This is a genomic window from Pantoea sp. X-Soil-OKNW-713 (assembly GCF_059730685.1).
This window is the reverse complement of the sequence record NZ_AP035996.1, coordinates 173,015-230,685: the sequence shown is the minus strand read 5'-3', so window position 1 is coordinate 230,685 and position 57,671 is coordinate 173,015. Positions and strand designations below refer to the sequence as shown.

Genomic DNA, 57,671 nt, shown 5'->3' with positions numbered 1-57,671 from the left:
GTACCCATAGCGGGAAAACCGCCCTCACGGCTTTCACGCAGCAGGAACTGGGCTGGGAACCCTGGCTGGCGGCTAAACCGTTGCCTGAATTTACCACCGAAGAAAAAGCCACGCTGGCGCGCTTTGGTCACAGCGATTCTGATTACTTTCGCCTGTTAGGTCGCAACCTGCCACTGCTGGAGCAGCGTACCCTGACCGATAAAGGCATCTTTTATACGTCCGGCGGTTTAGCGCGTGCGGAGCGTGAGCTGGCAGCCACGGTGGTGAGTAAAGTCAATGGCTGCATCTATTGCGCCTCAGTGCACGCACGTAAAGCCAGCCAGTTAGCGAAAGATGATGCAGCGGTGCAAAAGTTGCTGAATGTGTCACCTGGCGCGGAGTTATCCCACGGTCAATCGCCGCGCTGGCAGGCCATCATTGATTTCAGCGCCGCGCTCTCCGTCACGCCCGCCAGCGCCAGCCAGGCGCAGCTACAGGCGCTGCGCGCGCAAGGGCTGGACACCCTGCAACTGCTGGATCTGGTGCAGTCCACCGCCTTCTTCGCCTGGGCCAACCGTCTGATGCTCACCCTCGGCGAACCCTTTCTCCCCGCTGATGCTCAAGGATAATCATGACGGCTATTTCCACAGAACAACTGATCCACTGGCGACGTGAACTGCATCAGCACCCTGAATTATCCAATCAGGAACACGCCACCACCGCACGAATTACCCGCTGGCTGCAACAGGCAAACATTCGCTTGTTGCCGCTCGGCCTGAGCACCGGGGTGGTCGCGGAGATTGGTCAGGGCGACGCGGTGATTGCGTTGCGCGCTGATATTGATGCCCTGCCGATTGAGGAATTGACGCAGCAACCGTGGCAATCCCAACAGCCGGGCGTGATGCATGCCTGTGGTCACGACCTGCACAGCAGCGTAATGCTGGGGGTGGCGCATCAGCTCAAACGCATTGAAGCGCAACTGCCTGGCCGGGTACGCATCCTGTTTCAACCCGCAGAGGAAACCTTCAACGGTGCACAGCAGCTGATTGATGCCGGCGCGCTGGAGGAGGTGCAGGCGATTTTTGGGTTACACAACGCGCCAGATTTGCCGGTTGGCACGCTGCGTACCCGTGGCGGTGCGATGTACGCCAATGTCGATCGTTTTCAGATCAACATCAGCGGCAAAGGCGCCCATGCCGCGCGCCCGCATGAGGGCATTGATGCGATCGTTATCGCCAGCCATATCGTCACCGCGTTGCAACATCTGCCCAGCCGGGTATTCAGCGCGCTGGCATCGGTGGTGGTCAGCGTGACGCGTTTTACCGCTGGCAATAGCTGGAATGTGTTGCCGCATCAGGTGGAGCTGGAAGGGACGGTGCGTACCCATGATGCCGCCATTCGCGCAGAGATTCCGCAAAGAATCCGCAGCCTGATTGCCGGTATCGCCGCAGGCTTTGACGGTGACGCCGAGCTGGTGTGGCAACCTGGCCCACCTTCGCTGATCAATACCCCGGCGTGGGCAGAGGTGGCGCTGCATCTGGCGCAACAGCAGGGATATGACATCCATACCGCGACACCGCAGATGGGCGGCGAGGATTTTGCCTTTTATCTGCATCAGGTGCCGGGGGTGTTTGTCAGCATCGGCAGCGCCAGCGCACACGGGTTACATCATCCCGCCTTCGACCCGGATGAAGCGATGCTCGCCCCGGCGGTGCAATATTTTACGGCCCTGGCACAGCGGGCGCTGGCTGAGGTGCAGCAAGCGCAGGAACTGGCCTCGTGACGGTGAGAACAAGGAGAAAACCGATGGCGATAACCGTTCCGCTGCCACGTCTCGATCATGTGGTGATCAACGTGGCGGATCAACTCGATGCAGCCAGCACGCTGTTTCAGCGGCTGGGTTTTCAACTGACCGAACGTGGACACCACTCGCTCGGGTCCAGCAATCATCTGGCGGTATTTGGCGAAAATTATCTGGAGTTGCTGGGTTATGAAGCGGCGCGCGGAAATCTGCGTCAGGATCTCTGGCAGTCCCCCCTCGGATTGAGCGGTCTGGTGTGGAAAAGTGAGGATGCTGACGCAGTGTGGCGTTATCTGGAGAGCCAGGATATTGATGGCGAGCCACCCGCCAGTTTTTATCGGCCGGTGACGCTGCCGGATGGTTCAGCGCAACAGGCTCGCTTCCGTACCGTACGTTTACGCAGCGATCTGGTGCCGAATGGCCGCAGCTTCTTCTGCCAACACGAAACACCGCAGGCGGTCTGGCAACCGGCATGGCAGCAGCACCCGAACGGGGTCAGCAACATCGTCGAGTTTGTGGTGGTGGCGCAGGATCCGGCAGCCGCCGCGCTGGTGTATAGCCGGCTGTTTGGTGCCGGACGGCTGGTGGCCTGTCAGGAAGGGGCTTTTGTGCTGAAAGCCGGTGCCGCAACGGTGCGCTTCGCTGCCGCCGAGTACGTGGTGAAGCGATTTAACAGCCTGCCGGACGATTACGATGGCAGCACACGCATGGCGGCACTCAGCCTGCACACCCAGGACCTGAGTAAGGTGAAAGCCTGTTTGCTGCTGGGAGACGTGCCCTTTCGCGAGGAGGAGAACGCGGTGAGGGTGGCGGCCGAACACGCGTTCGGTGTCGCGTTACGGTTTCAGCACTAAACACCTTGCGCGATAAATCACAAAACATTGCGCGATAAATCGCGCCGCTACGGGGGGGGGGATGACGTGTAGCGGCGCGATTTATCGCGCGTTTCTCAGGCTGCCGCCCGCTCTGCCCCCAGCAGATCGAGAATGCGGCTGCGCAACGCCACCAAATGTGCATCGTCGCGACGGCGCGGCCAGGGTAAATCCACCGTGATGATATCCAGCACTTTCGCCGGACGCGGGCTGAACACCACCACGCGATTCGCCATGACCAACGCTTCTTCCACATCGTGCGTCACCATCAGGGTGGTGAATTGCTGCTCCTGCCACAAATCGACGATCTCCTGCTGCATACGCAGGCGGGTTAATGAATCCAGCTTACCCAGCGGCTCATCCAGGATCAGCAGACGGGGATGATTGACCAGCGCCCGCGCCAATGCAGCACGTTGCGCCATACCGCCGGATAACTGGTGCGGCCAGGCACGGGCAAACTGCGTCAGGCCGACGCGATCCAACATCGCATTGATACGCTGTTCCCGCACCGTGCGACCCTCACCACGGATTTGCAGGCCAAGACCGACATTGTCGTACACCGTTCGCCAGGGATAGAGCGTGGGGTCCTGAAACACCACCACGCGCGACGGATCGGGCGCGGTGATGGCGCGCCCCTCTTCTGCCAGCAAGCCGCTGACCGGTTGTTCGAGCCCAGCCAGCAGACGCAGCAGCGTCGATTTGCCACAGCCCGACGGCCCGAGCAATGCCACAAATTCTCCGGCGGCAACGTGCAGATTAATATTTTCCAGTACCGGTAACGCCCTGCCTTCAAGGCTGAAATGGTGGCTGACTTTTTCTATCGCAATATTCACCCCTGACAGTTCACCCGCCATATATTTGCTCCCACTGTTCAGAAAAATAAAAAATAATTAGCACGCACCTTCTCGCCCACAAAATAGCAATTTCGGCAATCAATACCCCCGAAAAACATAAAGGGAATTTGCATGAAGACATGCGGGATTGTTATTTGGTGGTGCAGTCAGGCTTTGCCATAGTGCCTGAAGTGATTTTTTTACATGGAAGGAATGATGGCAATGCACAATATCTCTCTCACTCGCCGCAGCTTATTACGTGGATTAGGTTTGCTGGGTGCCGCTGGCGCGGTAAATCCGACGGTATTTGCGGCGGATAACACGCTGAAAACCGTCAAACTGGCCTGGGGGCAAACCGCTGTCTGTCAGGCTCCCATTTCCGTCGCGCTCAAACAAGGTTTCTTTAAAAAATATGGCCTGAATGTTGAGCCGGTTAACTTTAGCGGGCCAACCGATGCGCTGTTGCAGGCCATCGCGACCGGACAGGCGGATGGCGGCATCGGCATGGCGCTGCGCTGGCTTAAACCGCTGGAGCAGGGTTTTGATGTCGATCTCACTGTCGGTACCCACGGCGGTTGTATGCGTCTGCTGGCACCGCAAAACAGCGGTATCCATCAGGTGAAAGATCTGGTGGGCAAATCCGTGGCGGTGAGCGACCAGGCCAGCCCGATCCGCAACTTCTTCGCCATTCAACTGGCGAAACAGGGCATCAATCCTGATACCCAGGTGAACTGGCTGCAATATCCCTCTGACCTGTTCGGGGAAGCCCTGCGCAAAGGTGAAGTGCAGGCGCTGGCGACCGACGATCCCCAGGGCTGGTTGCTGAAAAAGCAGCATAACCTGGTGGAGGTGGACAACAACCTCAACGGGGAATACGCCCACCTCACCTGCTGTGTGCTGGGCCTGCGTGGCTCGCTGGTGCGTGACGATCCGGCCACCGCGCGGGCAATCACCCAGGCGATTGTCGATGCTCAGCAGTGGACCGCCGACCACCCCGATGAAACCGCGCGCATTTTCCAGCCGTTTGTCCCCGGCTCAGTACCGGTAGCGGATATTGCCGCCATGCTGCGCGAGCATACGCACCATCACCACTCCACTGGCGCGCAATTGCGCAGTGAAGTCGCGGTGTATGTCGATGAATTGAAGAAAATCAATGTAATCCGGCCAGATACGGATGCGCAGCGCTTTGCCGAGCACTACGTCCCGCAGTTGCTGACCGAGTCCTCCAGCCACCAGCACGCCAGCACCCTGGCGTCGATGAGTAACATGTCCAGCTAAGGAGACAATGATGGCCAGTGAAACGCTGACGATAACCCGCAGTCAGGCAAGCGTACGCCGGGTGCAGCCCGCCATCTGGGGTGCGCTGGTGTTGTGGTGGGCGCTGGTAGCGCTGATGGTGGCGGTGCCAGATAAGCCAGTTGGCTTCGCTGCGCCGCGTTTTGTCGATCAAACCCATGAACTGTTTGCCGCTCTGGCGGGGTTACTCAGCGTGCTGGCGATTATTGCCGGTCTGTTTCCCCGGTTGCAGGCACTTTCCCCTCTCAAGCGCAGCGGCTCCTGGCTGATGGTGCTGGCAGTGCTAATCGGCGTGTGGGAGATCGTCACCGCCAAGCTGGCGTTGTTGCCCGCCCCCTTCTTTGCGCCACCGCGCGCGCTGATTGAGGCGTACGCCACCGACTGGCCGCGTCTGCTTGACAGCGTGCTCAACTCGCTGCGCCTGCTGGCATTGGGGTTTCTCTACGGTAGCCTGGTTGGCTTTGTCACCGGTGTCGCCATCGGTTGGTCGCGTGGGTTGGGATATTGGGTCCATCCGATTTTACGCTTCCTTGGGCCGGTGCCCTCAACGGCGCTGTTGCCGCTGTCACTCTATTTCTTCCCGTCTAGCTTCTCGGCGGCGGTATTTTTGATTGCGCTGGCAACCTGGTTCCCGGTGACGGTGCTGACCTGGTCGGGCGTCGCCAGTGTCGATAGTCGTTACTACGATGTGGCGCGCACCCTGGGGGCAAACGCGTGGTTCCTGGTGCTGCGGGTGGCAGTCCCGGCCGCGTTACCTCATCTGTTCGTGGGTTTGTTTATGGGATTGGGCGCGTCGTTTTCGGTGTTGGTAGCGGCGGAAATGATGGGGGTGAAATCAGGCCTTGGCTGGTATCTGCAATGGGCGCAGGGCTGGGCGGCTTACGCCAATATGTATGCCGCGCTGATCGTGATGGCGCTGTTGTTCTCCTCACTCATCTCCCTGCTGTTCCTGATTCGTGACCGCACGCTGGCGTGGCAGCGTAGTGCGGTGCAGTGGTAACCCCTGACTACATGAGGTCGACTAGTAACGGCGCGATGCGCCAGGTATCGCGCCGTTACGGTCAGACCAATACATTCGAGGTAATCCCTTTGGCGAACAGCAGCGGATCGGTTTCTGGTCGCAATACGTTGATGGCTTTCAAATCCCGCGCATAGATATCAATCTCTTGTACAAACGCATTGCCCACCGAGTAATGGCCGTGGGTATGGGTTTTCAACACGCTGGCGATTTCCTGTGGCGTGGTGTTGAGCGCTTTGCCGTTAAACGCCTGAGCGACGACCTCCGGGTGTTGTGCGGCGTAAGCGTGGGCCTGCAAAATCGCGTGGGTGATCGCCGCAGCGACGTCCGGCTGATCGCGGATCAAACTGCCACGCGTCCCCACCACGCAGCAACTCAGGTTGGCGTATTCATCCATCAGGTTGGTCGCCACCTCGCGATAACCCGGCTGCTGGGTTAAGCGCCACATAATCGGGTCGGAGCCACTGGCGGCCTGAATCTCGCCTTTTTGCAACACCATCGGCAGCAGGTCCTGCGGAAAGACGCGCCAGTTCACATCGGTAGTGGGATCAACGCCGTGCTTTTTCAGCAGCAGCGAGAAAAAGTTCTTATCCGCGCCAGCCATATCGGTCACCCCAATGGTTTGGCCTTTCAATTGTTCCAGCGAACGCGGGCCATCATCACGCGTCAGCAGGCGCATACAGCCACCGTGGGTTCCGGCGGTCAGCTTGACATCAAAACCCTGCTCCAGCGCCTTTAGCCAGCGCAGCGCCATGCCAATCGCCGCTTCAGCCTTACCGGTGGCGATCGATTCCAGCAACAGTTCAGTCGAGTTGCCAAAGTTGACGAACTCCACTTCGAGGTTGTGCGCTTTAAAGAATTGATGCTGGTCGGCCACCACCACCGGCGCGAGGCAGATGGCGTTCAGATTGACCGCCATGCGAATGTGGGTGGGTTTAGCTAACGCCCATTTTCCCGCCCCGCCCTGCAATAAATCGCCGGACATGTGCATTCCGGCCATCGCATCGTCGGCGAACACCTGGCCTGGCGCCAACATAGCGGCAGCGGAATAACTGAGAAAATGGCGGCGTGAAAGTGAATAATTAACTGGCATGGTTTTACTCCCAAAAATAAATGCAGGTTGAGATGTTGTTGCTGTAATAATTCTTTTCAGGAGCAGGCAGGTTAATCGTAATTAACCGTGGCAACCAGCCGTAGAATTATGCCGATTACGCATGTGGTTATCCGCTTTATTGCTTTTACATCCCCGGCATAAAAATAAACAATCAGACCTTATTAAAAATATGCATGAATAAGGCGGCACGTAATGGCGGATAATATTTCTCTGCTCAACGAAATTTTACCGGTGATGACCCGTTCGTTAGAAAGCCAGGCAGCCGCCGTGGATGAAAACGGCGATTTTCCCCACGCCATTTTTGCGCTGCTGCGCCAGCACGGTTTGTTGCATTACGCGTTGCCGCTGGAAGCCGGTGGCAGCGGTGCGACGTTGCGTGAATGTCAGGCGGTTATCGCTGCCGTGGCACGCGGGGAGCCTTCCAGCGCGCTGATTCTGATCATGCAATATCTCAATACCCGCCGTCTGGGCAAAGACGCTGACTGGCCTGACGCCGTACGCCAGCAGGTTGCCGCCAGCGTTCGGCAGCACGGGGCGTTAATCAATGCGCTTCGGGTGGAACCCGAGCTGGGCACTCCGGCGCGTGGGGGCTTGCCGCGTACCCGGGCACGACGTACCGCCGAAGGCTGGCGTGTTAGCGGTGAAAAGATTTACTCCACCGGCAGCCACGGTTTGCACTGGTTTCTGGTGTGGGCCAGCAGCGATGATGCCGATCCGCTGGTCGGTGGCTATCTGATACCCGCCAGCGCGCCTGGCATCCGTATTATCGAGGAGTGGGATCATCTGGGTATGCGTGGCACCTGTAGCCATCGGGTGGTGCTGGATGAGGTGTTGATCCCCTTCGATTACGCAGTGAACGTCGCCCCCTGGAGCACACCCAAACCGGGATTGAGTGACGAGGAGCAGATATGGATGGCAACGCTGCTTGGCACCCTGTATGACGCCATCGCCCGAAGCGCGCGCGACTGGTTTATCGCTTTTCTGCAACAACGCGTTCCGGCCAACCTTGCCGCGCCACTCGCCTCCCTGCCTCGTTTTCAGGAGATAGTGGGACGAATCGACACGCGGTTGTTTACCAATGCCTGTTTGCTGCATAGCTGCGCGCAGGGAGAGATCGCCAGCGCGCATGCCTCCCAGGTGAAACAGGTGGTGACGGAGAACGCCATCCACGCTGTACAACTGATGGTGGAGAGCATCGGCAACCACGCCTTAAGCCGCCAGAACCCGTTACAACGTCACTTACGTAACGTGCTGTGTGGCCGTATCCATACGCCGCAGGATGACGCTATCTTCACTTCGGTGGGAAAAGCCGCCCTGGGTGCGGCGACATCACATCCCCGGTAGTGGCACGGTTTTGTAACAGCGCGATGAATCGTGCCGCTACGCATGGAGGCAACCTGGCATGAGATAAAAAACAGTGATATCAAATATCATAACTATCAATTTCACTTATATGAAAAACAGGCTCATGCTAATCCCATCAAAACACATGAGAGGTGATTACCATGAAAATGAATGCCATTGTCTGGCCGGAAGGCTTTATCCCCGGTTTTACCGATAACTACTGTTCTAATGAAGTGATTGTTGCGGGTCTGTCTGCCGCAGACATTTGGCCGCTGCTGGTGACACCGGCGCTGTGGCCGACCTACTACAAAAACTCCGCCAATGCTCGTTTCTACGACAACAAAGGACCGGTACTGGCACAGGATGATCGCTTCTACTTTGAAACCTTTGGTTTCCCGGTTGAAGCCCGCGTAACGGAATACGTTGCGCCGTCAGCCGGTGAAGCGGGACGTGTTGCGTGGCATGGCTGGGCTGGCGAAGAAGGGGCGGCAGATCGCCTTGATGTGCTGCACGCCTGGCTGGTGGAAGATTTATCTGACAACCGTGTGCGCATCCTGACCCAGGAAACGCAAAACGGTAACCCGGCGAAAGAGCTGGCTAAAGCCCAGCCGAACCCGATGATTAATGGTCATCAGGACTGGCTGGATGGCCTGGTGGCCGCCGCCAGAGCGCAAAAAGGTCAGTAATATTCATTCGTCGCGGCGCGATTTATCGCGCCGCGACAGAAGACGCCGCAGAGGCGTCTTTTTATCAGAAGCGGTAAGTCGCGCTAACCGAGAAGTTTCGCGGTTCACCGTAGACAATGCCGCCGCTGCCGACGTTGGTGTCGTACTCTTTGTCAAACAGGTTATTCAGGTTGGCCTGTAAGCTAACGTTTTTGGTGACGTCATAACGGGCAAACAGATCCACCAGCGTATAGCTACCCTGACGGGCACGCCAGGTGCCATTGCCGTCCGGCCCACTCACATCACCCCAGGTTTTTGATTGCCAGGTCGCGCCGCCACCCAGTGTTAACGCGTCCAGTTGCGGCAGGCGATAGCTGGTGAACAGGTTGAACGAGGTGCGTGGCAGCTGTGAGTTGTAGGCATCGCCATTACGATCTTCCGCCAGATAGGTGGTGCCGCCGAAGGTCATCTGCCAGTTATCGGTCAACGCACCATTGACTTCAAATTCGACGCCTTTGCTGACCACGCCATTCTTGCCTTCATAAATGGTGTTGCCGGTGCTGGCATTTACCTGCCCGGTGCTCACCGCAACATTGTCCAGCTCAGAACGGAATACGGAGAACGTGGTGGTCAGACGGCTGTTATACCAGTCCGATTTCACGCCTGCTTCGTAGTTTTTACCGATCACCGGGGAGAGGTAACCACCGGAAGCATCCTGATAATCCTGCGGCTGGAATACCGAGGTGTAGCTGGCATAGGCTGACCAGTTATCCGAAATGTCATAAATCACACCACCATAGGGGGTGATGTTGTTTTTCTCCATCTCTGCACTCATGGTCTGGCGGTTCCAGTTGGTATAACGGGCACCGAGGATCACATGCAGTGGATCGGCCAGAGAAATACGTGTCGCAAGATAGGTCGATTTCTGCCGCACCAGTTGGCTGTCGCTGGACTCGGTACGCGGGTTCCAGTCGGTTTCCGGGTACTGTCCGTTGAAATCGCTGTAGTCACCCAACTGGGTTGGAGAGATATTGTCCCAGGCGCTGTAGTATTTGTTGTCCTGGCGGCTGTAGCTCACGCCCACCATCAACTCATGCTGACGACCAAAGAGTTCATACGGACCGCTGGCGAAGGCATCCACCGCATCGACTTTACGTTTTCCGGTGTTATAACCGGTGCCACCGATGACTGGATAGTTGGCATACGGCGAGGTGCCGATACCGGTGGATTTATCGAAATAGCCATCGACATACAGCATCTTACTGTCGAGGAACATCTCGTTGTGCGTGCCGTTCAGCGTGATGTTCCAACCGTTATCGAAGTTTTGTTGCAGATTAACAAAGACCTTTTTGTTCTCTTTGTCGTTATAGGCCCAGTCCGGCGCGGTGTTATAACCACGGCGGGTACGAATCTGCGTGCCGTCGGTGTACCAGCGCGGCGCACCACTCCACATCGGTGAATCAGTGTTAACCTGGCTGAATTCATAACCGACCGAGAGTTTGGTGGAATCGGTCAGATCGGCGTCCACCACGGCATAGACAAACTGTTTCTGGTTATTGTAACGCTCGATAAAGCTGTCACGGTCCTGATAACCCGCCACCACGCGACCACGCACGCGGCCATCTTCGCTCAGCGGTGCGGAGAGGTCAGCAACATAGCGTTGCTTATTCCAGCTGCCATAGCTGGCTTCAAGGCTGCCGGTAAATTCTTTGCTGTCGGCGTGTTTGCGCACCATGTTGATGGCGGCTGAAGGGTTGCCCGGACCGGTGAGCAGGCCAGTCGCGCCACGCACCACTTCCACGCGTTCATACAGGGCCATATCAGTTTGCACATCGCCGAGGTTCCAGCGTGAAGCAAACGCGGTGGGAATGCCGTCGATCATGTAGTTATCAATCAGGAAGCCACGCGAATAGAACAGTGGGCGGTCCATATCCTGACTGACACTTTTGATACCGGTGGTATTTTTCAGCACGTCATTCAACGTTTGCAACTGCTGATCTTCCATACGTTGCTTGCTGATAATGCTGACTGATTGCGGAATATCACGGGCGGTCAGCGCCATTTTGGTACCGGCACGGGTCACAGGCACGCTGTAATCCTGTGCGGCCTGCTCCTGCTGGTCGGCATTCGTGGCACTGGCATTAACCGTCAGCGTTTGTTCTTTATTGGCCGTATCTGCCGCATGGGCGATACCCGAGGTAATCAACATCGCCAGCATTGACAACCGCAGCACACGCTGCGAAGTCCGGGCGTGTTCCCTGACGCGCTTTTCTTCGAAAGACATAATATTCCTCAATTTTTTGTTATTAATGACGACATGCCCGCTGGCGTCTGCTGGCATCCGGCCATAAATAGCTGTTGAAGAATAACGGTCAGGAGGAAATAAGCGCCTGACTGTGCCGTCCCGGCACGTACAGTGCGACAGTAAAGATGTCGTTAAGAAAGCAAATGAGAAATATACGCATTAAGATTTCCATTGCAAGTAATTGTTTCCAGTTGCGTAGAATTTTTTCGTGGAAAATCACTTATTCTTCAATGATTAAGGAAAGATGAGAGTTTCTGATGGCAATCATCACTCAAGGAAAGCTCCGTAGCGGCGCGATTTATCGCGCTTTTGCCTCAATGCGCAAACGGCTCGCGCGATAAATCGCGCCGCTACGGATCACGAGGATCGTATTACCAATGCCAGCGTTTTTCCGCTAAATCAACCAGTAAACGTGAGGCGGGGGAAAGCTCGCTCAAAGAGCGGAACTGCCAGCCAAAGGTTCGGGGCATGGTGACCAGCGGCAGGGGAATCTCCACCAGCGAGGCATCTTCGCCCTCGCCTTTCAGCAAACGCCGCGAGAGAAAACTCAGCAATTGCGTACTGGCGATGACCTGACGCAGCGGCGACAAGGTATTACTTTCCATTTGTACGCGCGGGGACGCATAGCCTCCGCTGCGTAAACGTTGCTCCAGCCACTGACGCGTCGCCACCTGCATGGAAGGCAACAGCCAGTTAAATTGATCAAGCTGTTCCGGTGTCGGATGGATATTCGCCAGCGGATGCCGTTTGCTGGCGGCAATCACCACCGGATCGTCAATCAGCGGGCGGGTAATAAACTCGCTGTTGCCATCCGGCAAATAACCGAGGATGAGATCGATCTTGTTTTCCCGCAGCATTTTTTGCAGCAAGTCGTTCATCCCCACGGTCACTTCCAACCGTGCCGTTGGCGCTTTATGTAGCAAATCACGACTCAGCATTGGCAGCATAAATTCTGCCGCTGTGGCAGCCACGCCGAGGCGGATCACCCCCGCGGTCCCTGCCCCCAACGCCTGTAAATCCTGGCGCGTCACCTGCATCATGTGCACGACTTTTTGAGCACGTTCACAAAGTAGCAGTCCCGCTTCCGTCAGTTGCATGCCACGCCCGACCTTCAAAATCAGTCGGGTGGCGTAGAACTTTTCCAGCCGCTGCAAACATTTGGTCAGCGCAGGCTGAGTGATACCAAGGGATTGCGCCGCTTTACCCAGATGCCCGGTCTCCTTCACCGCCAGCAGATAATGCAGATCTTTCAGCTCCATTCATTCCCACCAGGAATTAATTGATAAAAATCAGAGAATATAATTTATCACTCCGGACTGCCAGGATGGAAAGACATTAACAACAGAGCAACAAATAACCTGCCATGTTCAGAAGGAAGATAAGGATGAAGCATTCGCTGCAAGCGCTGATCGCGGCGCTGACCGTTACCGTCGCCGCACCGCTACTGGCACAGGATACCCTGCCGGTTAAGCTACCCACCCAACAAGATAGCCGCCTGCAACAGGTGACCACCTCCCCACGGGTGTGGAATGGTATCACCGTCAGCCACGATGGCCGCATTTTTGCCTCCCTGACCCAATCGGAGGGCAGTGGTATACAGCTGGCTGAAGTGGTGAACGGTCAGCTTAAGGCGTATCCCGATGCGGCCTGGAATCAATGGCAGAGTACCGATCCTGAGCATCATTTCTATCACGTTAATGCCCTGCGGATTGGCCCGGATGGCGATCTCTGGGTGATGGATGCCGGTAACAAAGGCATCGGCACCGGCGATCACGCGGTAGCAGGCGCAGCCAAACTGGTACGCATCAATCTGCAAAGCGGCAACGTGGTCGGCAGCTACGTGTTTAACGCTCCGGTACTGAAAGCCACCAGCTATCTGGATGATGTGCGTTTCAATGGGGATTACGCCTATCTGACCGATCCCGGTGCGGTGGGGTTGGTGGTGTTAAATATGAAAAGTGGTAAAAGCTGGCGCGTGCTGGATGATCATCCGCTTTCTATCGATCATCAACCAATCTATGCCGACGGCAAAAAACTGTTCCTGCGCGATGGTCGGGAAAAACGTGTTGGCCTCGATCAGCTGGAAGTCTCACCTGATGGCAAATGGCTTTACTATCAGGCCATTCCCGGACCGCTGGCGCGCATCGAAACCCGTTATCTGAATGACGAGAAACTTTCACCGGCTGACGTGGCACAACACGCGGAGAAAGTGCGCGACACCTGGAGCACCGGCGGCACGGCGATTGACGCCGCGGGCAATATCTATGCCTCGGATATCAATACCCGCAGCATCAAACGCATTGCGCCGGATGGTGCCGTGACCACGGTGATTCAGGATCCACGCCTCGTTTGGATTGATGCGATGTGGATTTCTAAAGGGGCGTTGTGGATGCCTTCGGCACAAATTAACCGCACGCCTGCCACCACCGGGGGGAAACCTTCAACCGTAGAATATCCGGTGAAACTTTATCGTCTGCCATTACCGATTGCGCCTTCACCGCGCGATCACGGTTAATTTATGCGCCCGGTTGCAGTGGCCGGGCGTGTTTTATTTCTTCGCGATATGGTTGAGGAGCGCAAATAATACCGCGATAAATCATAACCTGAAGCGATTTTAATTTTATTAAAAATAAGAAGTTGCACGCATTTTTCCCATAAATGCATCTTGCTCTCGTCAAAATAATTTCCGGATAATAATGTCCGAATGATGAGGGGGAAAAAGGTGTAACTGAACAATAAATAGTCGTTTGTTTTTATTTATACCCGAATATACCCAAAATAATTCGAGGTGCAGGAAGGCGGCAAGAGAATGAATCCCCAGGAGCTTACACGAGTAAGTGACTGGGGTGAATGAACGCAGCCAACGTGCCTGCAACTTGAAGTATGACGGGTATTAACCTCTGAACAGGACACCTGCCATGCTGTTAATCCTCAGTGTGCTTATGATCGGCTGTTTTATCGGCTTATTAATGAGCAAAAAACTCTCCGCCTTAACGGCATTGATTATTATCCCAACAATTTTTGCGCTGTTATCCGGCCAGGGTGCGGAAATGGGTACCATGGTGATTAAAGGATTACGTACCGTTGCCCCCACCGGTGTGATGTTGATTTTCGCCATGCTTTATTTTATGAGCGTCACCGATGCCGGAATGTTTGATCCGATTATTAAACGCATTGTATCCGCCGTTGATGGTGACCCGGTCAAAATATTTATCGGCACCGCCCTGCTGGGTTTTATTGTGGCGCTGGATGGTGACGGCGCAACGGTATATATGATTGTACTGGCAGCTTTTATGCCGATATATGAACGCGTTGGCTTATCAAAACTGAGTGTGGCCTGCCTGCTATTACAATGCACCGGCCTGGGGAATATGTTTCCCTGGGGTGGCCCGACAGCGCGTGCCGCTACGGCAGTGCATGCCGATGTTGCCACCTTGTTTGTGCCAATGCTGCTGCCGCTGCTGGCCTGCGTGGTCTGGACCTTTGTCATGGCCTGGTTGCTGGGCCGCCGCGAGCGCACCCGCATTGGGTTTCACAGCGGGAACTCAGCAACGCTGAGCGGATTGCAGTTTGAAGAGAAACCCTGTGTGGCCTGGCGTTTCTGGTTTAACTGGGCGCTGACTATCGCGCTCATGACCTTGCTGGTGCTGGATGTGGTGCCGATGGCCTATTTGTTTATGCTGGCAACCGCCATCATGTTCGTCGTGAACTATCCGCAACTCAGTCAGCAGCAGGAGCAAATTACGCGCCATGCACCGGCCATCCTCGCCGTGGCCGGGTTGATCTTCGCGGCTGCGGTGTTTACCGGCATCTTCTCTGAAACCGGCATGGCCGATAGCCTGGCAACCGCGATAGTGAACGTGATTCCGCCTGCGCTTGGCCCTTATCTGGCAGTAATTACCGCGTTAATAAGCATCCCGGTCACCTGGATGGTTTCCAACGATGTGTTTTATTTCGGTATGTTGCCAGTGCTGGTTCAGGCGGCAGGACATTATGGTATCTCGCCAATTGAAATGGCTCGCGCCGCGTTGGTGGGACAACCGGTGCATATTCTCAGCCCGCTGGTCGCTTCAACCTATTTATTGATTGGCATGCTGAAACTGGATTATGCGCAAGCTCAACGCTTTACATTACGCTGGTCGTTTATAACCTGCCTGGTGTTATTGCTGGTTGCGCTGATTACCGGCTGCTTTCCGTTTTATCGTGATGCCTAAAATATCCTCGCTTTGAACGGTGGGATATCAGGTTATAGTTTGCCATCCTGATGTCCCGATATTTTTCAGGACTAATCTGGCTGCGCCAGAATATTTTCTTTTGTCTTCATTTCCCGTAGAATGCCCTTTTTTGATTGAGTCATACCATTACTAAGGGTTTATTTATGAGCGATGCACTGAAGGCATTGAACAATCTTCGTACACTGCGTGCCCAGGCGCGTGATATTGAGGTTGAAGTTTTAAACGAAATGCTGGAAAAGCTCAGCGCGGTGATCGCCGAACGTCGTGAAGAAGCTGCGGCGGAAAATGCCGCACAGCGCGAGAAAGAAGAAAAACTGGCGCTGTATAAAGAAATGCTGCTGAACGACGGTATTGATATTAATGAACTGGCGCAATTAACTCAGGGCGAAAGCAAACCTAAAGCAAAACGCGCACCGCGTCCGGCGAAATATAAGTTTACCGATGAAAACGGTGAAGAGAAATTCTGGACCGGTCAGGGCCGTACGCCTTCCCCGATCAAAAGCGTACTCGACGCTGGCGGTTCGCTGGATGATTTCCTGATCTAATATTCAGGGAAAACGCCTTGCTCCATCGTGGGCAAGGCTTGCGCTTCTCTTCCAGGCTACGTAGCGGCGCGATTTATCGCGCGTTGTTTTCCATCGTAAAGGTCAAAAGAGCGCGATAAATCGCGCCGCTACGGTTACATGCAGTTAAATCAACACTGCACAGGCACGAGCAATGCGATGCCCTGCCTCGGTGACACTCGCAATATCCGTGGCAATCGACAGACGAAAATACGGCGACAAACCGTAGGCACTGCCGGCGACACCGGACACGCCACTTTCCAGCAGGTAGTTCAGCACATCATCTTCACTTTCCAGCCTTTTGCCATCCGGGCGGGTTTTCCCCAGCAGACCAGCACAGCGACAGAAAATAAAAAACGCCCCTTCCGGGTTAAGCACCTCAATACCCGGCACCTGACTCAGCGTTGCCATGATGGCATCACGTCGTTGCTGATACGCTTCGCGCTGCGGCGGCAGAAAATCCAGCCCCCCGTTAAACGCAGCGACCGCAGCGGCCTGGCTGATGGCGCTGGCACCGGAGCTGTTTTGCGACTGCACCACGGTCATGGCGCTGATCAATTTTTTCGGACCGGCGCCAAAACCGATGCGCCAGCCGGTCATGGCATAGGTTTTCGATACCCCGCCGACCAGCAAGATGCGTGGTGTTAAATCCGGCGCAACGTGCAGCAGGCTAACGTGTTGACGACCATCAAACAGAATATGTTCATACAACTCATCCAGCATGATCAGGACGTCGGGATGATCGCGTAGCACTGCCGCCAACGCGGTCAACTCTTCGTGGCTGTACACCATGCCTGAAGGGTTGCCGGGGTTATTCAGCACCAGCCAGCGTGTCTTGTGGGTGATTGCCGCAGCCAGTTGTTGTGGTTGCAACTTGTACTGCTGCTCTAGCGGGCACGCCAGCAACACCGGCTCGCCGCCGTTAAAACGCACGCTGTCCGGGAAGGTCGGCCAGTATGGCACCGGCACAATCACCTCATCGCCCTCGTTGAGGGTGGCAGCAAAGGCGTTGAAGATAACCTGCTTAGCGCCATTGGCGATGGCGATCTGCTCCACCTCATACGACAACTGATTTTCCCGCGCCAGCTTCTGCTGTACCGCTTTGCGCAGCGGCGTGGTGCCGGGCGTAGGCGTATAACGGGTTTCTCCCGCTTCCATTGCCACTACAGCCGCCTGGCGGATAGGGGCCGGGGTATCGAAATCAGGCTCCCCGGTGGTGAGGTCGAGAATATCCACGCCCTGCTCTTTAAGCTGGCGCGTCAATTGACGCGCCGCAGCATTGGCGGAGAGAGACACGGATTGCACACGCTTTGATAAGGTGACCATGCTGTTCTCCAGTCGTTACACCACAGGCAGGCCGAGGTTTTCGCGCAGGGTGGCAAATTCATACTCATCACGGAACAGGCCGCGACGACGCAGCTCCGGGATCACCAGTTCAACGAACAGGTCAAGCTGCTCTGGCATGATCGCTGGCATGATGTTGAAGCCATCCGCGCCCCCCTGCTCCAGCCACAGCTGGAAGTCATCGGCGATATCTTCGGCGGTGCCGACAATCACGCGGTGTCCACGGGAACCGGCAGCAACCGCGGCCAGCTCGCGCAGCGTCAGGTTTTCTCGCTTCGCCATATCGGTCATCAGCTTGACGCGACTCTGGTTACCTTCGCCCAACGGCACTTCCGGCACCGGACCATCGAGCGGATACTGGCTCAGATCCATGCTGAAACGCAGGGAGAGCTGACGCAGACCGTTTTCGATATCCACCAGGGTGTTCAACTCTTTCCACAGCGCTTTGGCTTCTTCACGGGTGTGACCGACAATCGGCATCACGCCCGGCATAATCACCACATGGTCCGGGTTGCGTCCGGCTGCAATCACCTGATCTTTCTGCGAACGGTAGAAGGTCTGCGCTTCTTCGAGGCTGGCTGCCGCAGTGAAGATCACTTCGGCGGTTTCCGCCGCCAGCTTCTGACCATCGGCAGAGGATCCGGCTTCGATAATCACCGGACGCCCCTGCGGCGAACGGGTGATGTTCAGTGGCCCCTGAACCTGGAAATGCTCGCCTTCGTGGTTGATCGGCTGGATCTTGTCATCAATAAAATATTGGCCGGTGGCTTTGTTTGGCTGCACCGCATCTTTTTCCCAGCCTTCCCACAATTTGTAAGTCACTTCGAGGAACTCACGCGCCCGCGCATAGCGCTCGGCGTGATTCGGCATATCGCTGCGGCTAAAGTTGCGCGCAACGTCGGTGGAGAAAGAGGTCACTACGTTCCACGCCGCGCGACCTCGGCTGATATGGTCCAGCGAGGAGAAGCTGCGCGCCATAGTGAACGGGTCGCTAAAAGTGGTGGACGCCGTTGCCGCCAGGCCGATGCGTTTGGTATTGACCGCGAGGGCTGACAGCATGGTCAACGGCTCAAGGCGTGCCATAGTGGAAGGCAGGCGGTACATACTGGTCGCCAACGCATCGCCAACAAAAAACAGGTCAAATTTGCCTGCTTCCGCTTTTTTCGCGATGGTGATCAGCCAGTCGATATCGGTCGGATCGCCGAGTTGCTGCGTCAGACGCCAGCCACTGACGTGTTGACCAACGGGTTGTACAAAAAGGCCGAGTCGCAGGCGACGAGATGAAGTTGCGCTGTCCATAAAAGATGTCCTGGTCTGTAAAAGAGAAAATGTACGCCGCAGCGCACGCTTAAAATGCGTTGTCGGTTGCCAGCAAAGCCTGTTCCAGCGCCTCAGCGGACAGGCTAAACGGCAGACGTTCGGCACTGGCGGCCGGGAATTTAATTTGCTGCGCGATGGCACGAATACGCTCAGCGCGATCGCCGCTTAGCGGAGCCAGCGTCAGCGGCATATCGTATTGACGCAACAGCGCCAGTAATTCAGCATCCGGTACGCCATCATGTTCGATGAGCGACTGAACCAGCAGGCTGTAGCCGACCTTTTCGCCATGCAGCCAGTGATGCAGCTCCGGCTGGTGGGTCAGGCGATTATGAATGGCGTGAGCAAAACCTGGGGTGGGCAGCACGTCGCGTACGCTGTTCGCCAGCCCGGCCAGCACGATATTGGCATCAATGACTTTTACCAGCGCCGGGGTGACCTGCTGCTGCTGATTGGCGGCCACCGCCTCCGCGCCAAACTGACGAAAGGTATCCAGCGCGCGTAACGCGGTCATCACCTTGAGATCGAGCGCCAGGTCGTCGGGGTTGTGGCGTTGATAAGGGCGGAATTCGTAGTATTTTGCCAGCGCATCAACAATACCCGCCTTCAGATAACGGGCGTCGCTGCGCGCGATCACTTCACTATCTACCAGCACCAGTTCAGGCATTTTGCCAAGCGGCTGGCTGCGCACATGCCCGCCCTCCGGGGTGTAGATAATCGCGACCGGCGACCAGGCGGCACAGGTGGCGGCCAGCGTGGCGAAATTAATCACCGTCAATTCCGGCATCTGGCTGCCAACGGCTTTGGCGGCATCCAGCACGCGACCACCACCAATGGCAAACAACAGTTCCGCGCCTTGCTGCTCAACATTGTGTTGCAAGGTGGCGATGGCGTCATCGGTGCATTCACCGTGCAGATATTCCAGTTGCCAGCGAATGCCATGCGCCTCAAGGCTGGTGGTTAATTCTGGGTTCACCGCCTGCCAGGCGTTGGGAGAAGTGAAGATACGGATATGTGTGGCGTAAGGTTTAATAAACTCACCAGCGCGTGCGCGCAGGCCCGCCTCATGCGCATAGGCGCGCGGAGATTTAATCGCTAACACGGCGTTACCCTGATAAAAAGAAAGGCTATAACGGATAAAATTGAGTTGTTACAGAGAGTTAATGCGAATTTGTTATAGCGCTGTATGCTTTCTGCATACTACGGTAAATAAGGATTTAAGCAATAAAAAAGCGGTGATTTCATTTTCACAAATATGCATTAGCTTAGTTATTTTTTAGATATAGCGCGCATAGCCTTTGCTGTTAATCTCATTACCCTTCACGCGTGCCTTAATTATCATGCGCGTTGCCATAAATTCGTAGCGGCGTGATTTAGCGCGCGAATCGCAGACCAGCGCGATAAATCGCGCCGCCTTAAACGCCAACAGGGCGGTTTTTCCGGGGAATACTATGCAACTCGATTTTCGCCAGGTCAGAGAAGACGAAGTTGAAACTTACCAGGCGCTGATGCATGCCGCTTACGCATCCACCAAAGCACTGGGAATAAAATTCGATGCCGCCAGCGCCGATCTTGAAAAAACGCTGCGTCATCTGCAAAGCCACGGGGTGTATGGGTTATACGCCGATGGCGAAATGGTTTCTTCCATTACCATCCGCTACCCGTGGGGACCACTACCCGGTCCGTTTGGCTTGCCGCATATTGGCTGGTTTGGCGCGCATCCCGACTATCCCGGTCAGCAATATGGTCGCAAGATTCAGGACTGGCTGGAGCAGGAGATCATCATTGGTCAGTTGCGTGCGCCAGCGGTGTCGCTGGGGACCGCCATCAGCCATCCGTGGTTAAAGGAAATGTACCTGAAGCGTGGCTTCCAGCCGATGCATACCACCGACCTGGGTAAAGGCCATATCACGCTCTATATGAAGAAAGTGCTGGATGAAAGCGCACATGATGCCTGGCTGACGCGCCAGGCAGCACAACAAGGGAACAAGGCATGAGTACCATTGATGAAACCGCGCTGGGAGACTATCTCGTCGCTTTCCGCCAGGAATTGCACCGTTTTCCAGAACTGTCTAACCAGGAATTCGAAACCACCGCGCGTCTGCGCCAGCAACTGGAACACCATCAGATTCGCATTCTCGATTTGCCGCTGAAAACCGGCCTGGTGGCTGAAGTCGGCCCGCAACAGGGGCCGTTGATAGTGCTGCGATCCGATATCGATGCCCTGCCGATTGAAGAACAATCTGACGTCAGTTTCCGTTCCGAACGACCGGGCGTCATGCATGCCTGCGGTCATGATTTCCATAGCTCAGCCGCGCTGGGCGCAGCAATTTTGCTTAAAAAGCAGGAAGCCACCCTTCCCGGCCGCGTTCGTATCTTGTTCCAGGCGGCGGAAGAGACGGGCCAGGGTGCCCCGGACGTGATTGCCACTGGCGCATTGCAGGATGCCGTGACCATTTTCGGCATCCATAACGATCCTTCATTGCCGCCCGGCGTCATTGGCAGCAAAGCCGGACCTCTTACCGCCGCCGTGGACCGTTTTGATATCACCATTACCGGCACCGGCAGCCACGCTGCCAAACCGCATGAAGGTAACGATCCGATCATCGTCGCCGGGCAGATTATCGCGGCGACGCAAACTCTGATCAGCCGTAACGCCCCGTCAGCGGATAATGCCGTGGTGTCGATTACCCAGGTTCACAGTGGCAGCACCTGGAATGTGATTCCCGACAGCGCCTGGCTGGAAGGCACGGTGCGTTCGTTTTCGCAAACCACCCGTGAACGGCTGGAGCAGCGTTTTCGCGAAATCGTGCATGGAATCGGTGCCGCCTTTGGCGTGGGTGTGAAATTTAACTGGCATGCGGGGCCGCCGTCGGTGGTCAACGATGCGTACTGGGCCGATTTCGCGTTACAGCAGGCCAGCGCCAGCGGTTTTGAAGCCCGCGTAGTGGAAGCCAGCCCGATTGGCGAAGACTTTGCCTTCTATCAGCAGCAATTCCCCGGCGCCTTTATGATGATTGGCACCGGTGAGCCTTATGCGCTGCATCATCCGGCATTTCGCATCAACGATCAGGTGTTGCTGCCGACGTCGCGTTACCTGGCAAATCTGGCCGTAGCCGCATTGCTCAGCCAGGAGCCACAGCCATGACCCTGTCCCGCGCATTGGCAGAACGTATTGTTCACAGCCAACCCGATCACCTGGCGCAGACCAAAGCGCGCGAAGGCATACGTGATTTCCTCGCGGTGAGCTGGCCGGTGCTACGCGGCCAGGTACCGGACAGCGGCTTACCGGCGCTGCGCACCGTTTACGGCGATGGCAGCATCCGTTCCCAGGCGTTGTTACTGGGCTATGCCAGCCATGCGCTGGATTACGATGATTTCCATGCTGATTTTCGTGGCCATCCCAGCGTGGTGATCCTGCCGGCGTTGTTTGCCTGGCATCAGCACCAGCCACAAGCCACGCCTGAGCAGTTCCTCGATGCTTACGCCATCGGCGTGGAAGTAGCCGGACGGCTCGGTCTGGCGGCCAGTCAGCAACATTACGCGCTGGGATATCACAACACCGCCACGCTTGGCACCCTCGCTGCGGCTGCCGCGCTGGCCCGTTTTCTGCGGTTGGATGTCGTCGCAACCGCGACCCTGTTGGGCATCGCCGCCACCCAGGCGAGCGGCTTACGGGCGCAATTTGGTTCTGCCATTAAACCGTTGCACGCCGGATTTGCGGCGGAACGGGCTGTTGCAGCGGCGCAGCTGACGCTGGCCGGAATCGATGGCAAACAGGATGGCGTGCTTGAGGCTTTCCTCGCGGCCAGCAGCAACGGTCAGGCACAGCCGGAAAAGCTGTCAGAAAACTGGGGCGCGCCCTGGCGTATCATCACCCCGGGGCTGGAGTTCAAACCTTTCCCGACCTGCGCCGGGACTCACAGTGCCGCCGAGGCTGCGCGCTTATTAAGGCAGGAGTGGCTGACAAGCGGGCAACCGCTGGAGGCATTGCTTGATAACATCGTCGATATTAGCGTCGCGTTCCCGCCGGGTGGCGATATTGCGGCGTCGATACAAGTGCCAGCCAACGGCATCGAGGCACGCTTCAGCCTCGAATATGTTATCGCCGCAATGTTGATGTATGACGACCTGCGTCTGGAGGATTTTGCCGAAGGCGACCTCAACCATAACGTGATGCCGCTGGCGGCAAAAGTACGGCGTACGCCAGATGAATCCGCCCCACCGGATGCAATTAACCCGGCGCTGCGCTTTCATGAGGTGACGTTGTCACTGAAAAATGGCACGCAAATGCGTCAACGTCGTACCCGGCAGGAATCGCTGGCCGATGCGGTGGATGTGGCGGGCAAACTGCGTCTGGCGCTGAGGCAGGAAACGGCAGAACGCCAGGCTTTGTTGTGGCAAAGCAGTGAGTTAAGGACGTCAGCAGATTTGCAGGCGTTGGCAGACGTGTTGCGGGGATAGATGCCTGTCATCAAGTAACAGCGCGATAAATCGCGCCGCTACGTAATACGCGATTTATCGCGCGCCGTTACGGATGGATTAGCAATACGGCGGAATAAATGCCTGTACCGGCGTGAGTTCCCCGGCATACTTCCTGACCTGCACCACGGTAATTTGCCCGCTACAGCCCTGAGTTAATGACGAGGTGCCAATATCCAGCGTCAGCACGTTGGGATTCCCATGACGACACAATGGCCGTGCAGCGGTGGGATCAACCGGATCGTACCAGGCTCCCGTCGGTAGCTGGACCACGCCCGGCATGATGGTATCGGTGACGCGCGCGCTGGCCAGCACATGTCCCCGCTGGTTGTATAACTCGATAATGTCGCCATCATTGATGGCTAACCGCAACGCATCCTGCGGATTCAGGCTGCATACTTCCCGGCCATCACGTTTCCCGCTCAGACTGTAATCACCAAAATCCAACTGGCTATGCAGACGCGTGGCGGGTTGATTGGCGATCAGCCAGAACGGATGTTCATCGTTCGGTTGTTGCTGTGGTTCGCGCCATACCGGGTGTCCGGGGCAGTTTTCATAATCAAAACTGGCGATGGTGGCCGAGTAGATTTCGATTTTTCCACTCGGCGTCGGCAGCGGTGCCGCATCCGGGTCGGCGCGGAATGCGTTGATCATGCGCCCGCCGTCCTTCAATTGCGGCAACTCCACAACGCCCTGTTGCCAGAACTGCTCAAAGGTTGGGACCGTGACCTGATGCGCGGCAAGCTTTTCCTGCAACTGCTGGTAATGATGCTGCAACCAACCGCGCGTATCGCGTCCTTCGGTAAACGCCTCTTCCCGGCCCAGCCTGCGTGCCAGTTCACTGAAAATCGCGTAATCATCTTTCGCCTCAGCATAAGGTTGCGCCACGGGTTGCATGGCGAAGAGATGGCGATCGGTCGGTGCTCCACCTATATCTTCGCGCTCCAGCGTCATGGTGGCGGGTAACACAATGTCGGCGTGTCTGGCGCTGGCCGTCCAGGCAATTTCATGGACAATCAGCGTATCCAGCTGACAAAACGCCTGGCGTAAGCGCGCCAGATCCTGATGATGGTGGAACGGATTGCCGCCCGCCCAGTAAGCGAGGCGGATATGGGGATAGGTCAGGCGACGGCCATTGTAATCAAACTGCGTGCCGGGGTTGAGCAGCATATCGGCGATGCGCGCCACCGGGATCAGGCGGTCGATACCATTTTTTCCCTGCGGCAACGCCGGGAAGCTGACCAGGTTATGATGCTTACCATAGTGACCAAGTGCACCGAGGGCGTAGGTGTAACCGCCGCCGGGCAAGCCGGGTTGCCCCAATGCCGCCGCCAGCACCAAACCCAACCACACCGGCTGTTCGCCATGTTCGGCACGTTGCAAGGCGTGCGCCACCGTTACCAACACACGTTTACCCTGTAACTGACGGGCAAATTGGGCGATAAACGCCGCATCAACACCGCAAATCGCCGCCGCCCACTGGGTATCACGTACCGTGCCATCCTCTTCGCCGCGAATATACGCCACCATCTGCGGCCAGCCTACGGTGTAGCGGGCGAGGAAGGCTTCATCGGTCAAGCCTTCCGCAATCAGTACCGAAAGCACGCCAAGGATAAACGCCGCGTCAGTACCAGGATGTAGCGCCAGCCACTCACCCTGAGCTTCATCCGGTAAATCACTTTTTAATGGGCTGACGGAGATAAAGCGCGTGCCGCGTTGTGCCGCCTGCTGCATAAAGCCACGTTCGGTGTGTTCGCTCAGGCCACCACTGGCAACCTGTGAATTTTTCAGCGCCAGACCGCCAAACGCCAGCACCACGTCGCTGTGTTGGGCAATCTCTTCCCAGCTTACGCCGCGGCGGGCAATCTCGTTCATATCGCCCACGATATGTGGCAACAGCACGGACGCCGAACCGGAGCTGTAGCTGTTGACCGAGCGTACGTAGCCACCCAGGGTGGTATTGAGAAAACGATGTACCTGGCTTTGCGCATGGTGGAAACGCCCCGCGCTCGACCATCCGTAAGAACCACCAAAAATGCCTTCCGGGCCATAGTTGTCGCCAACCCGTTTTAATTCGTTTGCCACCAGGGTATAGGCTTCTTCCCAACTGACGGCAACATATTCATCGTTACCACGGCGTTGATCCGGTCCGGGGCCATTTTCCAGCCAGCCACGACGTACCATCGGACGCGCCACGCGCGCCGGATGGCTGAGGGCGTGACGGAAATTTTGTAACAACGGGCTGGGATCGGGATCGCGGTGGAATGGCTCAATGGTGAGTTGATCGCCCTGCTGTTGAGCATGGAAAGCTCCCCAGTGTGCGCTGTGCATGACTGGTTTCTGCGTCATCATTGTTCCTGGCTAAAAAAGAAAAACGGTGCTTAAAGCACCGTTGCAATAAAGTTTCTCACGCGCCCGTTTTCCGGGTCGTCGAGTACCTGCTGGGTCGGACCGGCGGCGACAATTTTGCCACCTTCCATAAACACAATGTTGTCGGCCACTTCACGGGCAAAGCCAATTTCGTGCGTGACGATCACCATAGTGATGCCGGAATGCGCCAACTGTTTGATCACCTGCAACACCTCACCCACCAGTTCGGGGTCGAGTGCGGATGTCGGTTCATCAAACAACATCACACCAGGGTCCATCGCTAACGCACGGGCAATCGCCACGCGTTGCTGCTGACCACCAGAAAGATTCTGCGGCCATTCATCTTCACGGCCCGACAAGCCCACCTGTTTCAGCAACGCCAGCGCTTCGCTGGTCGCCTGCTGGCGACTCTGCTTTTTGATGCGCATCGGGGCATCGATGATGTTCTGCAACACGGTACGATGTGGAAACAGGTTAAACTGCTGAAATACCATGCCAATTTCCGCACGCTGACGCGCAATCGCGCTACTGCTCAGCTCGTGCAGTGCCTGACCTTTCTGCTTGTATCCCACCATTTCGCCGCCGATACGGATGGTACCGCCATCCAGCTTTTCCAGATGGTTGATACAACGCAGCAGCGTCGATTTCCCGGAGCCGGAGGGACCCAGGATCACCGTCACCGACCCCGCCGGAATATCGAGGTTAACTTCATCCAGGATGGTGACACCGGAGAAACGTTTGGTCACCTTACGCAGCGCGATTGCCTCAGCCATTGCTCACGCTCCTTTCGGTCTTGGTGGCAGAAAAACGTGGCAGCGACTGCCACAGGCTGCGCTTCTCACGACGTGTCACGCCGCGACCAAAATAGCGCTCGACATAATATTGTCCAATCGACAGGACCGAGGTCATCAGCAGATACCATAAAGTTGCGACCAGCAGCAGCGGGATCACTTCATAGGTGCGCTGATAAATAATCTGCGCGGAAAACAGCACGTCCTGAAGCGAAATGACTGAAACCACCGCCGTGGTTTTTAACTGACCAATAATTTCGTTACCCGCTGGCGGCATAATGGCGCGCATCGCCTGCGGCAGAACGGTATGGCGGAAGATCTGCGCCGGACGATAACCCAACGCACGGGCCGCTTCCAGCTGACCATTACCTACGCTCTGGATGCCCGCGCGTACAATTTCTGCCGCATAAGCGGATTGATGCATCACCAGCGCGATCACAGCCGCACTGAACGGGCTTACCAGCGAGTTGGACTGCGCGCTCCAGATCTCACCCAGTCCCGGAATCCACAGCGAAATTTTGGGATAGAGCGCCGCAATGTTGTACCAGAGAAACAGCTGCACCAACATGGGCACACCGCGGAAGAACCAGGTATAGGCCCAGCTCACCGCGACCAGTACCGGATTGGATGACAAACGCATCAACGCCAGTACTGTACCGAAGGCAAAACCCAGCACCACGGATATCACCGTGAGTTGCAGCGTCATCAAGACGCCCTGCAAAATGGAGGGGCCGGTGAAGTTCTCCGCAATCACCCCCCATTCAAAACGCGGGTTGTTGATCATGGAGTGCGCCATCGCCACGACGCACAACAGTACCACCAGCGCACTCAGCCAGCGTCCGTAGTAGCGTTTGCCGACGATCTTCAGATCGTCGGTGTGGTCCTGAAAATCACTCATTTAAAGATCTCGTCATTGCGTTTAGCTTCGGTCACAGCACCAAATCCAATCCCCCAGTTGTCGAGGATTTTCTTGTAGCTACCATCTTTGATTAATGAGTTCAGGGCCGCCTGGACAGCCGGTTCCAGTTCAGACTCTTTCGGGAAGGCAACGGAAACCGGGTAGTCGGTTACGCTGATCTCACCACTCATGGTCAAAGGTTTGATGACTTTAACCTGCCACAGCAGACCTTCGTACGGACCGAGGAACATCGGCACGCGTCCACTCACCACCGCCTGAACACCAGCCGGACGGTCCGGGAAGACCGAAACTTTGATTGGCGGTTTGCCCGCGGCTTCACAAGCTTTGCTGGCTTCTTCCAGACGGGTTACCTGAGTGGTGCCAGAACCCGCACCCACTTCTTTGCCGCACACGGCATCAAAGGATTTGAAAGGGGCGATATTGGCGTCTTTCTGCGAGATGATGCCAAGCAGGCTGGCATTGTAGTAGCTGACGAAATCTACCTGCTTAGTACGCGCTTTAGTCGCGTTGATGTTGGAGAGCGCGACATCATAACGACCGGTTTTCAGGCCAGGAATGATGTTGTCGAAGCCACCGGTATCTTGCCAGTGCACCGGGATACCGAGGCGCTCACCTACCGCATTCATAATGTCGATTTCACGACCGGCCAGAGTTTTGTTGTCTTCTTTATAGAAGGTGGTCGGTGGCGTGTTGGGGTTGGTTCCGGCAACAATGTAGCCACGTTTCACGATATCCGCAGGTAACAGGCTTTTCAGCGCCGGATCGGCTTTAACATGGACTGAGCTGTCGGTGGGAACAGATTGTTCAGCGGCAAACGTGGTGTGCGCACTCAGAGCAAGTGCGAAAAGGGTCATTCCTTTTGCGAATTTCACTGGAACCTTTCTCCTGATATTTAAAATGTTTCCCCAGCGGGAAAAGGCATTGGAGGTAGCGATGTATTGTTCACCTCATAAGCCACATTTATTTTGTGCCTTACGGGTTTATTCATCCTCGTAATGTCCCGGGGTCATTTTCTGTGAATATATGCAGGGATCACAAATGCGAAAAACAGATATCTATTGCCGAAATCTGGCAATAGACTTTTTCAGTGAGTCGGAGGAGACACGAAGTTGTGGTCAGCAGCGGAATTAAAGGGATTTTGGCAGAGAATCAATGGGCTACAAATGCAGCATTCACCTCTCTTTTTATTCTTAGACATAACCATGTTTTCTAAGCGATTGCAAAACGCGCGAGGGCAAACGTCCATCACCTAATAACCGTGAGTGCCTGATAAAATTTCTCCGCAGCACAATTGACTCAGAACAGCGCGATATTTATCAGCAACGCCGGGAATTTTTCCATCCTTCAGTATGTTGTAATTAAATACCCCTCCCCTGATGCGAATCGAACGAATGTTAACCAATTAAGGAGAAACCAGGGAGATTCCTTACTCAATATATACAATGATAATTATTCTCATTATCATGCGCATTTGCTTACAAACGTTAACATATCAGGGAGAAATCTTAAGTGAATGTAACCAGATGTAGCCAAAAGCGACCTATCGCGCTGTTTTTGGCCAGCCTGCTGAGTACGTCAGCTTATGCTGCCAACGAGGAGCCAACCGATAAACTGGCTGACGATGAATCAATGATCGTCACGGCGGAAGAGGAATTGAAGCAACAGCCGGGTGTTTCAACCATCACGGCGGAAGACATTCGGAAAAGTCCGCCGGTTAACGATTTGTCCGACATTATTCGTAAGATGCCCGGCGTGAATCTCACCGGTAACAGCGCCAGTGGCAGTCGGGGCAATAACCGTCAGATCGATATTCGTGGCATGGGACCAGAGAACACCTTAATTATGATTGATGGTGTCCCTGTCACTTCGCGTAACTCAGTACGGTATAGCTGGCGCGGCGAGCGAGATACACGCGGTGATACCAACTGGGTGCCCGCCGAAATGGTTGAGCGCATTGAAGTCATCCGTGGTCCGGCAGCATCACGCTACGGTTCAGGAGCGGCGGGTGGCGTGGTGAATATCATTACCAAACGCCCGACTAACGACTGGCACGGCTCATTGTCATTGTTCACCAATCAGCCGGAAGATGATAAAGAAGGTGCGACTAAGCGCGCCAACTTCAGCCTGAGCGGACCGTTAGCCGGAGATGCGCTGATCATGCGTTTGTATGGCAACATCAATAAAACGGACGCCGACGCTTACAACATCAATACCGCGGAAAACGGTTCCTATGCGGCAGGCCGAGAAGGTGTGCGTAATAAAGACATCAACACGGTGTTTTCCTGGAAAATCACCCCGCTACAAATTGTTGATTTCAGCTATGGCTACAGCCGCCAGGGCAATATTTATGCGGGTGATACGCAATACAGCAACGGCAATATCAGTCCGAATGGTTTGGTCGAGTCACTTTATGGTGATGAAACCAACCGCATGTATCGTCAGAGTTATGGTGTAACTTACAACGGCATCTGGGATTGGGGTACGTCTAAGCTCAATTTTAATTATGAGAAGACCAACAACACTCGCTTGCAGGAAGGTTCGACCGGTCGCGTTGAAGGGATGATCAACAGCAATGACTACGCAACCAGCCGTCTCGAAAGTTATCGCGCGGGGGGTGAGATTAACTTCCCGGTTGAATTGCTGGTTGATCAAACCATGACATTGGGTGCCGAATGGAATCGTGATGAATTGAATGACCCCGCTTCCATGACCGCGACCGATGTATCAGGTGTGATTATTGATGGCGTTTCGGGTGACCCAGCCTCACGCAGCAGTAAAAATAGCGCCACCATTAGTTCGCTTTATTTTGAAGATAACATCGCCGCCACCGACAGTACTGAGGTGATTCCCGGCCTGCGTTTCGATTATCACAATAAATTTGGTGCTAACTGGAGCCCGAGCCTAAATATTTCTCAGGGGCTGGGTAATTATTTCACCCTAAAAGCGGGTATCGCTCGCGCCTTTAAAGCACCGAATCTGTATCAATCGACGGAGGGTTATTTACTCTCTACCCGTGGCAACGGCTGCCCGGTGGGGATCTCTACCGGAAGTTGCTATTTGTTAGGTAATGAAAATCTCGATCCTGAAATCAGCGTCAATAAAGAAGTCGGGATCGAGTTCCACAATGACGGTTACACCGCCGGTATTACCTGGTTCCGCAATGATTATAAAAATAAAATCGTCGCGGGTGACGAGGCAGTGGGCTACACCTCAAACGGATACAATGTGTTGCGCTGGGAAAACGGTGGCAAAGCTATTGTTGAAGGTCTGGAAGGCAACCTGACGATTCCGGTGATCGACGATACGCTGGAGTGGCGTACCAACGCTACCTATATGTTCCGTTCGGAAAGTAAGAAGACCGGTAACCCATTGTCGGTGATCCCGGAATTCACCATCAACTCGCAATTGGACTGGCAGGTCACGGACAAACTGGACGCCAATATCAACTGGACACAGTACGGTCGTCAGAAACCGCGCCAGTACGCTGAGATTCGTAACGAGTCCGGTGCCATTTCTAATCGTGAAATCAGCCCCTACTCTATCTTTGGTCTGAACGTAAATTACGCTATCACCAAAAATCTGCGTGCCAACGCGGGTATTAACAACCTGTTTGATAAGCGGGTTTATCGTGAGAATGATGGCGCATCCACCTATAACGAGCCAGGTCGGGCTTATTATGCTGGGGTGACGATGTCGTTTTGATGAATGCCACCACCCTGTTGGATATTGACAGGGTGGTTGTTCTGAAGTGGATAGTTATTTGCCAGACGGGTGCGAAATGATGTTGAGTTCAATGGCGAGACTGATGGCATGTTTAGCGTTATTCACACCGAGTTTTTTCACAACTTTACCCATGTGAAACTTGACCGTACTTACCGTAATATCCAGCATACGTGCGATTTCAGGGTAGGTTTTCCCGGTACTGCTCCAGTAGAGAATTTCGTTTTCGCGGGCTGAGAGTGTATTTTCTATACGCTCATGAATTACGTTTTCTTCACGATAAAGATGGAAAAGCAACTCGTGCATGTCGATTAAAAGACCCTGAATATCATTTTTATTTTTTCTAACATTCTCATCGACTTCAGGCATGATAAACTTATTAATATATAGTGATAATAAGGCAAGATTATTGTGAGGATCATGGAGAACGAATGTCTGACCACTTACAACATCATATGGCTTGACTGAATTAAATATCTTTTTTATTGTCCACTGCGAATTAATCATCAAATTTTCGTCCCAAACAAGAGGTGAGACGCGATTCAATGCATTAATCATAACAGGATCGATACTTTGATACTGGTTCTTTACATAAATTTCAGAAAAATAATCTGCTAAATTGCTGATAACAACGATGTCATCAATCTTCCTCTTAGCCATTACTATAAATGCGTAATCTATATCTCCATATTGTGACAGACGCTTCTCCAAGCTTTTCTTAATATATTCATTCTTTTCCGCATTAGAGAAGAAACCATTACTCATTTCCTTGTCCCTCTACATTTATTATCTTACAATAGTTTTCTCTGACTCATGGAGGGATAGTAACTTAACGCCTACTACAACACAATTAATTGACATAACCGAGCATGAAGGTTGGAACCAGCCTGAAGCCGACTGGCCCAATTTCCTACCAAAAGTGTGTAGTTACATCAATGCAAGCATGGCATTGAATCATCATCGTTAAGGCTCACGCCAAACGGGGTGGAGTTCAGGAAAACCTTCAATATTCAGGCATGATGAGCTGACACGATAACCACATCGTTCAAATAAGGCTAATGAGCTTAATGTCGTACATTCGGCATAACACCCGACTTCCTCGCGTTTAAGCAAGGTGTTTAGACTACCAAGCAGAATCGTTCCGATCCCTTTCCGACGATGCAGATTCTCAACAGCAATAAGGAATACGTAATAATGACTCTGCAACCTGGGATGATGACGGTCAAGTCCGCTCATAAATGATGCTATGTTTTTATAATCAACCCCACACTCCTGCTTAAGCAAACTATCGAGTCGTTCATTTTCTTCTTTAGTCATTTCCATCAACTGCGGATGAAAATATACCAGGACGCCAACGTCGTCCTCAGCCAGAAGAATGCCGCCATTTTTTTGAGCAAGATCCACATAAATACGGAAAAATTTTTTCATTGTACCCAGACGTCTTGACATGTTCTCATCAGTAAAGGCGAATTTGAGTACTGGATCGTGATAAAATTCTGAAGCCAACAACTCACAGACTTTTTCCAGTTCGGAAGTTTTCGCATGTCTACATTTCATTGTTCATTTCCCTAATAATTTAATAATCATTCCATTATGTTTTATATTCAGACCAGTGCGCGCTTATTCTTTAACTCATTAATAAGACTATCAATTGCTGCTCGTGTCACATGCGGCATAATAACGATATGTGCTAACTTTCCTCTGCCACTGAGTTGGAATTGATTGAAGATCTCTTCTCTGGGACGGCTAAAAATCACCACCAGCGATTGCGGTCCACGCTCAACACAAAATGAAGGATGAATCGCTTTTACCGATTGCATCTGTTTATAAGCATAAGCGGCAAGTTTCTCGCAGCGTGCTGCAATAGCAGCCTGCATCGTGGGTGTCACCGTATTTATGGCGTACCAGAGAATTAATGCGGCCAAACCATTGCGCGTCCCCCCCAGCGTGGTATCCGGTGTATCGACATATTCAGGCAATGTCGCCGGAAGCATGCGATACTTTTCCTTGCTCATGTAAACGCCTGAAGCAAAGGGCGCACCAAACCATTTATGGGTACTCATCACGATCGAATTCACAAACGGTAGGCGAAAATCAAAAAGCGGCCCTCTCTCTGACGTTAGCCGCTGTTCACTGGCTAACTCCAGGTAAGGCAGATACGCAGCCCCCAATGCCCCATCGATATGAATCCAGCAGTCCGAATGATCACAACCATGCCGTTCCAGAATGCCTGACACCTGCTGCCATACCCGCACGGCGTCATCGAATCCGCCCAGAAATGTCGTACCCACATTCAAAACAATAATCGGTGGATGCCCTCTGGAGACGAAGAAATCGACCAACGCCGACAATGCTCCCACATCCACCGCACCATACTGGTCCACCGGTACGCCATTGGGCCATTGACCATCTGGGGTGACAGGACACTGTCCCGGAAAGTATTTATTACCCGCTTCCTGAAAAGCGGTAATATCCAAAACATTTGCACATTTTTCTAGTGAATAATGTGCTTCCTGAGAATAATAAAGCACCGGTTCACGCATCGTATTCTGACATATTCCCCCGGCTCTCGCCCGTGAGCTGAAATATTCACGCGCACTCCATAATGCGTACATATTTCCCTCCGTGGCCCCCATTGATAACACGTAGCCCCAAAAGGAATCCTGAGTCAAAGGCGAGCGCGGAACCGCATGCCAAAGCTTGCAAAAGTAGTCCAGCACCTCTTGTTCCAACTCGCGTGTATTCAATAAGGTCGAGTTGGCTTCGTAAGGGTCACCGAGATTATTCAGGTGAACATCGATAAATGGTGCCAGTGCCGAATAGTCGAAGTTTTGATTAAGGGGATAACCTAAAGATAATTTCTGACGACCGATGACTTCACTGTAAATATTTCTCAACCGCTTCATCACATTTTGCTGCGCCAGTTCTTCAGGACAGGCTAACAAATGAGGGTTGTAATTCCCGCACCTTCCAACCTCACTCGAAATGAATTTATTTACGTCAATTAATTTTTCCATAAAAATACTCCATAAACGCGTACTGACGTATCACCCAGACAACCATTGAAATACACCACTGACTGTCATCCTTAAACAAATCGTTTTTATCCTGCCATATTCCGAAATGATTTGTCGCGTTAATGGTAACAACTCAGACCAAATAAATATATCTGGCTCACAGATGATATATATTCATTTCTGAATATATAATAGTTTTCGTGAATTTCGTTATTTATGTATTCAGGTATAGCAGTTATTTCCCTACCCCGCCTCCACCAGCAAACGTCCCAATTCCCCCGCCAGTTCTGAGTTCGCCTGCCCGGCCCGCTGCACCAGCCCTACCTCGCGGTAAAACGTCTCCGCTCCCATCTCCACCACCCGCACCGTCTTCGGCCAGCGCTGAGTCGGTTGGGTTTGTGGCACCAGCGCCACCCCCAACCCATTCGCCACCAGTTTTACAATCGCCTCCAGCTCATCCACTTCGCACAGCTCCTGCACATCGATACTGCGCTCCCGCAGATAACGGTCCACCTGGCGGCCACCAAATGAAGTACGGTCATAACGAATAAACGGATGTGTCGCCAGCAATTGTGCTGCTTCGTCCCCCGTCACCTGACGCGGCACAATCAATCGGTAGGGTTCGCGACGTAAGGTGGTCCAGTGCAAATCGGTTTGCAACGCAAACGGCGGGCGGATCACTGCCGCCAGATCCAGCTCCCCGGCGTCCACCAGGTTGACCAATTCCAGCGACAAACCCGGTACGATGCGCGTCTGGCAACCGGGAAACTGCTTATGAAATCGCGTTAACGCAGTGGGCAACAGCGAACGCTGAATAGACGCAATTGCGCCCAGGGTGACGCGAGCTGCCGGACGGGGCAGTTCGGCCTTATCACCGAGATGCCGGTATAGCGTCAGCAGCTCATCCACCTGCGGCAGCAATTGTTGACCGCGCAGGTTAAGCCTGGCGCTGCGCCCGCTGCGGTCAAAAAGATCAAAACCTAACTCGGCTTCCAGTCTGAGCATTTGCGCGCTCACCGCTGCCTGGGTCAGACCAATTTTGTCACCCGCTGCGGCAAAGTTGCCCTCCTGCACCACCACCATGAAGGTTTTTAGTTCCCGAATCATCGATGACACTCAAAAATTATTTGTATTAACCCCAACTATATATTGTTTTTATTCAAACAAAACCATTCGTATGATTTTGAGCAGACGCTGCACCAGCGGCGCACCGCCCCCTCTTTTTGATGCTGGAGACACTATGAGCCTTTCCCCTTTTCACCTTGCCATCCCGGTTTACGATCTTGATGCAGCACGCACCTTCTACGGCACCATTTTTGGTCTGGCAGAAGGTCGCTCCAGCACCCAGTGGGTCGATTTTGATTTTTATGGTCATCAGTTGGTGATCCACGAGCACCCCAAAACCACCTCCCAGGAAAACGTACATTCCAACCCGGTCGACGGACATGATGTGCCGGTGCCGCACTTCGGCATTATTCTGCATTGGGATGAGTGGGAAGCGTTGGCTGAGCGCCTGCGCGGGTTCAACACCAAATTCGTGATCGAACCCTATATTCGCTTTAAAGGGCAGGTCGGCGAACAGGCCACGATGTTCCTGTTCGACCCGTGCGGTAACGCGCTGGAATTCAAGGCGTTTAAAGATATGAGCCAGCTGTTTGCCAAATAAGTTTTTGGTGTCAGCCCGCGTGCTTAACGGAAAAAGTGCGCCAGGGCAGCGGCCAGCGCCAGCGGTTGTTCATCCGGGATGAAATGGCCACTATGAGCGATAGTGATCCCGGTGACATCGTCGGCAAACTGCCGTAGCGGCGTCGCCATATCGGGGATGGAACCCTGATCGGCGCTGATTGCCAGCAGCGGCAGCGTCAGTTTGCCCTGCTCACGCAGCGCCCGATTCTGCTCCGCCGATTGCGTCACTACCCGATAGGGTGCCAGTCCGGCGCGCAACGCGCCATTCTGGCGTAGCAAACGCACATATTCAGCCATGTCAGCGTCGCTGAATACCATCGGGCTGGCGGTTTTACGCCGCAGAAACCACTCCAGATAAATCTCCTCGCGCCCACTGATTAAGGCTTCCGGTAAATCAGGCAATAAATGGAAGGCAAAGTGCCAGGTCTTCCAGGCTTTATCCGGCGTGGCTGGAAGCGCCTCGGGCAATGTGATCCCCGGAATGCCCGCGTCCAGCAGCGCCAGTTTGATAACTTGCTGGCTGTAGCGCATGGCATACGGCCAGGCGACCCAGGCTCCTACGTCATGTGCGGCCAGGAAATAGCGCGGATGACCAAGCTGTTGCATCAGCCCCTGAACCTTAGCCGCCAGTGCCTGAGTATCGTAACCAGCCGACGGTTTGTCGGAGTCACCCTGTCCGGGCAAATCCGGCGCGATAATAAAATACCGATCGGCCAACTGCGCCATGACCTGATGCCAGGCGTACCAGCTTTGTGGGAAGCCAGCCAGCAGCAGTAAAATTTCTCCCTGCGGATTGCCGCCGCTGACATAGTGCAGACGAACGCCCTCCACGGTGGCGTAGTGATGCGCAAAACCGGGCAGATTCGCCACCGGCTGGGACCAGGGTTGGGCGATAGCATGATCGGACATGTAAACCTCCAGTTATTTAGGAAATGATTATTTCCTTATTAGGTAAAAAATTTTAATCCAACAGCGTCAGGGCGCTGGCTATCAGTCGCTCACGCGCCGGTAAATCCTGCATTTTTCCCGCCACGCGCATCCCCAACACCAGACAGAGCAACACGCCTCCCACGGCTTCAGCGTCAAGTTGTGGATTAACCGAACCATCCTGCTGCCCCTGCTCCAGCAATTGCAGCATCGATTGCTGGTTGCGTTCGAGCGCCGCACGCACCAGTTCAGCAAGCTCTGCATCCAGTACCTGGAGCTCGATAGCACTCCCCACCACCAGGCAACCGCGCCGCCCTTCAATATCACTGGCGGATTCAAGGTAAAAACGCAGCACTTCAGCAATACGCGACCGGCCATCCGGTTGTTGCGCCAGCCGCTGGCGCAGCGCCTGATTACGTAACGAGGTATAGCGCGCAAACACCTGCAAAAACAGGCCGCGTTTGTCGGTAAAGGCTTTGTAGATACTGCCGGCGGTAAGTTGCATCGCTGCGCTGAGATCGCTGATTGACGCGCTGTGGTAGCCCTTTTCACGAAATACCAGCATGGCACGATCGAGCGCGGCATCGGTGTCAAACTGACGCGGGCGACCGCGTTCACGGGGCTGTACAGACATCTTCTTACCATTTAGGAAATAATTGATTCCTAAATGGTGCCACAGTTTTGTTTTGAGGGGAAGCACGATAGCTCGCGGCTGATTTCATATTCTAATCACCTTGCCACTTGCCCTGTTTAAATTTACAGTATCGACCTTACCCAATCCTTCACCTAAGAAAACCTTATGCGAACAACGGATACGTTACGCCTGCTGCTGCTGGCAGCCATCTGGGGAGCCAGTTTTTTGTTTATGCGCATTGCCGTTCCGGCATTAGGTGCCGTCAATACCGCGTTTCTGCGCGTGGTGTGCGGCAGCATCGGCCTGCTGGTGATTATGGCTGTGCTGAGAATGCCGCTGCGTTTCGACGGCAAATTGCGCTGGGCAATGCTGCTCGGGGTGATCAACTCCGGGCTGCCGTTCCTGATGTATTGCCTCGCTGCGCGCGTGTTGCCCGCTGGCTATTCCGCCATCCTGAACGCCACTGCACCGCTGATGGGCGTGATCATGGGTGCGGCCTTCTTTGCCGAAAAACTGACGTTGAAGAAAGTGATGGGTATGGTGGCGGGGTTTGCCGGTATCCTGCTAATCAGTACCACCGGTGAAGCGCATCTTACCCGCGCGTTAATCCTTGGCATTCTGGCCTGTCTGGTGGCAACCACCTGCTACGGCATCGCTGGGTTTCTCGCCAAACGTTGGATCACTGCACGCGGAGGGATGGATGCCACCAAAGTAGCGTTTGGGAGCCAACTGGGGGCATCCTGCTTTCTGCTGCCATTCTTTGCCGTTACCGCGCCGCAGACCGCAGCCAGCCAGTGGCAAATCCCGGAGGTCTGGGCTTGCATTCTGGCGGTGGGCTTTATCTGTACGGCGCTGGCTTACATTCTTTATTTCCGCTTGCTGGCGGATATCGGCCCACTGCGTACCCTGACCGTGACCTTCCTGATCCCACCCTTCGGCATTTTCTGGGGTTGGCTGGTACTGGGCGAGGCGTTAAATGAAGGATTTACCGCCGGAGCGTTGCTGATCGTTTGTGCGGTTTGGCTGGTGGTCAAAGCTGACCGACCAACCCCGCAGGTCGCCAGCGTAAAATAACCCGACTACTTTTTGCTGGTCGGTTTCATGCTGCGATTCAAATCCTGAATGCGCTTCATGGTTTTGACGGTGCGCGTCGCATTGGCCGACGCCACCGACAAAATCAGCATTTCCAGACACACCAGCACCGCGCTATGCAACGGCATACGGCCATCTTCGCCGCCGCGTGGCACATTGATCACGACATCCGCTTCTTTGGCGAAAACAGAATCCGCGGCATTGGTCAGCAAAATAATCGGGATCCCCAGACGTTTTGCTTCCTTGATGGTGGTAATCCCTTCCCGATGCGCCGATTTTTGCGCCATCATGATCAACACGTCACCACGTTGTAAGGCGATAAGTTGTTCCGCCAACGCAATACCGGAGCGATTTATCGAGACTGCCGGAATACCAATACGCACCAATAAGCGGCGGCTATAATCCGCCAGCACACCTGAGGCATTAATGCCAAACAAGCCAACCTGACGCGCCTCAATTAATAATGCCACCGCGGCGGCAATGGCCTGACGATTATGCGGTTCAGCTAACGCATCACAGGCGCGTTTATGTCCATCCAACACAAAATCGATCCCGGAGTTAATATCGCAGGAAAGCTCACTGACGGTGGTGGCCATTTTTTCTTCGGAATTCATGACCGGGCCAAACCAGACTTCCAGCGTTTTTTTTAAATCTCGTAATCCGGCAAAACCTAATGCCTGCACCGCACGGACTACCGTGGCGTCTGAACTGTTGGTCGCTGCCGCAATCTCCATTGCCGTGGCTTCCACCACCGCCTCACGATTTTCATGGATATAGCGCACCACGGTTTGTAGTTGTGGTGAAAGTGAAGCAGCCCGCGCGCGATAGCGTTCACCCAGAACATCGACACGATTTTTTATTTTATTTACTGACGCCATATTATGTCCGATCTGTTTGTTTTAAATGAGATTGTTGCCGTCTGGCGCACTCCCCACGGCCACATCCGTAGTGACACCAAAGGAATTTCACAACAAAAACTACAGGGAAATGTGACGGAAAACCATCGTCTTATATCTTTATAATTGATATTATTCAATAGGTTATTAATAAAATGACCGGTTCAAAAATGTCGATATTGTCGCTGTAGCGACTCGGGTATTTTTTAAATTTACTACTACATTCTCTCATGGTTGAATGATTCTCAATTACATCATAACACACCAAATTCGCTGAGAAAGAGAGGCGATCGTTGAATTCTAAGGCGTTAATCATCCGGCCATTACGTGGGGTAATGGCCCTGTTTTTACTGCTGCTGAGTAGTCACGCGTTGGCAAAAACCATCACCGATATTGATGGCAATCAGGTCACCATTCCTGACAATCCACAGCGCATCGTGCTGGGTGAAAGCCGTATGCTGTACACGCTGGCAATGCTGGAACCGGGTGATCCGTTCAAATATATTGTCGGCTGGCCGCAGGACCTGAAAAAGTATGACAGCCAGACCTGGGACATCTTTGCGCGTCAGTTTCCGCAGATGCTGAAGATCCCGACGCTGGGTTCCGGTGGTATCAATGATATAAACCCGGAGCAGGTGCTGGCGTTAAAACCGGACGTGGTGATCCTGCCAAGCCTGGCACGCTATGACGACGGCGATTTGCGCCTGGCAGCGATGCTCAAGGCGGCGCACATTCCGGTGGTTAAAATCGACCTGCGCGTACATTTGCTGAAGAACACCACGCGCAGCGTCGCGATCTTTGGTGAAGTACTGAACCAGCAGGCGCGAGCCAACGCCTTCAATGATTTCTACCGCGCACATATGCAGGTGATTCAGCAGCGTCTGGCGAGTTATCAGGGGCCAAAACCGACGGTGCTGCTGCAACTCCATCTCGGACGCCGCAACGAATGTTGCGTCACCGCCGTAAAAGGCAGCCTGGGTGAGTTGCTGAACGCGGCCGGAGGCGACAATATCGCCAGCAAAACTGTGCAAGGCGTGTTTGGGCGTCTGAGTGAAGAGACGGTGATCGCCACGCAACCGGATTACTACATCGCCACGGGTGCAGGGGATAACGATGCGCAAAGCGCGCTGAAGTTAGGTCCGGCAGTGGCTCCGCAAGCAGTGCAAAGCAGCTTTAACGCCATGACCGCAAAACAGAACGGCCTGCGTGAACTGAAAGCACTGCGCAACGGTCATGCGGCGGTGATTTGGATGAATTTCTACCTCAGTCCGTGGCATATCGCCGCCACTGAGTTTATGGCGAAGACGCTGTACCCGGACCTGTTTAAAGATGTCGAACCTGAGCAAACCCTGAAACAAATCTTCCATGACTATCTGCCGATTCCGTATAGCGGCACGTATTTCCTGCAACCACAGCCATAAAATGCCTACCTTCTCGTAGCGGCACGGTTTATCGCGCAATCCTGTGCATGATGCAGGAAAAAGCCGCGCGATAAATCGCGCCGCTACTGCCCGTGCAGAATTGCGTATCTGCCTGCGATAAATCGCGCCGTTACGGAAAACATGCCACCGTAGTCTATGCTTGTTTCTCACAGGCTAATCCCTGACCACCCCGAAATTTATAGCTCGCATTACCGTATTAGAAACTGCGCGACGTCGTTGACAGCTCACTTCTGGAACCAGCGAGGCGATAAAATGGAGTCCAATACCTTTAACAAAAGTTGGGGTGCTGAGTATGCACCTGACGGCAGCGTGCGCTTTCGCCTCTGGGCCTCCGGCCAGCGCAGCGTCAAACTGCGTCTGGCGGGCGATGATCATGTGATGGAAGCCAGTGGCAACGGCTGGTTTACATGGCAGGAGAGCCATGTGACGCCAGGCACGCCTTATCAGTATCTGTTGGCCGATGGCACGCTGGTGCCCGATCCCGCCTCACGCGCGCAACAATCCGATGTGAATGGCCCCTCGCTGGTGATTGATCCCAACCACTATCCCTGGCAGCACCCTGACTGGACCGGACGCCGCTGGGAAGAGAGTGTTTTCTACGAGCTGCATATCGGCACTTTTACACCGCAGGGCACGTTTCAGGCGGCGATTGAAAAGCTGCCGCACCTGGCGGAACTGGGCATCACCATGATTGAGCTGCTGCCGGTTGCGCAGTTTGGCGGTAACCGTGGCTGGGGTTATGACGGCGTGCTGCTCTATGCCCCCCATTCGGCCTACGGCACGCCCGATGAGCTGCGGGCGCTGGTGGATGCCGCGCACGGGTTGGGTATCTCAGTGGTACTGGATATCGTGCTTAACCACTTTGGCCCGGAAGGCAATTATCTGCCGCTGTTATCACCGGATTTTTTCCACCAGCAACGGATGACGCCCTGGGGGGCCGCAATCGCCTATGATGTCGCGCCGGCACGTCACTACATTGTCGAAGCGCCCTTGTACTGGCTGACAGAATTCCGCTTTGATGGCCTGCGCTTTGACGCCATCGACCAGATCAAAGACCCATCCGGGCAACACGTATTGCTGGAAATCGCCGAGCGTATTCGTCAGGAGATCAGCGACCGGCAGATTCATCTCACCACCGAAGACAGTCGCAACGTTATTTTTCTGCATCCACGCGACCCGGACGGCAGCGCGCCACTGTTCACCGCCGAGTGGAATGATGACTTCCATAACGCGATTCATGTCCTCGCCACCGGTGAAACCCATGCGTACTACACCGATTTTGCCGACCAGCCGGAAAAACTGCTGGCCCGCATCCTGACGCAGGGCTTTGCTTATCAGGGCGAAGTCTCTCCCCACAGCGGCAAGCCACGCGGAGTGGACAGCTCCGGGCAACCGCCGGTGGCTTTTGTCGATTTTATTCAAAACCACGACCAGGTCGGCAACCGCGCCCAGGGTGACAGGCTGCTTACCCTCGCCGGAAAGGCTCGCACTCAGGCATTGTTTGCCACCTTGCTGCTCGCACCACATATTCCATTGCTGTTTATGGGTGAGGAGTATGGCGAGACGCACCCTTTCCTGTTCTTCACCGATTTCCACGGTGATCTGGCAAAAGCCGTACGCGAGGGGCGTGCCCGCGAGTTTACCGGTCATGCCGGGCATGAGGCTGACAGCGTGCCGGACCCAAATGCCCGCAACACCTTCGAAATGTCGAAGCTCGACTGGTCGAAAACCAGCGGCAGCGAGGGACAAGCGTGGCTGGCGTTGACCCGGCAACTGCTGGCGTTGCGTCAACAATATATCGTGCCATTACTGAATCACACGCCCAAGGGCCGGGTTATCGCCATCGCGCCAGGTTTGGTTGCGGTCAGTTGGCATTTTCCCGCAGGGACCCTGTCGCTGGCGCTGAATATCGGCGAGCAAGCACAGCCGCTGCCAGCGCTGCCCGGTACTACCCTGTTTAGCTCGACTCAGGTGACCGCTTCGTTGCCACCCAATTCGGTGATCGTACGGCTGGCGCTGGAGGATCAACCATGACCATTCCAACCGCAACTTACCGCATTCAGTTTCGTGACGGCATGACGTTTGATCGTGCCGCCAGGTTGGTGCCTTATCTGAAAAAGTTGGGCGTGAGCCATCTGTATGCCTCCCCCATTTTCACCGCAACCACCCATTCCACCCACGGTTATGATGTTACGCGGGCCACGCAAATTGACCCGTCATTAGGTGGACGGGCGGGTTTTGATCGCCTGGTGCAGGCACTGCAAAACGCCGGTCTGGGGCTAATCCTCGATATCGTGCCCAATCATATGGCGGCTTCGCTGGAAAATCCGTGGTGGCGCGATGTCATCGCGCACGGCGAGCACAGCCGCTACGCGCACTTCTTTGATATTGACTGGTCGCGCCCGCTGACGCTGCCGTTTCTCGGCACACCTTTTTCCGAAGCGTTGGAAAAGGGAGAAATCAGCGTCAAAGCCGATCCCCTCACCGGTCTACCCGCTTTCGCGTATTACGACAATGTTTACCCACTGACACTGGATAGCTGGCAGGGGCTAAATCTTCAGGACAAGGTGGACCTTGCAGCGCTGCACGAACGCCAGCCCTATCGGCTGATGAGCTGGACCGATGCACCGCGCGATCTTTCGTATCGGCGTTTTTTCGAAATCACCGGGCTGGTCGGCGTGCGGGTCGAAGACCCGGAAGTATTTGACGCAACCCATCAGCTGATTCTCGAACTGGTGCACAGCGGTGCGGTCAACGGGTTACGTATCGATCATATTGATGGTCTGGCCGACCCCAAAGGTTATCTGACACGACTGCGTCAGCAGGTCGGCCCGGCGTGCTATATCACGGTGGAGAAAATTCTGGCCGGCGATGAAGCGCTGGCCGCAGACTGGCCGGTATCTGGCACCACCGGTTATGAATTTATCGCCGCCCTCGCCGATGCGCTGGTCGCCGGCCCTGGCATTCAGGCGCTGCGCCACGCTTACAACGCGGTAACCGGCAAGTCACTGAATATGGACGCTGAATTACGCGCGGCGAAAGCGCTGATGGTCGATCGCAATTTCGCAGGCGAATTTACCCGGCTGCTGGCACTGGCGCAGCAACTGGTCGCCACTGACTCACTGGAGAACGATCTGCGTGAATTGCTGCTGGCCTTCCCGGTATATCGCACCTATGCCACCGCCGCGGGGTTACCCGCGACTGATGACCTGCTGCTGCAAAAAATTGTGGCACAAATCGGGGCGGATACCCCGCTAACCCGGCTTTTTCGCGGTGCGGCGCCGGATGACGCCACCGCGCTGTTTCGCACCCGCTTTCAGCAACTTAGCGGCCCGCTGATGGCAAAATCGGTAGAGGACACCCTTTTCTTCCGTCAAAGCGTGGCGCTGGCGTTGAATGAAGTGGGTGCAGAGCCACTGGCAGGTGACTTCTCGCCAACCCGTTTCCACCGCGCAATGCAGGCACGACAGCAACAACAACCCGCCGGACTTTCCAGCACCTCTACCCACGATACCAAGCGCGGCGAAGATGCCCGCGCCCGTTTGTATGCCCTCAGCGAAGCGCCAGAGCACTGGGCAGCCGCGGTGGCGCGCTGGCGACAGCTGCATCAGCCATTCGTCAGGCAGTTGCGCGATGGCCCGGCCCCGGAACCGGCGGTGGAGTGGCTGCTGTATCAGGCGCTGGCCGGGGTGTGGCCGGTAACGCTGAAACCCGATGACACGCCAGCATTACAGGCGCTGGAAACACGTTTTATTGATTTTGTCGAAAAAGCCCTGCGCGAAGCGAAACTGCGCACCGACTGGGCGGAGGACAATCAACACTATGAACAGACGGTGCTGGCCTACGCCCGTCAGTTACTGTCGCCCGACAACCCGGACTTTTTGCAGGATTTCACCACCACGCTCCAACCGTTTATTCATGCCGGGCTGGCAAACAGCCTGAGTCAGACGCTGATCAAGCTGGTCGCGCCTGGCGTGCCGGATATCTATCAGGGTAGCGAAGCACTGAATTTCAGTCTGGTCGATCCCGACAACCGTCAGCCACCCGATTTTGCCCGGCTACAAAAGATGCTGGCTGAGTCGCCGCCCTACAGCTGGCTCAATGGCCAGATAAAACAACAGGCGATCGCCGCGTTACTGTCTGTGCGCCAGCAACATGCGCCGTTGTTTAACGCCGGTGCTTATCTGCCGCTGGCAACCTCACGCGACGATGTGATTGCCTTTGCGCGCACCGACGCAGACGCAGCGCTGTTGGTGGTGGTACCGCGTCTGCCGTTCACGGCGTTTCAGGGGCAGTTGCCGCATCCACTGCCGCGGGCACCGATTGATCTGCCCGCATCGCTGACTGCACGCCGCTACCGTGACGTGCTGCAAGGCGGCGAAATTGACGTGGGCGATACGTTGATCAGCGCTGAGCCTTACCTGGTTTTATTTAGCAGCTCACAATAACTGCGCGATAAATCGCGCTGCTACCGGATTCATACGACTCGTAGCGCGTGATTTATCGCGCATATCGAAATCAGGTGTTTATTTACAGGAGAGGGAACCATGTCACACACCAAACCTGGCGTTATTACCGCCGGTTACAGCTATCCGCTGGGGGCCAATTTCGATGGTGATGGGGTGAACTTTGCCCTGTTCTCCGCGCACGCTGAGCGCGTCGAACTCTGCCTGTACGATGACAGTGGACAGCATGAAATCGCCAGATTTGACCTGCCGGAGTACACCCATGAAGTCTGGCATGGTTATATCCCTGGCCTGCAACCTGGCGCGCTATATGGTTATCGCGTACACGGTCCGTTTGATCCGGAAAATGGTCACCGTTTTAACCCGCATAAGCTGCTGCTGGACCCCTACGCCCGTGATCTTTCCGGTGATATCGCCTGGAACGAGGCGCATTTCGCCTATGATTTACATCACGACGGCGAAGACAAGGATCTGACGTTTGATACCCACGACAGCGCCGCCTTTACACCAAAATGTCGGGTTATCGATCCCAACGAATTCGACTGGCACGACCAAAACCGCCCCGTTATCCCCTGGTCGCAGGCCATCATCTATGAAACCCATGTCAAAGGCTTCACCCAGCTTAACCCGGCCATTCCTGAAGCGCTGCGTGGCACCTATGACGGCATGTCGCATCGCGCGTCGGTGGATTATCTCAAAAGCCTGGGCATCACCTCGGTCGAGTTATTGCCGGTGCACTGGTTTCCCGACGACCAGCATCTGCTGGATAAGGGACTGAAAAACTTCTGGGGTTACAACACGCTGAACTTCTTTTCCCCTGCGGCGCGCTATTTTGGCCCACGCGGTATCCAGGGGTTTCGCGATATGGTACGCGCGCTACACGATGCCGGTATCGAGGTGATTCTTGATGTGGTGTATAACCACACGGCGGAGGGAAACGAACTGGGACCGACCCTGTCGTTTAAAGGTATCGACAACTACTCCTATTACCGCACCCTGGCGGATCAGCATCGTTACTACGTTAACGACACCGGCACCGGTAATACCGTCAACACCTCACACCCACGGGTGTTGCAGATGATTATGGATTCCCTGCGCTATTGGGCTGAATCGATGCATATCGATGGTTTTCGCTTCGATCTTGGCACCATTCTGGGACGTGAACCCGGGGGGTTCGACCCACGCGGCGGCTTTTTTGATGCCATGACCCAGGACCCGGTGTTAGGGAAACTGAAACTGATCGGTGAACCCTGGGATATCGGCCCTGGCGGTTATCAGGTTGGCGCGTTTCCCCCTGGCTGGGCGGAGTGGAACGACAAATATCGCGACACGGTACGTGAATACTGGAAAGGCGACAATGTCTCCAGCGATTTTGCCGCGCGTCTGCTCGGATCCGGCGATTTGTATGATCAACGTGGTCGCCGCCCGTGGGCCAGCATCAATTTTATCACCGCCCATGACGGCTTTACCCTGAATGACCTGGTGTCGTACAACGAAAAACACAATGAGGCCAACGGCGAAGAGAACAACGACGGTCATAACGACAATCGTTCGTATAATTACGGCGCAGAAGGCCCAACCGACGACGAACACATCAATGCGGTGCGTGAACGCCAGAAGCGCAATTTTCTCGCTACCCTGCTGTTTTCCCACGGCACCCCCATGATGCTGGCCGGTGACGAGTTTGGCCGCAGCCAGATGGGCAACAATAACGGTTACTGCCAGGACAGCGAAATCTCGTGGGTTCACTGGGAAAACCTGCCCGCCAGCGCCGACGCGCTGCGCGAATTTACTCGCCAGCTTATTCGGTTGCGCGCCAGTCAGCCGCTGCTGCATCGCGAGAACTGGCGCGACGGCATGGTGATTGAATGGTTCAACGCCGGTGGCGGCCTGCAACAGTCGGAGCACTGGGAAGAAGGCACGACCCTCGGCATGTATATTGGCCGTCCCGACCTGCAAACCGTCGAGGGTATCTGGCATGACGTGTTGATGCTGTTTAACCCATTTGAAGGCAACGTGCCCTTCCGTATCCCACAGTTTGGTGAAGGAGGCTGGGTGCTGGAACTGAGTACCAGCGACAATTATCAACCCGGATTAGTGATCACCAAAGAGAAGGATTTCGAGCTGGAAGGCCGCAGCCTCGCGCTGTTCAGACGCCCCTGAGACGTTGTGGAAACACCGCAATCAGCCAGTCAATAAACACCCGCAACCGCTGCGTCACATGGCGGTTTTGCGGGTAAACCACATGAAACGGATAGGCGGCCGGTCGCCAGGGTTTGAGGATCTCCACCAGCGCTCCACGCTGCTGCGCTTCCGCAGTGGCATAGGTAAAGGTCTGGATAATCCCCAGCCCGGCCAATGCCGCCGCCAGATGTGCGTTGCTCTCGTTGACACCGATACGGTGCTCGCTCTTGATCTCGGTTCTCTCCCCATCACGCATAAAGCGGAACGGAAACGGACGCCCGCTTTGTGGTGACAGGTAGCTGATCAACCGGTGGCCGTTTTTTAACTCATCCGGGTAAGCTGGCACGCCAAAAGCTTTCAGATAGCCGGGTGTGGCGCAGGTAATCATGGTGGCATCGCCGATATGGCGGGCGATCAACGATGAATCGCTCAGCGGCCCACCGCGAATCACGCAATCGACGTTGTCGCTGATCAAATCCACGGCGCGATCCGACACCCCCAGATCAATGCGGATATCAGGATAACGCGCGAGAAAATCGGGGAGCGCCGGAATCAGCACATCGCGGGCGGTTGAGCCGCCAACATCAATGCGCAGATGTCCACGCAACCGGCTGCTGACCACGTTAAACGACGCATCGATATCCTCCAGGTCGCGCACGATACGCAGCGCTTTTTCGTAGTAATCGCGCCCTTCCGCCGTCACCGTGACGCGGCGCGTGGTGCGTTGCAGCAAGCGAATCCCCAGATGCGCCTCCAGCTCCTGCACCAGCTTGCTCAAGGTGGCATTCGGCATATCGAGTGAATCCGCCGCGCGGGTAAAATTCCCCGCTTCCACCACGCGGGCAAACGCCCTGATCGCCAGCAGTTGATCCATTGCGTCCTCAGTTATTATCCATGTATGTGAATAGTCATTTTAATTTTACACGATTTATCACTAAACGCGGCAAGGTTACATTGCGTCCATGCACTACACGACACGTTAAATCATCAATCTGGAGAGACAAACATGAACGCATCACTGAAAGGTAAAATTGCATTGGTTACCGGTGGCACCAGCGGTATCGGTCTGGCGTCAGCACAAGTCCTGGCAGCACGCGGCGCGCAGGTGTTTATTACCGGACGCCGTCAGGCAGAACTCGATGCCGCCGTCGCCAGCATTGGCGCAGCCGCTACCGGCATTCGCGCTGATGCGTCGGTCCTGAGCGATCTCGACGCCGTATATGCTCAAATCGCCCAACAGGCTGGCCGCCTTGATATCCTGTTCGCCAACGCCGGTGGCGGCGATATGTTGCCGCTCGGCAGCATCACCGAAGAACATTTTGACCGTATCTTTGGCACCAACGTACGTGGCGTATTATTCACCGTACAAAAAGCGCTGCCGTTGCTGAGTGACAAGGCGTCGGTGATTCTTACCGCCTCCACCACCTCGGTGAAAGGCACCGCCGGATTCAGCGTCTACAGCGCCAGCAAAGCCGCAGTGCGTAACTTTGCCCGCTCATGGGCGCTGGATGTGAAAGAACGCGGCATCCGCATCAACGTGGTCAGCCCTGGCCCGATTCGCACCCCAGGGCTAGGTGAACTGGTTAGCGAAGAGCAGCGTCAGGGCTTGTTTGATGCGCTGGCCGCGCAGGTTCCGCTGGGCCGTCTCGGTGAACCGGAAGAGATTGGTAAGGTGGTGGCGTTTCTGGCCTCCGACGATTCCAGCTTTATTAACGCCACCGAACTGTTTGTTGATGGTGGTATGGCGCAGATTTAGTTGTCATTACGCGGTTAAATACCCGCCATCCACCGGTAAAATAATCCCGGTAATAAACGACGCCGCCGGACTGCACAGGAAGGTCACCGCCTGTGCCACATCGTCCGGCTGGCCCCAACGTTTCAGCGGCGTGCGTGACAGAATCGGTTGCGCACGTTGCGGATCATCCTGCAACGCCTGGGTTAATGGTGTTGCAATCCACCCCGGCGCAACGGCATTAACGCGGATTCCCTCCTCCGCCCAGGCAATCGCCAGTGATTTGGTGAGCTGCATAATCCCGCCCTTGCTGGCGCTGTACCCCGGAACCAAACCGCCACCAAAAAAACTCAGCATCGACGCAGTATTAACGATACACCCCTTGCTTTGCGCCAGCTTTTCACGCGCGGCACGACAACAGCGCATTGTTCCGCTGAGGTTAATATCAATCACTTTTTCAAACACCTCCACCTCATGTTCCCTGCCCCGGCTGATGATCCCGGCACAGTTCACCAGCAGGTCGAGTTGCGGTAACGCGCTGAACACATCCATGATCGCCTGATTATCACGCACATCCAGTTCCTGAATGCGAACCCGTTCGCTGACGGCTAACTGATGCTGCTCGCTGCCGACGCCCGCCGCGATCACCTCCGCACCGTGGCTGGCAAGCTGGCTGACAATACCGGCGCCGATGCCACTGGTGCCCCCCGTGACCAGCGCGGTTTTCCCGGCAAACAATGTCGGGTGAAAAGTCATCATGCGGGTTCTCCCTGTCTAACGAATAAATTGATCGACAAAATCGCTACCCAATCCGACCGCGTCGTAGTGCTCACGGCACATCGCGATTTTGGTGAAAACATCCTCGAAGCCGATATGCTCTCCCCAGGGATCGACGTAATACATACAGCCATGAACCTGGAACAGGGTGATCATCTCTTCCACGTCCGGGTCAACCACCAACGTATGCGTCTCGCCCGGCGGTTCGAAGACGTAGCCGCCTTCCACCGCTTCCCAGTCATGTTCGAGATAGCGCCAGCGTCCTTTCAGCACAAAAGCATGAACCGGGGCAGGATGACGGTGACGACTCAGCACCCCGGACTTGCGTACTTTCAGCAAGTTCATCCAGTAACCGGCAGACCGGTTGAGGCATAGCGGGCGAAACCAGACGTTTTCTGCCTGGGGCACCCAGATACGGTCGTCCAGTGGTACCGCGTTCGGGATGACCAGGTCCGGCACCATTTCGGCGGGCTGGCTGAACTGATAAGGCATACGACGCAGGGTTTCTGCGTCCGGTGGGGTGTCATTACGCTTCATCGCTGACTCCGCTTTTATTAACAATTAAGTTACATAGATTTAGTCGCTGATAACGGCTGTTGGCAACAGGTCACAGGTTGAAATGTGGGCACCATCACGAAAATCTGACATGTTATTATTAAATATAACATCAGCGTATCCGTCTGAGTACAGGATCGCTATAGCGCGCAAATTCCGCCATTTGTGATCGATATCTAAACAATAAACTCTGCCTCTTGCCGCTTTTACCATGTCCATGATTATTATTCTGACATGTCAGATAACAACAACAGGATATCGCTATGCCATCGCATCAGGTTGTGGGCAGGAAACGTTGGTTTGTTGCTTTTGTGTTACTTGTAGGCGGTTTTATCAACTATCTCGATCGCGCCAGCCTGGCGGTAGCCGCGCCATCGATGATGGCGGACCTGCATCTCACCAACACCGACATTGGGTTAATGGGGTCGGTGTTTTCCCTGTTTTTTGCCTTTAGCCAGTTTCCGGCAGGCTGGCTGGCGGATCGCTTTGGTCCTCGTAAGGTGTATGCTTCGGCGGCGTCCTTATGGGGACTTTCGACCATGATCACCGGGTTATGCACCAGCCTACCAGCGCTGCTGGGTGCCCGTGCCTTGCTGGGGATGACCGAAGCCCCCGGCTGGCCGACTTCCGCCAAAATCACCTCGATCTGGTTTCCACGCAAAGAACGGGCGCTGGCAAGTTCCATCTGGGATGCTTCCTCACGGTGGGGACTGGCATTCGCCCCACCGCTGCTGGTGTTGATGAGTCTGCATTTTGGTTGGGGAGCGCTGTTTTATCTGGCGGGTAGCCTTGGGGTAATTTTTGGCCTGATCTTCTTCTGTCTCTATCGCCATCCGGAGCAACATCAGGGGCTTGGTGATGCCGAGAAGCAGTACATTGTCGCGGGTGGCGGTGGCAGCGTCTCCAACATCCCCCGCGGCAAACGCGTGAAATGGCGTGAGTTGTTCCGCTATCAATCGATGTGGGGAATGATGCTGGGTTGGTTCTGCTACATTTGGCTGTTCAATATCTTTGTCACCTTTCTGCCGCTGTATCTGATGAAAACCCAGCATCTCTCCCTGAGCAGCATGGGGGTGTACGCCAGCATTCCTTATCTCGCCGGTATTGTGGGTGCCGCGTTGGGCGGCTATGCGGTGAAATGGCTGATCGATCAGCGCAAAGTGGCCGAACCACTCAAGGCGAAAAAAGTGGTGATTATGGTCGCGGCCTTAATCAGCGGCGCAACCACCGTGGCCGTGCCTTTTTGTGATTCGCTGATCGGCGCACTCAGCATGATGACAGTGGCGATGTTTTTCCTCTCCGCCGTCTCCTGTACCTGCTGGGCGATCCCTGGCGATGTCGCGACCAATGATATTGTCGGTTCCGTATGCGGCATCCAGAACTTCGGCGGCTTCTTTGCCGGCGCGCTTTCACCGTTGGTCACTGGCTATATTGCCGATGTCACCGGTTCTTACGCGCTGGCCTTTATCAGCGGGGGCGTCATCGCGGCCCTGACCGGGTTGTGTTACTGGCTGCTGGTACGTAAACCGATTGAACATCGCGATGCGCCTGTCGCCCGTGACAGCGTGCCGGTCAGCAATCTTTGAAAAAATGATTATGTCCCCACCTTGATGATCGGGGACCTGATTTTTAGGTTAAGCGACTGATTTTAAAACAATTGTCATATACTCATTACAGAGATATAATTTTGCTGCTTTCAACATATGCACTTCGTCCCCAAGGCAAAATATATCCATGAGCCGATATCATGTTTCTGGCAGTGAAGGTCAGTTCGAAGCACATTCTGACGGACAAGTTCTTGCTAATAAATTAGGCATCACAGCACCTGATGAAATCGATGGTGCTGAACTGGTCCTTTTGGAACAACTTTATCGTTTTATTTTTGAGCAGCACTTTCCCTTACAACCTGTCACTGTTGCTATGTTGAAAAGATGGCATCGCCTTTGGTTAGGTAACGTTTATGAATGGGCCGGAGAGGAACGAACGGTCAATATCAGCAAAGGCGGTTTTATGTTTGCGCCCACAACGCAGCTGCCAAAGCTCCTCCATGAATTTGACACTAAATACCTTGCCCGCTACACCCCTTGTACATTTATGGTTGAAGAGCAACTCATTGATGCCATTGCCATTACTCATGTGGAGTTGATTCTCATTCATCCATTCAGGGAGGGAAATGGGCGCATGGCAAGACTTCTGGCCGATGTGATGGCTGTTCAGGCGGGCTACAAACCCATGAATTATCGCCACTGGGAGCAGAATAAAGCGAGATACGTTTCAGCAATCCATGCTGGCATGTCGATGGACTACGAGCCAATGAAACACTGGGTGAGACTTGCCTTAAAGAATGACTAAGCCGACAAGAAGAGATGCGCGTACTTCTTCCGATAAGACTCAAGTGAAGTTTCAATCTTAGAAGAAGGTTGTCCTGTTTCAATGGCAGTCGACGTCGTTACGGAGCGAACAATGTCCTTACGAGACGGTTTCGCATATGTTTTTTTATTATCGCTCATCACGACTCCAGAGTGATTTCATGCATTGGACAGCGTTTATTTTATATCTATTGAAGCACGGTTTCCACGAACTTATGCAGATGATAAAAGCAGCATGCGGGAATTGAGCCTGACCTGTCCATCCACAAAAGAATCAATTTGTAATCCCCTCAGCATTTGGCGGACTGGCGGAAGGATTGCAGAGATATATCAATAATTGAGGTGATTTACCCCGGCGGTAGGCAAATCTGATGTTTTGCCGGGAGCATTCTTGTTATCCCTGCGGGTGAGGAAATCACTTAACGAAAGGGAATCAGATGAAAAAATCACTTACCGCCGTTGCTGCATTGCTGATGGTTTCAGGTTCTGCGCTTGCTGCCACCCCGGCCAGTTGCGTGAAGGTGGACCAGCAGCAAATCGAAGCTTTATTTGATAAATGGAATGCAGCGTTAAAAACGGGCAACGCGAAGCAGGTTTCCGACCTGTATCTGGAGGATGCGGTGCTACTGCCGACGGTATCAAACCGGGTGCGTCTGACTGAAGCGGAGCGTATTGATTACTTTGCGCATTTCATGGCCAATAAGCCGAGCGGCAAGATTGATAGCCGTACCATTCGCATCGGTTGTAACAAAGCGGTTGATACCGGCACCTATACCTTCACTTATGCCGACAAGCCTGCGGTTTCCGCCCGTTATACCTTTACTTATGCCTGGACGGGTAGCGAGTGGAAAATATCCACCCACCACTCGTCCGCCATGCCGGAGGGATAACCCCGATCAATTGCGCCAGTTCTGCTGGCTTACGCCATTAATATCATGCACCAGACCGGGATGCAGATCCCTGGGGGAACTGCATCCCAACTGCGCCAGGGTGCGATCTATTTCGGCAATCATCGATTGCAGCGTGGCATTCACCAGCGCTTCACCTCCCGCCGCCACGGCATACAGCAGTGGCCGCCCGAGCAACACCGCATTGGCACCCAGCGCCAGCGCTTTCACCACATCAGTCCCCCGCCGAAAACCGCTGTCGATAAGGATGGAGAAATCTGGTCCCACCGCTGTGCGAATGGCTGCCAACACCTGCATCGGACTGAAGGTGCCATCCAGCTGACGGCCACCGTGATTGGACAATACAATGCCATCGAACCCCAGTTGTCGGGCAATCAGCGCATCCTGTTCGGTCATAATGCCTTTGATATACAACGGCCCCGACCATAACTCGCGCACCCAGCGCAGGGTTTCCCAATTGAGGGTGGGATCCATCTGTTGGGCAAAATAGGTGGCAGCGTTCAGACCACGTTGATATTCCGCAGGAAGATAGGGTTTGAGATTACCAAACCCCGGCATTCCGGCCGGACGTAACGTGCGCCATACCCAACCCGGATGGCTGGCGACATCGGCCAGGGCTTTGACGGAGAGTTTAAGTGGTCGGCGGTAGTGTGATTTATCGCGCTCACGGTTACCGAAATGCACTGCATCCACGGACACCACCAGCGCGGAACATCCCGCTGTCTGGGCGCGTTCAATCAGGCTGGCGGTGACCTGGCGGTCTTTCAATACGTACAACTGGAACCAGCGTGGTCCCTGACTCACCGCAGCGCTCTCTTCCAGCGAGGCAGTGGACACCGTGCTCTGGATATATCCGATCCCATTTTGTGCTGCGGCGCGCGCCAGCATTAAATCGGCCTGGTAACGCAACATGCCATTGTAGCCGGTTGGTGCCACCAGTAACGGCGCCGCCAGTGAGTCATTGGCGAGTGACGTTTGCAGGCTGCGCCTGCTGGCATCTTTCAATACCGCCGGTTTAAACATCCAACGGGCGAAGACCTCACGATTGTGGCGCAGCGTTTGCTCGTCATCGGCACCACCATCAACATAATCAAAGGCAAATCCCGGCAGCGCACGCTGCGCTGCCCGGCGTAAATTTTCCCAGTTAATCACCATATTGGCGAGTTAATCCCTGTTGGTTAGGTGGTTGAGACAGAGTAGATGGGGGGTACCTGTGTTGTCGATAGTTTCGACCCTCTCACGTCATATTGTTGTCATCTGGCTGGCGCGATAAATCACGCGCCTGTTAACGCTCTCACTTACAAATTTTAACAATTCGCCCAGGCCAGTTTTCCACCCCGGGGAAAATGCATATAACAAATTGATTTATCAGGATTAACCTTAATGGTGTGATGGACATCAAAGTTCCACCTTCTTTGCCAACGTTGGCAATAGCGGTTGCCAACGTTGGCAATAGCGGTTGCCAACGTTGGCAAAGAAAAACATAATCGCAACATCTTGTTATCAGCACCGTTGATGTGGGAATGATTTCAGCCAGCAACCACCCGATTCCGATTTGGGGATAATCCCCGGCTGCTTTATGCTGTGTGGTTCGATGCTTCTGAACCCAGCGTAATGTGCCCATGAATAAAAACAACGACGATAAAAAACCGCAAAAAGCCACGGCGGATGACGTTGCCCGCCTGGCGGATGTGTCTAAATGGACGGTGTTGCGTGCCTTCAAACCAGGGGCGTCAATTTCGCCCGAAGCACGCGAGAAAGTGATGGCGGCAGCAAATACATTAGGATTCAGGCCGAACCTGCTGGCGCGCGGCCTGAAGCAGAGCAAAACCAATATTATTGGCATCGTGGCCGATGAATTCAGCAACCCGCATACCCTGCGCATGTTGAAAGAAGTGACCCAGCAGCTCAATGAACGCGGGTATATGTCGCTGCTGCTGAATATTGAATCGCCGGAAAATTATCAGTCGGTGTTGCAGATGGCCGGGCAGTTACAGGTCGATGGCATCATCTATCTCGCCACCATCGTGAGTGACGAGTTGCTGGTGATCGCCAAATCGTTGCATCACATTCGCGCAGTCCATGTGTTCCGTAACACCGACGCTGCTGATGTCGAGGTGATCAACGTTGATGGTTTCAGCGCCGGTCAAACGCTGGGCCAGTTACTGCTCGATCAGGGTTACCAGCGTTACGGTTATATGAAAGGCCCGGATACCGCGTCCAGCCATTTGCTGCGCATGGAAGGGTATATCGCCAGCCTCGACGCCAGCGGACAGTCGCTCGATACGTTGCTGATCGCCGGCAGCTATGATCGCGATCTGGCCTATCGCACCATGATGGAGTATCTGCGCACGACTCCGGCCAGTGCGCGGATCGATGCGCTGTTCTGTGAAAACGATGTGCTCGCCTTTGGCGCGATTGAGGCGATGCGTGATTTCGACCCACAGCTCCACATTGGCATTGTCGGCTTTGATGATATTGATGAAGCGCACGCTTCAACCTGGCAGTTGACCAGTTGGGATCAACGTGCCGATCGACAAATTGCCGAGGCGATCAGTCGGCTGCTGGATAATGTGGTGAACCAGGATGGAGATTGGCGATACGGTGAATTACGTCTGCGCCAGTCACATTTAAAACCTGTGTAATTTATTTGGTCGTCATTGAATCAATGACGACCCATATTTAAGGAGAATAATTAACCTCAACTCGTTATTTCCGCATCATATCAAAACTTATAAATAACACTGTCTATTGGATAAACTCGTCTGAATCATTTCAGTGAGCGTGTTTTCATGTAGTCGGTGACTCTTATTCTATGGAGCATCGTATGGAACGTCGGCATTTTATTAAAGCAGGATTAGTACTGGCTGCCACCGGGACCGCCGCGTCGGTATTTAAACCCGCTGGCGCAGCAGATAACGTATTAAAAGGTGGCAAGCTATGGCGCGCAAAAGAAACACCGCCCCCTACCCCCGCTGACCCCAGCAAAAGATTATTTCTCACCCAGCACGAATCGGCGTTGGTGACGGCAATTTTTGATCGCCTGATCCCGGCGGATGAACTGAGTATCAGCGCATCCCAGGCGGGGTGCGTGGTGTTCCTCGATAACCAACTCGCCGGTTCCTGGGGCAAGGGTAGCTGGCGCTACAGCACAGGTCCGTTCGAAAAAGGGAGCGCCGCTCAGGGTAATCAGTCCCCCCTTACCCCGGCGGAAATCTACCGCACAGGTCTGGCCGAAATAGATAACCATTGCCAGAAGTTGTTCGGTAAGTCATTTACCGATCTTGATGACAACGCCAAAGACAGTTATCTGGAAAAGATGGAAGCGGATCAATTTAATTATCCCTCCATCGCGGCGAAAGATTTATTTAATCAATTCTTAGCCAATGTTCAGGAAGGTTTTCTCGCTGACCCGATCTATGGTGGCAACCGTAATATGGTTGGCTGGAAAATGATTGGTTTCCCCGGTGCGCGTTACGATTATCGTGATTATGCACCGCTGAAGGGGCAGAAACTAAATATTGAACCCATCAGCATTATTGACCTTCTGAAAGCATAAAAAAGGCAAAGAAAATGAATTACACCAGACCCAAGGCTGATGCCGTTATTATCGGCCTCGGCTGGGCCGGTTCGCTTATGGCTGAGGAACTGACCCGTGCCGGATTAAATGTGGTGGCGATTGAACGTGGCCCGTGGGAGCAAACACAAAGTAACTTTTCACCGGCGATCGCCGCTGACGAATTGCGCTACGGCGTACGCCGCGAAATTCTCAAGCCACCGAGTGTGGAAACACTGACGTTTCGCAACGACAGTAGCCAGAAAGCGTTACCCGCGCGTGACTGGAACGCTTTCCAGATGGGGTTCAGCGTCGGCGGAGCCGGTAAACACTGGGCTGCCAATGCCTGGCGCTTTAACCCTTCCGATTTTGAGATGGCAACCCGTCTGCGCGACCGCTATCACAACATGAAACTGGCCGATGGTCTGATCGTACAGGATTGGGGGATCAGCTATGCCGAGC

49 protein-coding genes (2 of these 49 running past the window's edge) are annotated in these 57,671 nt (G+C 54.6%); 27 read left to right on the top strand and 22 right to left on the bottom strand.

Annotated features, from left to right (window positions below; genetic code table 11):
* The 3 genes in view from AC6I8R_RS21510 to AC6I8R_RS21500 are tightly spaced (at most 23 nt apart) and all read left to right on the top strand, a layout consistent with a single transcriptional unit that may run on beyond the window.
* Window positions 1–608: the 3' portion of an alkylhydroperoxidase domain protein gene (locus AC6I8R_RS21510; protein ID WP_497832871.1), read on the top strand. 496 nt of this gene lie to the left of the window's left edge; 608 of the gene's 1,104 nt are visible here — the last part of the coding sequence; its start codon lies off the left edge, out of view; it ends in the stop codon at window positions 606–608.
* Between the two features lie 2 nt (window positions 609–610).
* Window positions 611–1,762 (top strand): amidohydrolase, encoded by a 1,152-nt coding sequence (locus tag AC6I8R_RS21505; RefSeq protein WP_497832870.1) that lies wholly within the window; start codon window positions 611–613, stop codon window positions 1,760–1,762.
* A 23-nt stretch (window positions 1,763–1,785) separates the two neighbouring features.
* Window positions 1,786–2,634 carry a VOC family protein gene (locus tag AC6I8R_RS21500; protein ID WP_497832869.1) on the top strand — a complete coding sequence of 283 codons (849 nt, stop codon included), beginning with the start codon at window positions 1,786–1,788 and terminating at the stop codon, window positions 2,632–2,634.
* Between the two features lie 95 nt (window positions 2,635–2,729).
* Here the strand turns inward: AC6I8R_RS21500 and AC6I8R_RS21495 are convergent, their stop codons facing one another.
* The gene (locus AC6I8R_RS21495) at window positions 2,730–3,506 is read right to left on the bottom strand and encodes an ABC transporter ATP-binding protein (RefSeq protein ID WP_415174614.1); all 777 of its coding nucleotides are present in this window, start codon (window positions 3,504–3,506) and stop codon (window positions 2,730–2,732) included.
* Window positions 3,507–3,701: 195 nt separating this feature from the next.
* On the opposite strand from AC6I8R_RS21495, the gene AC6I8R_RS21490 reads away from it, so the two are divergent.
* Window positions 3,702–4,763: an ABC transporter substrate-binding protein gene (locus tag AC6I8R_RS21490; protein WP_497832868.1), complete on the top strand. Its 1,062-nt coding sequence runs from the start codon at window positions 3,702–3,704 to the stop codon at window positions 4,761–4,763.
* Between the two features lie 10 nt (window positions 4,764–4,773).
* Window positions 4,774–5,781, top strand: coding sequence for an ABC transporter permease (locus AC6I8R_RS21485; RefSeq protein WP_497833055.1), 1,008 nt, complete (start codon window positions 4,774–4,776; stop codon window positions 5,779–5,781).
* A gap of 61 nt (window positions 5,782–5,842) precedes the next feature.
* Here AC6I8R_RS21485 and AC6I8R_RS21480 read toward each other — a convergent pair whose 3' ends face one another.
* Window positions 5,843–6,892, bottom strand: coding sequence for an ABC transporter substrate-binding protein (locus tag AC6I8R_RS21480; RefSeq protein WP_208725784.1), 1,050 nt, complete (start codon window positions 6,890–6,892; stop codon window positions 5,843–5,845).
* A gap of 213 nt (window positions 6,893–7,105) precedes the next feature.
* Here AC6I8R_RS21480 and AC6I8R_RS21475 point away from each other — a divergent pair, with 213 nt between their 5' ends.
* Window positions 7,106–8,257, top strand: a complete 1,152-nt coding sequence (locus tag AC6I8R_RS21475) for an acyl-CoA dehydrogenase family protein (RefSeq protein WP_497832867.1) — start codon at window positions 7,106–7,108, stop codon at window positions 8,255–8,257.
* A 167-nt stretch (window positions 8,258–8,424) separates the two neighbouring features.
* Window positions 8,425–8,943: an SRPBCC family protein gene (locus AC6I8R_RS21470; RefSeq protein WP_415174703.1), complete on the top strand. Its 519-nt coding sequence runs from the start codon at window positions 8,425–8,427 to the stop codon at window positions 8,941–8,943.
* 64 nt (window positions 8,944–9,007) lie between these two features.
* Here AC6I8R_RS21470 and fhuE read toward each other — a convergent pair whose 3' ends face one another.
* Window positions 9,008–11,206: a ferric-rhodotorulic acid/ferric-coprogen receptor FhuE gene (fhuE, locus tag AC6I8R_RS21465; RefSeq protein WP_415174617.1), complete on the bottom strand. Its 2,199-nt coding sequence runs from the start codon at window positions 11,204–11,206 to the stop codon at window positions 9,008–9,010.
* A 392-nt stretch (window positions 11,207–11,598) separates the two neighbouring features.
* Window positions 11,599–12,486 carry a LysR family transcriptional regulator gene (locus AC6I8R_RS21460; RefSeq protein ID WP_497832866.1) on the bottom strand — a complete coding sequence of 296 codons (888 nt, stop codon included), beginning with the start codon at window positions 12,484–12,486 and terminating at the stop codon, window positions 11,599–11,601.
* Window positions 12,487–12,611: 125 nt separating this feature from the next.
* On the opposite strand from AC6I8R_RS21460, the gene AC6I8R_RS21455 reads away from it, so the two are divergent.
* From AC6I8R_RS21455 to AC6I8R_RS21445, 3 genes are all read left to right on the top strand, one after another.
* Complete coding sequence (locus AC6I8R_RS21455; RefSeq protein WP_497832865.1) at window positions 12,612–13,742, top strand: L-dopachrome tautomerase-related protein; 1,131 nt, start codon at window positions 12,612–12,614, stop codon at window positions 13,740–13,742.
* A 403-nt stretch (window positions 13,743–14,145) separates the two neighbouring features.
* The gene (locus AC6I8R_RS21450) at window positions 14,146–15,441 is read left to right on the top strand and encodes a CitMHS family transporter (protein ID WP_497832864.1); all 1,296 of its coding nucleotides are present in this window, start codon (window positions 14,146–14,148) and stop codon (window positions 15,439–15,441) included.
* A 164-nt stretch (window positions 15,442–15,605) separates the two neighbouring features.
* Window positions 15,606–16,007 carry an H-NS family histone-like protein gene (locus AC6I8R_RS21445; protein WP_415174620.1) on the top strand — a complete coding sequence of 134 codons (402 nt, stop codon included), beginning with the start codon at window positions 15,606–15,608 and terminating at the stop codon, window positions 16,005–16,007.
* Between the two features lie 144 nt (window positions 16,008–16,151).
* Here the strand turns inward: AC6I8R_RS21445 and AC6I8R_RS21440 are convergent, their stop codons facing one another.
* From AC6I8R_RS21440 to AC6I8R_RS21430, 3 genes are read right to left on the bottom strand one after another with little or no spacing between them, the layout of a single operon-like run.
* Entirely contained in the window at window positions 16,152–17,351 is a 1,200-nt protein-coding gene (locus AC6I8R_RS21440; RefSeq protein ID WP_497832863.1) for an aminotransferase class I/II-fold pyridoxal phosphate-dependent enzyme, read from the bottom strand.
* Window positions 17,352–17,366: 15 nt separating this feature from the next.
* On the bottom strand, window positions 17,367–18,668 hold the full coding sequence (locus AC6I8R_RS21435; RefSeq protein WP_415174622.1) for an LLM class flavin-dependent oxidoreductase: 1,302 nt from the start codon (window positions 18,666–18,668) through the stop codon (window positions 17,367–17,369).
* A gap of 49 nt (window positions 18,669–18,717) precedes the next feature.
* Window positions 18,718–19,788, bottom strand: coding sequence for an iron-containing alcohol dehydrogenase family protein (locus AC6I8R_RS21430; protein WP_497832862.1), 1,071 nt, complete (start codon window positions 19,786–19,788; stop codon window positions 18,718–18,720).
* A gap of 349 nt (window positions 19,789–20,137) precedes the next feature.
* Here AC6I8R_RS21430 and AC6I8R_RS21425 point away from each other — a divergent pair, with 349 nt between their 5' ends.
* The 3 genes from AC6I8R_RS21425 to AC6I8R_RS21415 are packed head-to-tail and all read left to right on the top strand — an operon-like array spanning window position 20,138 to window position 23,150.
* The gene (locus AC6I8R_RS21425) at window positions 20,138–20,683 is read left to right on the top strand and encodes a GNAT family N-acetyltransferase (RefSeq protein WP_415174624.1); all 546 of its coding nucleotides are present in this window, start codon (window positions 20,138–20,140) and stop codon (window positions 20,681–20,683) included.
* Window positions 20,680–21,834 (top strand): amidohydrolase, encoded by a 1,155-nt coding sequence (locus AC6I8R_RS21420; protein WP_497832861.1) that lies wholly within the window; start codon window positions 20,680–20,682, stop codon window positions 21,832–21,834. The genes AC6I8R_RS21425 and AC6I8R_RS21420 overlap by 4 nt, the downstream gene beginning before the upstream one ends.
* The gene (locus tag AC6I8R_RS21415; protein WP_497832860.1) at window positions 21,831–23,150 is read left to right on the top strand and encodes an MmgE/PrpD family protein; all 1,320 of its coding nucleotides are present in this window, start codon (window positions 21,831–21,833) and stop codon (window positions 23,148–23,150) included. The genes AC6I8R_RS21420 and AC6I8R_RS21415 overlap by 4 nt, the downstream gene beginning before the upstream one ends.
* A 78-nt stretch (window positions 23,151–23,228) precedes the next feature.
* Here AC6I8R_RS21415 and AC6I8R_RS21410 read toward each other — a convergent pair whose 3' ends face one another.
* From AC6I8R_RS21410 to AC6I8R_RS21395, 4 genes are read right to left on the bottom strand one after another with little or no spacing between them, the layout of a single operon-like run.
* Window positions 23,229–25,517: a molybdopterin-dependent oxidoreductase gene (locus AC6I8R_RS21410; protein WP_497832859.1), complete on the bottom strand. Its 2,289-nt coding sequence runs from the start codon at window positions 25,515–25,517 to the stop codon at window positions 23,229–23,231.
* 32 nt (window positions 25,518–25,549) lie between these two features.
* On the bottom strand, window positions 25,550–26,311 hold the full coding sequence (locus AC6I8R_RS21405) for an amino acid ABC transporter ATP-binding protein (protein ID WP_497832858.1): 762 nt from the start codon (window positions 26,309–26,311) through the stop codon (window positions 25,550–25,552).
* Entirely contained in the window at window positions 26,304–27,227 is a 924-nt protein-coding gene (locus AC6I8R_RS21400; RefSeq protein WP_208725817.1) for an amino acid ABC transporter permease, read from the bottom strand. The genes AC6I8R_RS21405 and AC6I8R_RS21400 overlap by 8 nt, the downstream gene beginning before the upstream one ends.
* Window positions 27,224–28,102 (bottom strand): ABC transporter substrate-binding protein, encoded by an 879-nt coding sequence (locus AC6I8R_RS21395; RefSeq protein ID WP_208726612.1) that lies wholly within the window; start codon window positions 28,100–28,102, stop codon window positions 27,224–27,226. The genes AC6I8R_RS21400 and AC6I8R_RS21395 overlap by 4 nt, the downstream gene beginning before the upstream one ends.
* 655 nt (window positions 28,103–28,757) lie before the next feature.
* Between AC6I8R_RS21395 and AC6I8R_RS21390 the strand changes: the two genes are divergently transcribed.
* Window positions 28,758–30,950, top strand: coding sequence for a TonB-dependent siderophore receptor (locus AC6I8R_RS21390; protein WP_497832857.1), 2,193 nt, complete (start codon window positions 28,758–28,760; stop codon window positions 30,948–30,950).
* A 54-nt stretch (window positions 30,951–31,004) separates the two neighbouring features.
* Here the strand turns inward: AC6I8R_RS21390 and AC6I8R_RS21385 are convergent, their stop codons facing one another.
* From AC6I8R_RS21385 to AC6I8R_RS21370, 4 genes are all read right to left on the bottom strand, one after another.
* Window positions 31,005–31,733, bottom strand: coding sequence for a helix-turn-helix transcriptional regulator (locus AC6I8R_RS21385; RefSeq protein WP_497832856.1), 729 nt, complete (start codon window positions 31,731–31,733; stop codon window positions 31,005–31,007).
* A gap of 198 nt (window positions 31,734–31,931) precedes the next feature.
* A complete protein-coding gene (locus AC6I8R_RS21380) occupies window positions 31,932–32,525 on the bottom strand; it encodes a GNAT family N-acetyltransferase (RefSeq protein ID WP_497832855.1) in 594 nt (197 codons plus the stop codon).
* A 47-nt stretch (window positions 32,526–32,572) separates the two neighbouring features.
* The gene (locus AC6I8R_RS21375; protein WP_497832854.1) at window positions 32,573–33,985 is read right to left on the bottom strand and encodes a pyridoxal-dependent decarboxylase; all 1,413 of its coding nucleotides are present in this window, start codon (window positions 33,983–33,985) and stop codon (window positions 32,573–32,575) included.
* 243 nt (window positions 33,986–34,228) lie between these two features.
* Window positions 34,229–35,092 carry a LysR family transcriptional regulator gene (locus AC6I8R_RS21370; protein WP_208725824.1) on the bottom strand — a complete coding sequence of 288 codons (864 nt, stop codon included), beginning with the start codon at window positions 35,090–35,092 and terminating at the stop codon, window positions 34,229–34,231.
* A gap of 133 nt (window positions 35,093–35,225) precedes the next feature.
* Here AC6I8R_RS21370 and AC6I8R_RS21365 point away from each other — a divergent pair, with 133 nt between their 5' ends.
* Entirely contained in the window at window positions 35,226–35,651 is a 426-nt protein-coding gene (locus AC6I8R_RS21365) for a VOC family protein (RefSeq protein ID WP_497832853.1), read from the top strand.
* Between the two features lie 23 nt (window positions 35,652–35,674).
* Here the strand turns inward: AC6I8R_RS21365 and AC6I8R_RS21360 are convergent, their stop codons facing one another.
* Together AC6I8R_RS21360 and AC6I8R_RS21355 are read right to left on the bottom strand one after the other, a co-directional pair.
* Entirely contained in the window at window positions 35,675–36,580 is a 906-nt protein-coding gene (locus AC6I8R_RS21360; protein WP_497832852.1) for an alpha/beta fold hydrolase, read from the bottom strand.
* 52 nt (window positions 36,581–36,632) lie between these two features.
* Entirely contained in the window at window positions 36,633–37,232 is a 600-nt protein-coding gene (locus tag AC6I8R_RS21355) for a TetR/AcrR family transcriptional regulator (RefSeq protein WP_415174637.1), read from the bottom strand.
* A 165-nt stretch (window positions 37,233–37,397) separates the two neighbouring features.
* Here AC6I8R_RS21355 and AC6I8R_RS21350 point away from each other — a divergent pair, with 165 nt between their 5' ends.
* On the top strand, window positions 37,398–38,306 hold the full coding sequence (locus tag AC6I8R_RS21350; RefSeq protein WP_497832851.1) for a DMT family transporter: 909 nt from the start codon (window positions 37,398–37,400) through the stop codon (window positions 38,304–38,306).
* 5 nt (window positions 38,307–38,311) lie between these two features.
* Here AC6I8R_RS21350 and AC6I8R_RS21345 read toward each other — a convergent pair whose 3' ends face one another.
* A complete protein-coding gene (locus AC6I8R_RS21345) occupies window positions 38,312–39,202 on the bottom strand; it encodes a MurR/RpiR family transcriptional regulator (RefSeq protein ID WP_208725834.1) in 891 nt (296 codons plus the stop codon).
* 353 nt (window positions 39,203–39,555) lie between these two features.
* Here AC6I8R_RS21345 and AC6I8R_RS21340 point away from each other — a divergent pair, with 353 nt between their 5' ends.
* From AC6I8R_RS21340 to glgX, 4 genes are all read left to right on the top strand, one after another.
* Window positions 39,556–40,641, top strand: a complete 1,086-nt coding sequence (locus AC6I8R_RS21340) for an ABC transporter substrate-binding protein (RefSeq protein ID WP_415174643.1) — start codon at window positions 39,556–39,558, stop codon at window positions 40,639–40,641.
* Between the two features lie 273 nt (window positions 40,642–40,914).
* Window positions 40,915–42,696, top strand: coding sequence for a malto-oligosyltrehalose trehalohydrolase (gene treZ, locus AC6I8R_RS21335; protein ID WP_415174644.1), 1,782 nt, complete (start codon window positions 40,915–40,917; stop codon window positions 42,694–42,696).
* A complete protein-coding gene (gene treY, locus AC6I8R_RS21330) occupies window positions 42,693–45,110 on the top strand; it encodes a malto-oligosyltrehalose synthase (protein ID WP_497832850.1) in 2,418 nt (805 codons plus the stop codon). Before treZ ends, treY begins: the two co-directional genes overlap by 4 nt.
* 99 nt (window positions 45,111–45,209) lie before the next feature.
* Complete coding sequence (gene glgX / locus AC6I8R_RS21325; protein WP_497832849.1) at window positions 45,210–47,291, top strand: glycogen debranching protein GlgX; 2,082 nt, start codon at window positions 45,210–45,212, stop codon at window positions 47,289–47,291.
* Here glgX and AC6I8R_RS21320 read toward each other — a convergent pair.
* On the bottom strand, window positions 47,278–48,186 hold the full coding sequence (locus AC6I8R_RS21320; protein WP_497832848.1) for a LysR family transcriptional regulator: 909 nt from the start codon (window positions 48,184–48,186) through the stop codon (window positions 47,278–47,280). The genes glgX and AC6I8R_RS21320 overlap by 14 nt on opposite strands.
* 132 nt (window positions 48,187–48,318) lie before the next feature.
* On the opposite strand from AC6I8R_RS21320, the gene AC6I8R_RS21315 reads away from it, so the two are divergent.
* Window positions 48,319–49,068 (top strand): SDR family NAD(P)-dependent oxidoreductase, encoded by a 750-nt coding sequence (locus AC6I8R_RS21315; RefSeq protein ID WP_208725856.1) that lies wholly within the window; start codon window positions 48,319–48,321, stop codon window positions 49,066–49,068.
* Window positions 49,069–49,074: 6 nt separating this feature from the next.
* Here AC6I8R_RS21315 and AC6I8R_RS21310 read toward each other — a convergent pair whose 3' ends face one another.
* Together AC6I8R_RS21310 and AC6I8R_RS21305 are read right to left on the bottom strand one after the other, a co-directional pair.
* Window positions 49,075–49,800: an SDR family NAD(P)-dependent oxidoreductase gene (locus AC6I8R_RS21310; RefSeq protein WP_497833054.1), complete on the bottom strand. Its 726-nt coding sequence runs from the start codon at window positions 49,798–49,800 to the stop codon at window positions 49,075–49,077.
* 18 nt (window positions 49,801–49,818) lie between these two features.
* A complete protein-coding gene (locus AC6I8R_RS21305; protein WP_497832847.1) occupies window positions 49,819–50,358 on the bottom strand; it encodes a 2,4'-dihydroxyacetophenone dioxygenase family protein in 540 nt (179 codons plus the stop codon).
* A 281-nt stretch (window positions 50,359–50,639) separates the two neighbouring features.
* On the opposite strand from AC6I8R_RS21305, the gene AC6I8R_RS21300 reads away from it, so the two are divergent.
* From AC6I8R_RS21300 to AC6I8R_RS21290, 3 genes are all read left to right on the top strand, one after another.
* Window positions 50,640–51,962: an MFS transporter gene (locus AC6I8R_RS21300; RefSeq protein WP_497832846.1), complete on the top strand. Its 1,323-nt coding sequence runs from the start codon at window positions 50,640–50,642 to the stop codon at window positions 51,960–51,962.
* 148 nt (window positions 51,963–52,110) lie between these two features.
* Window positions 52,111–52,728, top strand: coding sequence for a Fic/DOC family protein (locus tag AC6I8R_RS21295; RefSeq protein ID WP_415174652.1), 618 nt, complete (start codon window positions 52,111–52,113; stop codon window positions 52,726–52,728).
* Window positions 52,729–53,182: 454 nt separating this feature from the next.
* Window positions 53,183–53,635 (top strand): SgcJ/EcaC family oxidoreductase, encoded by a 453-nt coding sequence (locus tag AC6I8R_RS21290; RefSeq protein ID WP_208725865.1) that lies wholly within the window; start codon window positions 53,183–53,185, stop codon window positions 53,633–53,635.
* Window positions 53,636–53,641: 6 nt separating this feature from the next.
* Here AC6I8R_RS21290 and AC6I8R_RS21285 read toward each other — a convergent pair whose 3' ends face one another.
* Window positions 53,642–54,808 (bottom strand): alpha-hydroxy acid oxidase, encoded by a 1,167-nt coding sequence (locus tag AC6I8R_RS21285; RefSeq protein ID WP_497832845.1) that lies wholly within the window; start codon window positions 54,806–54,808, stop codon window positions 53,642–53,644.
* A gap of 467 nt (window positions 54,809–55,275) precedes the next feature.
* On the opposite strand from AC6I8R_RS21285, the gene AC6I8R_RS21280 reads away from it, so the two are divergent.
* The 3 genes from AC6I8R_RS21280 to AC6I8R_RS21270 form a co-directional block, all read left to right on the top strand.
* Window positions 55,276–56,298: a LacI family DNA-binding transcriptional regulator gene (locus AC6I8R_RS21280; RefSeq protein WP_497832844.1), complete on the top strand. Its 1,023-nt coding sequence runs from the start codon at window positions 55,276–55,278 to the stop codon at window positions 56,296–56,298.
* Between the two features lie 182 nt (window positions 56,299–56,480).
* Window positions 56,481–57,212 (top strand): gluconate 2-dehydrogenase subunit 3 family protein, encoded by a 732-nt coding sequence (locus AC6I8R_RS21275; RefSeq protein ID WP_415174655.1) that lies wholly within the window; start codon window positions 56,481–56,483, stop codon window positions 57,210–57,212.
* A 14-nt stretch (window positions 57,213–57,226) separates the two neighbouring features.
* On the top strand, window positions 57,227–57,671 hold the start of the coding sequence (locus AC6I8R_RS21270; RefSeq protein WP_415174656.1) for a GMC family oxidoreductase. 1,328 nt of this gene lie beyond the right edge of the window; only the first 445 of its 1,773 coding nucleotides appear in the window; the start codon lies at window positions 57,227–57,229; its stop codon lies beyond the right edge, outside the window.

Bases quoted from the DNA above. Each gene is read 5' to 3' on its own strand.
- AC6I8R_RS21405 (WP_497832858.1), bottom strand. From the start codon at position 26,311: ATGGCTGAGGCAATCGCGCTGCGTAAGGTGACCAAACGTTTCTCCGGT.
- AC6I8R_RS21415 (WP_497832860.1), top strand. From the start codon at position 21,831: ATGACCCTGTCCCGCGCATTGGCAGAACGTATTGTTCACAGCCAACCC.
- AC6I8R_RS21370 (WP_208725824.1), bottom strand. From the start codon at position 35,092: ATGATTCGGGAACTAAAAACCTTCATGGTGGTGGTGCAGGAGGGCAAC.
- AC6I8R_RS21445 (WP_415174620.1), top strand. From the start codon at position 15,606: ATGAGCGATGCACTGAAGGCATTGAACAATCTTCGTACACTGCGTGCC.
- AC6I8R_RS21320 (WP_497832848.1), bottom strand. From the start codon at position 48,186: ATGGATCAACTGCTGGCGATCAGGGCGTTTGCCCGCGTGGTGGAAGCG.
- treZ (WP_415174644.1), top strand. From the start codon at position 40,915: ATGGAGTCCAATACCTTTAACAAAAGTTGGGGTGCTGAGTATGCACCT.
- AC6I8R_RS21350 (WP_497832851.1), top strand. From the start codon at position 37,398: ATGCGAACAACGGATACGTTACGCCTGCTGCTGCTGGCAGCCATCTGG.
- AC6I8R_RS21345 (WP_208725834.1), bottom strand. From the start codon at position 39,202: ATGGCGTCAGTAAATAAAATAAAAAATCGTGTCGATGTTCTGGGTGAA.
- treY (WP_497832850.1), top strand. From the start codon at position 42,693: ATGACCATTCCAACCGCAACTTACCGCATTCAGTTTCGTGACGGCATG.
- AC6I8R_RS21400 (WP_208725817.1), bottom strand. From the start codon at position 27,227: ATGAGTGATTTTCAGGACCACACCGACGATCTGAAGATCGTCGGCAAA.
- AC6I8R_RS21505 (WP_497832870.1), top strand. From the start codon at position 611: ATGACGGCTATTTCCACAGAACAACTGATCCACTGGCGACGTGAACTG.
- AC6I8R_RS21500 (WP_497832869.1), top strand. From the start codon at position 1,786: ATGGCGATAACCGTTCCGCTGCCACGTCTCGATCATGTGGTGATCAAC.
- AC6I8R_RS21450 (WP_497832864.1), top strand. From the start codon at position 14,146: ATGCTGTTAATCCTCAGTGTGCTTATGATCGGCTGTTTTATCGGCTTA.
- AC6I8R_RS21340 (WP_415174643.1), top strand. From the start codon at position 39,556: ATGGCCCTGTTTTTACTGCTGCTGAGTAGTCACGCGTTGGCAAAAACC.
- AC6I8R_RS21310 (WP_497833054.1), bottom strand. From the start codon at position 49,800: ATGACTTTTCACCCGACATTGTTTGCCGGGAAAACCGCGCTGGTCACG.
- AC6I8R_RS21365 (WP_497832853.1), top strand. From the start codon at position 35,226: ATGAGCCTTTCCCCTTTTCACCTTGCCATCCCGGTTTACGATCTTGAT.
- AC6I8R_RS21395 (WP_208726612.1), bottom strand. From the start codon at position 28,102: ATGACCCTTTTCGCACTTGCTCTGAGTGCGCACACCACGTTTGCCGCT.
- AC6I8R_RS21480 (WP_208725784.1), bottom strand. From the start codon at position 6,892: ATGCCAGTTAATTATTCACTTTCACGCCGCCATTTTCTCAGTTATTCC.
- AC6I8R_RS21455 (WP_497832865.1), top strand. From the start codon at position 12,612: ATGAAGCATTCGCTGCAAGCGCTGATCGCGGCGCTGACCGTTACCGTC.
- AC6I8R_RS21300 (WP_497832846.1), top strand. From the start codon at position 50,640: ATGCCATCGCATCAGGTTGTGGGCAGGAAACGTTGGTTTGTTGCTTTT.
- AC6I8R_RS21285 (WP_497832845.1), bottom strand. From the start codon at position 54,808: ATGGTGATTAACTGGGAAAATTTACGCCGGGCAGCGCAGCGTGCGCTG.
- AC6I8R_RS21280 (WP_497832844.1), top strand. From the start codon at position 55,276: ATGAATAAAAACAACGACGATAAAAAACCGCAAAAAGCCACGGCGGAT.
- AC6I8R_RS21295 (WP_415174652.1), top strand. From the start codon at position 52,111: ATGAGCCGATATCATGTTTCTGGCAGTGAAGGTCAGTTCGAAGCACAT.
- AC6I8R_RS21490 (WP_497832868.1), top strand. From the start codon at position 3,702: ATGGCAATGCACAATATCTCTCTCACTCGCCGCAGCTTATTACGTGGA.
- glgX (WP_497832849.1), top strand. From the start codon at position 45,210: ATGTCACACACCAAACCTGGCGTTATTACCGCCGGTTACAGCTATCCG.
- AC6I8R_RS21305 (WP_497832847.1), bottom strand. From the start codon at position 50,358: ATGAAGCGTAATGACACCCCACCGGACGCAGAAACCCTGCGTCGTATG.
- AC6I8R_RS21485 (WP_497833055.1), top strand. From the start codon at position 4,774: ATGGCCAGTGAAACGCTGACGATAACCCGCAGTCAGGCAAGCGTACGC.
- AC6I8R_RS21315 (WP_208725856.1), top strand. From the start codon at position 48,319: ATGAACGCATCACTGAAAGGTAAAATTGCATTGGTTACCGGTGGCACC.
- AC6I8R_RS21360 (WP_497832852.1), bottom strand. From the start codon at position 36,580: ATGTCCGATCATGCTATCGCCCAACCCTGGTCCCAGCCGGTGGCGAAT.
- AC6I8R_RS21355 (WP_415174637.1), bottom strand. From the start codon at position 37,232: ATGTCTGTACAGCCCCGTGAACGCGGTCGCCCGCGTCAGTTTGACACC.
- AC6I8R_RS21460 (WP_497832866.1), bottom strand. From the start codon at position 12,486: ATGGAGCTGAAAGATCTGCATTATCTGCTGGCGGTGAAGGAGACCGGG.
- AC6I8R_RS21375 (WP_497832854.1), bottom strand. From the start codon at position 33,985: ATGGAAAAATTAATTGACGTAAATAAATTCATTTCGAGTGAGGTTGGA.
- AC6I8R_RS21435 (WP_415174622.1), bottom strand. From the start codon at position 18,668: ATGGACAGCGCAACTTCATCTCGTCGCCTGCGACTCGGCCTTTTTGTA.
- AC6I8R_RS21275 (WP_415174655.1), top strand. From the start codon at position 56,481: ATGGAACGTCGGCATTTTATTAAAGCAGGATTAGTACTGGCTGCCACC.
- AC6I8R_RS21475 (WP_497832867.1), top strand. From the start codon at position 7,106: ATGGCGGATAATATTTCTCTGCTCAACGAAATTTTACCGGTGATGACC.
- AC6I8R_RS21470 (WP_415174703.1), top strand. From the start codon at position 8,425: ATGAATGCCATTGTCTGGCCGGAAGGCTTTATCCCCGGTTTTACCGAT.
- AC6I8R_RS21495 (WP_415174614.1), bottom strand. From the start codon at position 3,506: ATGGCGGGTGAACTGTCAGGGGTGAATATTGCGATAGAAAAAGTCAGC.
- AC6I8R_RS21410 (WP_497832859.1), bottom strand. From the start codon at position 25,517: ATGACGCAGAAACCAGTCATGCACAGCGCACACTGGGGAGCTTTCCAT.
- AC6I8R_RS21385 (WP_497832856.1), bottom strand. From the start codon at position 31,733: ATGAGTAATGGTTTCTTCTCTAATGCGGAAAAGAATGAATATATTAAG.
- fhuE (WP_415174617.1), bottom strand. From the start codon at position 11,206: ATGTCTTTCGAAGAAAAGCGCGTCAGGGAACACGCCCGGACTTCGCAG.
- AC6I8R_RS21290 (WP_208725865.1), top strand. From the start codon at position 53,183: ATGAAAAAATCACTTACCGCCGTTGCTGCATTGCTGATGGTTTCAGGT.
- AC6I8R_RS21425 (WP_415174624.1), top strand. From the start codon at position 20,138: ATGCAACTCGATTTTCGCCAGGTCAGAGAAGACGAAGTTGAAACTTAC.
- AC6I8R_RS21440 (WP_497832863.1), bottom strand. From the start codon at position 17,351: ATGGTCACCTTATCAAAGCGTGTGCAATCCGTGTCTCTCTCCGCCAAT.
- AC6I8R_RS21420 (WP_497832861.1), top strand. From the start codon at position 20,680: ATGAGTACCATTGATGAAACCGCGCTGGGAGACTATCTCGTCGCTTTC.
- AC6I8R_RS21380 (WP_497832855.1), bottom strand. From the start codon at position 32,525: ATGAAATGTAGACATGCGAAAACTTCCGAACTGGAAAAAGTCTGTGAG.